General features: G+C 60.3%; 47 protein-coding genes, 4 tRNA genes and 1 riboswitch (1 of these 52 running past the window's edge). Of the genes, 37 read left to right on the top strand and 14 right to left on the bottom strand.

The window, feature by feature from the left end; genetic code table 11:
• Positions 1–725: 725 nt before the first annotated feature.
• Complete coding sequence (locus tag BM110_RS27740; protein ID WP_092242420.1) at positions 726–995, bottom strand: DUF2790 domain-containing protein; 270 nt, start codon at positions 993–995, stop codon at positions 726–728.
• A gap of 413 nt (positions 996–1,408) precedes the next feature.
• Here BM110_RS27740 and acs point away from each other — a divergent pair, with 413 nt between their 5' ends.
• From acs to BM110_RS27775, 7 genes are all read left to right on the top strand, one after another.
• The gene (gene acs / locus BM110_RS27745) at positions 1,409–3,364 is read left to right on the top strand and encodes an acetate--CoA ligase (RefSeq protein ID WP_071490555.1); all 1,956 of its coding nucleotides are present in this window, start codon (positions 1,409–1,411) and stop codon (positions 3,362–3,364) included.
• Between the two features lie 650 nt (positions 3,365–4,014).
• Complete coding sequence (locus BM110_RS27750) at positions 4,015–4,800, top strand: ABC transporter substrate-binding protein (RefSeq protein ID WP_092242426.1); 786 nt, start codon at positions 4,015–4,017, stop codon at positions 4,798–4,800.
• A gap of 91 nt (positions 4,801–4,891) precedes the next feature.
• Entirely contained in the window at positions 4,892–5,581 is a 690-nt protein-coding gene (locus BM110_RS27755) for an ABC transporter permease (RefSeq protein WP_010208305.1), read from the top strand.
• Positions 5,578–6,276 (top strand): ABC transporter permease, encoded by a 699-nt coding sequence (locus tag BM110_RS27760; protein ID WP_092242429.1) that lies wholly within the window; start codon positions 5,578–5,580, stop codon positions 6,274–6,276. The genes BM110_RS27755 and BM110_RS27760 overlap by 4 nt, the downstream gene beginning before the upstream one ends.
• A 1-nt stretch (position 6,277) precedes the next feature.
• Positions 6,278–7,390: a succinylglutamate desuccinylase/aspartoacylase family protein gene (locus BM110_RS27765; RefSeq protein ID WP_093514543.1), complete on the top strand. Its 1,113-nt coding sequence runs from the start codon at positions 6,278–6,280 to the stop codon at positions 7,388–7,390.
• Between the two features lie 27 nt (positions 7,391–7,417).
• On the top strand, positions 7,418–8,182 hold the full coding sequence (locus tag BM110_RS27770) for an ABC transporter ATP-binding protein (protein ID WP_003214336.1): 765 nt from the start codon (positions 7,418–7,420) through the stop codon (positions 8,180–8,182).
• A gap of 206 nt (positions 8,183–8,388) precedes the next feature.
• Positions 8,389–9,369 (top strand): GlxA family transcriptional regulator, encoded by a 981-nt coding sequence (locus tag BM110_RS27775; protein ID WP_093514544.1) that lies wholly within the window; start codon positions 8,389–8,391, stop codon positions 9,367–9,369.
• Between the two features lie 9 nt (positions 9,370–9,378).
• Here the strand turns inward: BM110_RS27775 and BM110_RS27780 are convergent, their stop codons facing one another.
• On the bottom strand, positions 9,379–15,276 hold the full coding sequence (locus BM110_RS27780) for a dermonecrotic toxin domain-containing protein (RefSeq protein ID WP_093514545.1): 5,898 nt from the start codon (positions 15,274–15,276) through the stop codon (positions 9,379–9,381).
• Between the two features lie 286 nt (positions 15,277–15,562).
• Here BM110_RS27780 and BM110_RS27785 point away from each other — a divergent pair, with 286 nt between their 5' ends.
• The 7 genes from BM110_RS27785 (at position 15,563) to astE (ending at position 23,298) form a co-directional block, all read left to right on the top strand.
• The gene (locus BM110_RS27785) at positions 15,563–16,783 is read left to right on the top strand and encodes an aspartate aminotransferase family protein (protein WP_093514546.1); all 1,221 of its coding nucleotides are present in this window, start codon (positions 15,563–15,565) and stop codon (positions 16,781–16,783) included.
• A gap of 188 nt (positions 16,784–16,971) precedes the next feature.
• On the top strand, positions 16,972–17,991 hold the full coding sequence (aruF, locus tag BM110_RS27790) for an arginine/ornithine succinyltransferase subunit alpha (RefSeq protein WP_027607766.1): 1,020 nt from the start codon (positions 16,972–16,974) through the stop codon (positions 17,989–17,991).
• Between the two features lie 51 nt (positions 17,992–18,042).
• A complete protein-coding gene (gene astA, locus BM110_RS27795) occupies positions 18,043–19,068 on the top strand; it encodes an arginine N-succinyltransferase (RefSeq protein WP_092242443.1) in 1,026 nt (341 codons plus the stop codon).
• On the top strand, positions 19,065–20,534 hold the full coding sequence (gene astD, locus BM110_RS27800) for a succinylglutamate-semialdehyde dehydrogenase (RefSeq protein ID WP_175486725.1): 1,470 nt from the start codon (positions 19,065–19,067) through the stop codon (positions 20,532–20,534). Before astA ends, astD begins: the two co-directional genes overlap by 4 nt.
• 84 nt (positions 20,535–20,618) lie before the next feature.
• On the top strand, positions 20,619–21,965 hold the full coding sequence (astB, locus tag BM110_RS27805; protein WP_092242452.1) for an N-succinylarginine dihydrolase: 1,347 nt from the start codon (positions 20,619–20,621) through the stop codon (positions 21,963–21,965).
• Between the two features lie 26 nt (positions 21,966–21,991).
• Positions 21,992–22,282, top strand: a complete 291-nt coding sequence (locus tag BM110_RS27810; RefSeq protein ID WP_003214319.1) for a hypothetical protein — start codon at positions 21,992–21,994, stop codon at positions 22,280–22,282.
• Positions 22,283–22,293: 11 nt separating this feature from the next.
• Positions 22,294–23,298, top strand: coding sequence for a succinylglutamate desuccinylase (gene astE / locus BM110_RS27815; RefSeq protein WP_092242455.1), 1,005 nt, complete (start codon positions 22,294–22,296; stop codon positions 23,296–23,298).
• Here the strand turns inward: astE and BM110_RS27820 are convergent.
• Together BM110_RS27820 and BM110_RS27825 are read right to left on the bottom strand one after the other, a co-directional pair.
• Positions 23,295–24,743: a M91 family zinc metallopeptidase gene (locus BM110_RS27820; RefSeq protein ID WP_093514547.1), complete on the bottom strand. Its 1,449-nt coding sequence runs from the start codon at positions 24,741–24,743 to the stop codon at positions 23,295–23,297. The two genes, astE and BM110_RS27820, sit on opposite strands and share 4 nt — an antisense overlap.
• 116 nt (positions 24,744–24,859) lie before the next feature.
• The gene (locus BM110_RS27825; RefSeq protein ID WP_092242461.1) at positions 24,860–25,372 is read right to left on the bottom strand and encodes a 6,7-dimethyl-8-ribityllumazine synthase; all 513 of its coding nucleotides are present in this window, start codon (positions 25,370–25,372) and stop codon (positions 24,860–24,862) included.
• Between the two features lie 96 nt (positions 25,373–25,468).
• Positions 25,469–25,638: riboswitch (FMN riboswitch) on the bottom strand.
• 191 nt (positions 25,639–25,829) lie between these two features.
• Here BM110_RS27825 and ltaE point away from each other — a divergent pair.
• From ltaE to mgtE, 8 genes are all read left to right on the top strand, one after another.
• Complete coding sequence (ltaE, locus tag BM110_RS27830; protein WP_092242464.1) at positions 25,830–26,834, top strand: low-specificity L-threonine aldolase; 1,005 nt, start codon at positions 25,830–25,832, stop codon at positions 26,832–26,834.
• Positions 26,835–26,980: 146 nt separating this feature from the next.
• Positions 26,981–29,599 carry an alanine--tRNA ligase gene (gene alaS, locus BM110_RS27835; RefSeq protein WP_093514548.1) on the top strand — a complete coding sequence of 873 codons (2,619 nt, stop codon included), beginning with the start codon at positions 26,981–26,983 and terminating at the stop codon, positions 29,597–29,599.
• A 95-nt stretch (positions 29,600–29,694) separates the two neighbouring features.
• Positions 29,695–30,936, top strand: coding sequence for an aspartate kinase (locus BM110_RS27840; RefSeq protein WP_092242470.1), 1,242 nt, complete (start codon positions 29,695–29,697; stop codon positions 30,934–30,936).
• Between the two features lie 174 nt (positions 30,937–31,110).
• Positions 31,111–31,299, top strand: coding sequence for a carbon storage regulator CsrA (csrA, locus tag BM110_RS27845; protein ID WP_003175645.1), 189 nt, complete (start codon positions 31,111–31,113; stop codon positions 31,297–31,299).
• 62 nt (positions 31,300–31,361) lie between these two features.
• Positions 31,362–31,452: transfer RNA gene (locus BM110_RS27850), tRNA-Ser, on the top strand.
• 108 nt (positions 31,453–31,560) lie between these two features.
• A tRNA-Arg gene (locus BM110_RS27855) sits at positions 31,561–31,637 on the top strand.
• A 72-nt stretch (positions 31,638–31,709) separates the two neighbouring features.
• Positions 31,710–31,786 (top strand) — tRNA-Arg (locus tag BM110_RS27860).
• A 340-nt stretch (positions 31,787–32,126) separates the two neighbouring features.
• Positions 32,127–33,569: a magnesium transporter gene (mgtE, locus tag BM110_RS27865; RefSeq protein ID WP_092242473.1), complete on the top strand. Its 1,443-nt coding sequence runs from the start codon at positions 32,127–32,129 to the stop codon at positions 33,567–33,569.
• Between the two features lie 102 nt (positions 33,570–33,671).
• On the opposite strand, the gene BM110_RS27870 is transcribed toward mgtE, so the two are convergent.
• The 3 genes from BM110_RS27870 to BM110_RS27885 form a co-directional block, all read right to left on the bottom strand.
• Positions 33,672–33,998 (bottom strand): Arc family DNA-binding protein, encoded by a 327-nt coding sequence (locus BM110_RS27870; protein ID WP_003175643.1) that lies wholly within the window; start codon positions 33,996–33,998, stop codon positions 33,672–33,674.
• A 382-nt stretch (positions 33,999–34,380) separates the two neighbouring features.
• Positions 34,381–34,560: a PA3371 family protein gene (locus BM110_RS27880; RefSeq protein WP_093128194.1), complete on the bottom strand. Its 180-nt coding sequence runs from the start codon at positions 34,558–34,560 to the stop codon at positions 34,381–34,383.
• Between the two features lie 11 nt (positions 34,561–34,571).
• A complete protein-coding gene (locus tag BM110_RS27885) occupies positions 34,572–34,799 on the bottom strand; it encodes a hypothetical protein (protein ID WP_093514549.1) in 228 nt (75 codons plus the stop codon).
• Positions 34,800–35,126: 327 nt separating this feature from the next.
• Here BM110_RS27885 and BM110_RS27890 point away from each other — a divergent pair.
• Together BM110_RS27890 and BM110_RS27895 are read left to right on the top strand one after the other, a co-directional pair.
• Positions 35,127–35,203 (top strand) — tRNA-Arg (locus tag BM110_RS27890).
• A 269-nt stretch (positions 35,204–35,472) separates the two neighbouring features.
• Positions 35,473–36,852, top strand: coding sequence for an MFS transporter (locus tag BM110_RS27895; RefSeq protein ID WP_071490525.1), 1,380 nt, complete (start codon positions 35,473–35,475; stop codon positions 36,850–36,852).
• Positions 36,853–36,914: 62 nt separating this feature from the next.
• Here BM110_RS27895 and BM110_RS27900 read toward each other — a convergent pair whose 3' ends face one another.
• The 4 genes from BM110_RS27900 to flgA form a co-directional block, all read right to left on the bottom strand.
• On the bottom strand, positions 36,915–37,664 hold the full coding sequence (locus tag BM110_RS27900; RefSeq protein WP_071490524.1) for a flagellar brake protein: 750 nt from the start codon (positions 37,662–37,664) through the stop codon (positions 36,915–36,917).
• Positions 37,665–37,760: 96 nt separating this feature from the next.
• Positions 37,761–38,231 carry a flagella synthesis protein FlgN gene (locus BM110_RS27905; RefSeq protein WP_071490523.1) on the bottom strand — a complete coding sequence of 157 codons (471 nt, stop codon included), beginning with the start codon at positions 38,229–38,231 and terminating at the stop codon, positions 37,761–37,763.
• Positions 38,232–38,279: 48 nt separating this feature from the next.
• Positions 38,280–38,603: a flagellar biosynthesis anti-sigma factor FlgM gene (gene flgM, locus BM110_RS27910; RefSeq protein ID WP_071490522.1), complete on the bottom strand. Its 324-nt coding sequence runs from the start codon at positions 38,601–38,603 to the stop codon at positions 38,280–38,282.
• 141 nt (positions 38,604–38,744) lie between these two features.
• Positions 38,745–39,509 (bottom strand): flagellar basal body P-ring formation chaperone FlgA, encoded by a 765-nt coding sequence (flgA, locus tag BM110_RS27915; protein ID WP_092242486.1) that lies wholly within the window; start codon positions 39,507–39,509, stop codon positions 38,745–38,747.
• 94 nt (positions 39,510–39,603) lie between these two features.
• Here flgA and BM110_RS27920 point away from each other — a divergent pair, with 94 nt between their 5' ends.
• From BM110_RS27920 to BM110_RS27950, 7 genes are all read left to right on the top strand, one after another.
• On the top strand, positions 39,604–40,536 hold the full coding sequence (locus BM110_RS27920) for a chemotaxis protein CheV (RefSeq protein WP_071490521.1): 933 nt from the start codon (positions 39,604–39,606) through the stop codon (positions 40,534–40,536).
• 42 nt (positions 40,537–40,578) lie between these two features.
• Positions 40,579–41,406 carry a protein-glutamate O-methyltransferase CheR gene (gene cheR / locus BM110_RS27925; RefSeq protein ID WP_027607785.1) on the top strand — a complete coding sequence of 276 codons (828 nt, stop codon included), beginning with the start codon at positions 40,579–40,581 and terminating at the stop codon, positions 41,404–41,406.
• Between the two features lie 308 nt (positions 41,407–41,714).
• A complete protein-coding gene (gene flgB, locus BM110_RS27930; RefSeq protein WP_010208346.1) occupies positions 41,715–42,122 on the top strand; it encodes a flagellar basal body rod protein FlgB in 408 nt (135 codons plus the stop codon).
• 3 nt (positions 42,123–42,125) lie between these two features.
• Positions 42,126–42,569, top strand: a complete 444-nt coding sequence (gene flgC / locus BM110_RS27935) for a flagellar basal body rod protein FlgC (protein WP_058427493.1) — start codon at positions 42,126–42,128, stop codon at positions 42,567–42,569.
• 16 nt (positions 42,570–42,585) lie between these two features.
• On the top strand, positions 42,586–43,311 hold the full coding sequence (flgD, locus tag BM110_RS27940) for a flagellar hook assembly protein FlgD (RefSeq protein WP_093514550.1): 726 nt from the start codon (positions 42,586–42,588) through the stop codon (positions 43,309–43,311).
• Between the two features lie 31 nt (positions 43,312–43,342).
• Positions 43,343–44,653, top strand: a complete 1,311-nt coding sequence (flgE, locus tag BM110_RS27945; RefSeq protein WP_092242490.1) for a flagellar hook protein FlgE — start codon at positions 43,343–43,345, stop codon at positions 44,651–44,653.
• 162 nt (positions 44,654–44,815) lie between these two features.
• Positions 44,816–45,871, top strand: a complete 1,056-nt coding sequence (locus BM110_RS27950) for a hypothetical protein (protein ID WP_093514551.1) — start codon at positions 44,816–44,818, stop codon at positions 45,869–45,871.
• A gap of 98 nt (positions 45,872–45,969) precedes the next feature.
• Here BM110_RS27950 and BM110_RS27955 read toward each other — a convergent pair whose 3' ends face one another.
• On the bottom strand, positions 45,970–48,867 hold the full coding sequence (locus BM110_RS27955) for a ribonucleoside-diphosphate reductase subunit alpha (RefSeq protein ID WP_071490518.1): 2,898 nt from the start codon (positions 48,865–48,867) through the stop codon (positions 45,970–45,972).
• Between the two features lie 553 nt (positions 48,868–49,420).
• On the opposite strand from BM110_RS27955, the gene BM110_RS27960 reads away from it, so the two are divergent.
• The gene (locus tag BM110_RS27960) at positions 49,421–50,146 is read left to right on the top strand and encodes a response regulator (protein WP_093514552.1); all 726 of its coding nucleotides are present in this window, start codon (positions 49,421–49,423) and stop codon (positions 50,144–50,146) included.
• Positions 50,143–51,753, top strand: coding sequence for an ATP-binding protein (locus BM110_RS27965; protein WP_093514553.1), 1,611 nt, complete (start codon positions 50,143–50,145; stop codon positions 51,751–51,753). Before BM110_RS27960 ends, BM110_RS27965 begins: the two co-directional genes overlap by 4 nt.
• Before the next feature lie 4 nt (positions 51,754–51,757).
• Here the strand turns inward: BM110_RS27965 and BM110_RS27970 are convergent, their stop codons facing one another.
• Positions 51,758–52,474, bottom strand: a complete 717-nt coding sequence (locus tag BM110_RS27970; RefSeq protein ID WP_093514554.1) for a 4'-phosphopantetheinyl transferase family protein — start codon at positions 52,472–52,474, stop codon at positions 51,758–51,760.
• Between the two features lie 135 nt (positions 52,475–52,609).
• Here BM110_RS27970 and BM110_RS27975 point away from each other — a divergent pair, with 135 nt between their 5' ends.
• The 3 genes from BM110_RS27975 to BM110_RS27985 are packed head-to-tail and all read left to right on the top strand — an operon-like array spanning position 52,610 to position 54,957.
• A complete protein-coding gene (locus BM110_RS27975; RefSeq protein ID WP_093128144.1) occupies positions 52,610–52,918 on the top strand; it encodes a hypothetical protein in 309 nt (102 codons plus the stop codon).
• An 18-nt stretch (positions 52,919–52,936) separates the two neighbouring features.
• Positions 52,937–53,614 carry a response regulator gene (locus BM110_RS27980; protein ID WP_092242509.1) on the top strand — a complete coding sequence of 226 codons (678 nt, stop codon included), beginning with the start codon at positions 52,937–52,939 and terminating at the stop codon, positions 53,612–53,614.
• Positions 53,611–54,957 (top strand): ATP-binding protein, encoded by a 1,347-nt coding sequence (locus BM110_RS27985; protein WP_093128142.1) that lies wholly within the window; start codon positions 53,611–53,613, stop codon positions 54,955–54,957. The genes BM110_RS27980 and BM110_RS27985 overlap by 4 nt, the downstream gene beginning before the upstream one ends.
• A 60-nt stretch (positions 54,958–55,017) precedes the next feature.
• On the opposite strand, the gene BM110_RS27990 is transcribed toward BM110_RS27985, so the two are convergent.
• Entirely contained in the window at positions 55,018–56,016 is a 999-nt protein-coding gene (locus BM110_RS27990; RefSeq protein ID WP_093514555.1) for an AraC family transcriptional regulator, read from the bottom strand.
• Between the two features lie 338 nt (positions 56,017–56,354).
• On the opposite strand from BM110_RS27990, the gene BM110_RS27995 reads away from it, so the two are divergent.
• On the top strand, positions 56,355–57,671 hold the 5' portion of the coding sequence (locus tag BM110_RS27995) for a dicarboxylate/amino acid:cation symporter (protein WP_071490511.1). 15 nt of this gene lie beyond the right edge of the window; 1,317 of the gene's 1,332 nt are visible here — the first part of the coding sequence; it begins with the start codon at positions 56,355–56,357; the stop codon falls past the right edge of the window.

Consider the following 57,671-nt stretch of genomic DNA (forward strand, 5'->3'; position numbering starts at 1 on the left):
CGCGGACGATGGCGGCGGAGTCGTTGGCGGTCACGTTACGGGCTTCCAGCGCAGCCGCGGCGCCGGCACCGTCGAGGCGGTCCATGTTGGCTTCGGTGGCGTGGCCGGTGTTGGCGCCTTTGGTGGCTACTTCGCCTTCTTCTTCTTTGTCGAATTCGTCCCAGCTCAGCATGACGTGTCGTCTCCTGCGTGAGGGCTCAAAGGTGCCCGTGTGAAACCGGATGGTTGGGTGTTCACACGGCCCTGAGGCCGCGGTGGATCTTAAGGAATCGTTTGTTGCAGCTAGCGCACGCATTAAACGGAATAGGCTTACGGGTGCTCTGCGTGAGGCTTGAGGTGCGGAGCGGTGGTTGCTTGCTCCTGCGGGATGCCTCAGGTCTGGCTCTTCATCCCTGTGTAAAGGGATATTGCAGGCCCGATTTACCCGCGCATTGTAGGGGAAAAAAACCGGTTTGTGTTGAGGCGGATGGTCACGGAGACCGGCCAGAATGACGTGTTTTTCGGCCAGAGTGCGGGTTTATAAGGCTTTGCTGGGGTTGGATTTTTTTGACGGGCGGTGGGATGTTTTTTGTGAGGGGAGGAGCGGCGTGGTGCGTCAGGCTTTTATAGGTGCGGTGTGGCAGCTAGCGCTATCGGGGGCAAGCCCCCTCCCACATTTGGGCGGGGTCGGTGCTTTGCCGCAAGAACGATTTCTTGCGGCGAATACGTTCAAACTAACCAAGTGATTAGCCGTTAGAACAACCATTGCCCATCACGTGGTAATTAAGAATATGCCGCTGACCCTGCGAGTCTTCATATTCCATCTTCACCGGTACAACTTCGCACACTTCCGGAATACTGCTCATGGACAGTACTTTTGCCACGTCCAGATGGGTGCTGTAAGTGTAGTCTTCAACGATCGGAGGGTTGCTGCCAGCTACGTCAGTCGGGGCTTCGTCGGCCAGGGCGGCGGTGGCGCACAAGCTGCTGAGGGCCATAACTACTAAAGCTTTCATTTCTCTATTTACCTTCTTCAGGACGAAAGGGGTCACGGGGCCCTTGTGAGGCCACGTGTGTAACTCAAGAGTTGGGAAGTTCGGATTAACGTTGCCTTCGTGGGGGCTGTTGCGTTGTTAATCACTGCTGTATTTAACTAAAGTGCCGTGTTGGCGGAAGTGATTTTAGGCTCCCGGGTTATATTCATATACCCGTGCTTTTGATAAACACTATTGGCGGTTTTTGTAACAATCCGGTGGTAAAGCTTTTTTCACAACGCCGCAAAGCGCCACAGCCCGCGGGCCAGAGCCGCAAACGAAGATATCAGGGCAATTTGTAGGGGCTTGTTACTACCATCGTCGAATGGTTCTATAGGGCTGCCCCGGCTACAACAGGGCCATACAAAAACAACTATGTCACCGAGGTAAGAAAGATGAGTGCGGCTTCCCTGTACCCCGTTCGCCCCGAAGTAGCAGCCAACACGCTGACCGACGAGGCGACCTACAAGGCCATGTACCAGCAGTCGGTGGTCAACCCCGATGGCTTCTGGCGCGAGCAAGCCAAGCGTCTTGACTGGATCAAGCCTTTCACCACGGTGAAGCAGACCTCTTTCGACGATCACCACGTCGACATCAAGTGGTTCGCCGATGGCACCCTGAACGTTTCCTACAACTGCCTGGACCGTCACCTCGCCGAGCGTGGCGACCAGATCGCGATCATCTGGGAGGGCGACGACCCTGCCGAGAGCCGCAACATCACTTACCGCGAGCTGCACGAAGAAGTCTGCAAGTTCGCCAACGCCCTGCGTGGCCAGGATGTGCACCGTGGCGACGTGGTGACTATCTATATGCCGATGATCCCCGAAGCCGTGGTGGCCATGCTGGCCTGTACCCGCATCGGTGCGATTCACTCCGTGGTGTTTGGCGGTTTCTCGCCGGAGGCCCTGGCCGGTCGCATCATCGACTGTAAGTCGAAGGTGGTGATCACTGCTGACGAGGGCATCCGTGCCGGTAAGAAGATTCCGCTGAAGGCCAACGTCGACGACGCCCTGACCAACCCGGAAACCAGCAGCATCCAGAAAGTCATCGTGTGCAAGCGCACCAACGGCCAGATCAAGTGGAACCAGCACCGCGACATCTGGTACGAAGACCTGATGAAAGTGGCGGGCACGGTGTGTGCGCCCAAAGAGATGGGCGCGGAAGAAGCGCTGTTCATCCTCTACACCTCCGGTTCCACCGGCAAGCCCAAGGGCGTGCAGCACACCACCGGCGGCTACCTGTTGTACGCCGGCCTGACCCACGAGCGCGTGTTCGACTACCGCCCGGGCGAAATCTACTGGTGCACCGCCGACGTCGGCTGGGTCACCGGCCACACTTATATTGTCTATGGCCCGCTGTCCAACGGCGCGACCACCGTGCTGTTCGAGGGCGTGCCAAACTACCCGGACATCACCCGGGTGGCGAAGATCGTCGACAAGCACAAGGTCAACATCCTCTACACCGCTCCAACCGCGATCCGCGCCATGATGGCCTCCGGCACCGCTGCCGTGGAAGGCGCCGATGGCAGCAGCCTGCGCCTGCTCGGTTCGGTGGGCGAGCCAATCAACCCGGAAGCCTGGGACTGGTACTACAAGAACGTCGGCCAATCCCGTTGCCCGATTGTTGATACCTGGTGGCAGACCGAAACCGGCGGCAACATGATGAGCCCGCTGCCGGGGGCCCATGCGCTCAAGCCGGGTTCGGCGGCACGGCCGTTCTTCGGCGTGGTGCCGGCATTGGTGGACAACCTCGGCAACCTGATCGAAGGCGCGGCCGAAGGCAACCTGGTGATCCTCGATTCGTGGCCAGGCCAGGCGCGTACCCTGTACGGCGACCATGACCGCTTTGTCGACACCTATTTCAAGACCTTCCGTGGCATGTACTTCACCGGTGACGGTGCGCGCCGTGACGAGGACGGTTACTACTGGATTACCGGCCGTGTGGACGACGTGTTGAACGTGTCCGGCCACCGCATGGGCACTGCCGAGATCGAAAGTGCCATGGTTGCTCACCCCAAAGTCGCCGAAGCGGCGGTGGTGGGTGTGCCGCACGACATCAAGGGGCAGGGCATCTATGTGTATGTCACCCTCAAAAATGGTGAAGAACCGAACGAAGCGCTGCGCCTGGAGCTGAAAAACTGGGTACGCAAGGAAATCGGGCCGATTGCTTCGCCGGACGTGATCCAGTGGGCGCCGGGCTTGCCGAAGACCCGTTCGGGGAAAATCATGCGGCGCATCCTGCGCAAGATTGCCACGGCTGAGTACGACGGGCTGGGGGATATCTCCACGCTGGCGGACCCGGGTGTGGTGGCGCATCTGATCGAGACCCACAAGACCATGAACGTCGCGTAAGGCGGGATAGTCGGATAAAGCCCCACCCGGTGTAAGCCGGGTGGGGCTTTTTTGTGGGATCTTGAAACCAATGGAGATCAAATGTGGGAGGGGGCTTGCCCCCGATGGCAGTGTGTCAGTAGACATATTTGGCGCTGATCCACCGCTATCGGGGCAAGCCCCCTCCCACATGGGATCTGCGGCAGATCAATAAATATCGGTTTTTCGTGTAGGGCGTTTCTGAATGTTACCGCGAGCCCTGAATGTGTAACCTCGCGCCCAAACCTGAGGCAATGCGCTACGCCTCTGCCCCGAAAAACCCCATTCCAGACACCCCTGGAAATAAGATTAAACGCCAGACTTGCCGTGCCAGAAGGGTTTGCGAATAATAGGCCCGCAATTTGCAGCGTCTACAGGTTTAATGTCTTTTGTCTCTGCATAAAATCCAGAGGCTGTCAATGAGCTGGAACCGCTTTCTCGGTGCTTCTGTAAATTGTTGTCGCATTGAGGAAATATCGGCTTCCAGCCTGTCGTTAGAATGCCGATCACTCGCTCGTCGTCTCCGGTGTTGAATCGGTGTAAGACGCAGCACCGCTATTCGGTTTCCCTTACGCCGCATCGTGGGCCATGGCTCATACTGCTGTTTTGCCCTATACCGATGGAGTCCCAAGATGAAGAAACTCGTGCTGTTGGGCGCCCTGGCGCTGTCCGTGCTGTCCATGCAGGCTTTCGCTGATGAAAAGCCCCTGAAGATTGGTATCGAAGCGGCTTACCCTCCGTTTGCCTCGAAGGCGCCGGATGGCAGCATCGTCGGTTTTGACTACGACATCGGCAACGCCCTGTGCGCAGAGATGAAGGTCAAGTGCACCTGGGTCGAGCAGGAGTTCGACGGCCTGATCCCGGCGCTGAAAGTGCGCAAGATCGACGCGATCCTGTCGTCCATGTCCATCACTGAGGACCGCAAGAAGTCCGTGGACTTCACCACCCGCTACTACCTGACCCCGGCGCGCCTGGTGTTGAAGGAAGGCACTACCGTCAGCGACAGCCTGGATGAATTGAAGGGCAAGAAAATCGGTGTGCAGCGCGGTTCGATCCACGATCGTTTCGCCAAGGAAGTCCTGGCTCCGAAAGGCGCCACCGTGGTGCCTTACAGCTCGCAGAACGAAATCTACCTGGACGTGGAAGCCGGTCGCCTCGATGGCACCGTGGCTGACGCTACCCTGCTGCAGGACGGTTTCCTGAAAACCCCTGCTGGCAAAGGTTACGCGTTCGTGGGCCCGGCGTTCACCGACGTCAAGTACTTCGGCGACGGCGTCGGTATCGCGGTACGCAAGGGCGACAAGGAAAACCTGGACCGCATCAACGCAGCTATTGCCGCGATCCGTGCCAACGGTGAGTACAAGAAAATCCAGGACAAGTACTTCGACTTCGATATCTACGGCGCTGACGCCAAGTAACTCGTCGCAGCGGTCTGTCCCAAATGGCGCAAGCAACAGAATTCCTGCGGTTTGCGCCATTTTTTCATCCCCCTTTTCGAGGACCTGAATCATGTTGAAAGGCTACGGGGCCGTCATCCTCGATGGCGCATGGTTGACGCTTCAGCTCGCCTTGTCGTCCATGGCCCTGGCCATTGTTCTGGGTCTGATCGGGGTCGCGTTACGCCTGTCGCCGGTGCGCTGGTTGGCTTGGCTGGGTGACTTGTACTCCACGGTGATCCGCGGGATCCCCGACCTGGTGCTGATCCTGCTGATTTTCTACGGCGGTCAGGACCTGCTCAACCGCGTCGCGCCGATGCTGGGCTACGACGACTATATCGACTTGAACCCCTTGGCCGCCGGTATCGGCACCCTGGGTTTCATCTTTGGCGCCTACCTGTCGGAAACCTTCCGTGGCGCCTTCATGGCCATTCCCAAGGGCCAGGCCGAGGCCGGCCTGGCGTATGGCATGAGTAGCTTCCAGGTGTTCTTCCGGGTGATGGTGCCGCAGATGATCCGGCTGGCAATCCCCGGGTTCACCAACAACTGGCTGGTTCTCACCAAGGCCACTGCGCTGATTTCGGTGGTGGGCCTGCAAGACATGATGTTCAAGGCCAAGCAGGCGGCAGACGCCACCCGCGAGCCTTTTACCTTCTTCCTCGCGGTGGCGGCGATGTACCTGGTGATCACCAGCGTGTCGTTGCTGGCCCTGCGTCATCTTGAGAAGCGCTACTCGGTAGGCGTAAGGGCGGCTGATCTATGATCTTCGACTACAACGTCATCTGGGAGGCCATGCCGCTGTACCTCGGCGGCCTGGTGACCACCCTCAAACTGCTCGCCATCTCGCTGTTCTTCGGCCTGCTCGCCGCCGTGCCCCTGGGCCTGATGCGCGTGTCCAAGCAGCCGATCGTCAACGGCGCGGCGTGGCTCTATACCTATGTGATCCGCGGCACGCCGATGCTGGTGCAGCTGTTCTTGATCTACTACGGCCTGGCCCAGTTTGACGCCGTGCGCGAAAGCTTCCTGTGGCCGCTGCTGTCCAGCGCCACCTTCTGCGCGTGCCTGGCCTTCGCCATCAACACCAGCGCCTACACCGCCGAGATCATTGCCGGCAGCCTCAAGGCCACGCCCAATGGCGAAATCGAAGCGGCCAAGGCCATGGGCATGTCGCGCTACAAGCTGTACCGCCGCATCCTGCTGCCGTCGGCCCTGCGCCGTGCGCTGCCGCAGTACAGCAACGAAGTGATCATGATGCTGCAGACCACCAGCCTGGCCTCCATCGTCACCCTGATCGACATCACCGGCGCAGCGCGCACGGTGAACGCGCAGTTCTACTTGCCGTTCGAGGCCTATATCACCGCAGGCGTGTTCTACCTGTGCCTGACCTTCATCCTGGTGCGCCTGTTCAAGTTGGCCGAGCGCCGCTGGCTGAGCTACCTGGCGCCACGGAAGCACTGATATGCAACGTATCGATCACCGGTTGCCCTGGGGTCACCTGGGCTGCGAGCGCCAACTGAGCGTGTTCCGTTTCGGCAAGGGCGAGCGCAAGGCCTATATCCAGGCCAGCCTGCACGCCGACGAATTGCCCGGCATGCGCGCCGCGTGGGAGCTGAAAAAGCGCCTCGTCGAACTGGAACAGCAAGGTGCGCTCAATGGCGTGATCGAGCTGGTGCCAGTCGCCAACCCGATGGGCCTGGGCCAACTGCTGCAAGGCAACCACCAGGGGCGTTTCGAGGTGGGCAGCGGCAAGAACTTCAACCGTGATTTTGTCGAGTTGAGCGAGCCGGTTGCCGCGTTGCTCGAAGGCAAGCTGGGTGATGACCCCCACGCCAATGTGCGTTTGATCCGTCAGGCGATGAGCGATGTACTCCGCGCGTTGCCCGAGCCAAGCAGCCAGTTGCAAGGCATGCAGCGCATCTTGCTGAGCCACGCCTGCACCGCTGATGTGGTGCTCGACCTGCATTGTGATGCCGAAGCCGCACTGCACATGTATGCACTGCCGCAGCACTGGCCGCAGTGGCGTTCGCTGTCGGCGCATTTGAATGTGAAGGTCGGCCTGCTGGCGGAAGACTCCGGCGGCAGTTCGTTCGATGAGGCCTGTTCGCTGCCGTGGTTGCGTTTGTCTCAGGCGTTTCCTGAGTCGCAAATCCCGTTGGCCTGCCTGGCGACTACGCTGGAGCTGGGCGGTCAGGCCGATACCGGGCGTAACGAGGCGATCTTTCACGCCGAAGGTATTCTCGCGTTCCTCGCTGAGCAGGGCTTGATCAAGGGGGAGTGGCCCGCGCCACAGTTCGAGCCCTGTGAAGGCCTGCCGTTTGAAGGCACCGAATTGTTGTTCGCGCCCCATGCCGGGGTGATCAGTTACCTGCGTAAAGCCGGTGATGTGGTCGAAAAAGGCGAGCCGATTTTTGAAGTGATTGACCCTCTGGAAGACCGCGTCAGCACGATCTGCGCGGGCACCTCGGGGGTGCTGTTTGCCGTTGAACGGCTACGTTATGCCCAAGCGGGTTTCTGGCTGGCCAAGGTGGCGGGGCGCGAAGCGCTGCGTCACGGGCGCTTGCTCAACGACTGACCACCTGTTTTTGTGAGAACCGACCGCATGTACAAACTTGAAGTCCAAGACCTGCATAAACGCTATGGCAGTCATGAAGTGCTCAAAGGTGTGTCCCTGGCCGCTGCGGCCGGTGATGTGATCAGCATCATCGGTTCCAGTGGTTCGGGCAAAAGTACCTTTTTGCGCTGCATCAACCTGCTGGAGCAACCCCACGCCGGCAAGATCCTGCTCAACAACGAAGAGTTGAAGCTGGTGGCCAACAAGGACGGCGCCATGAAGGCTGCCGATCCTAAACAGTTGCAGCGCATGCGTTCGCGCCTGTCCATGGTGTTCCAGCATTTCAACCTGTGGTCGCACATGACCGCGCTTGAAAACGTGATGGAAGCGCCGGTGCACGTGCTGGGCATGTCGAAGAAAGACGCCCGTGAAAAAGCCGAACACTACCTGGCCAAGGTCGGCGTGGGCCATCGCAAGGATGCGTTCCCCGGCCACATGTCCGGCGGCGAGCAGCAACGCGTGGCCATCGCCCGCGCCCTGGCGATGGAGCCGGAGGTGATGCTGTTCGACGAACCCACCTCGGCACTGGACCCGGAACTGGTCGGTGAAGTGCTCAAGGTGATGCAGGACCTGGCCCAGGAAGGCCGCACCATGGTGGTGGTGACCCACGAAATGGGCTTTGCCCGTGAGGTGTCGAACCAGTTGGTGTTCTTGCACAAAGGCATCGTCGAAGAGCGTGGCAACCCGCGGGAAGTGCTGGTGAACCCGCAGTCCGAGCGCCTTCAACAGTTCCTGTCCGGCAGCCTGAAATAATGACCTCCTGTGAATAGGTAACCCCTGTGAGAGGGGGCTTGCCCCCGATAGCGGTATATCAGTTAGACGTGTTTATCTGACACACCGCCATCGGGGGCAAGCCCCCTCTCACATTGGATATGCATCGTTTTTGAGATTTGTACTCGATTACGGGCTAGCATTGGCCCTTGTCTTCATTACTGTTACTGGCTTCGGATAGCACTCCCATGACCGCCCACAAAATTGGTTTCCTGATTTGGCCCAGCACAATAGCCCTGACGCTTGCGCTGGCTGAGGAGGCCTTGCGCGTTGCCCAGCGGGTGCATCCGGAGGTGGTCTACGAGCTGTCGTTCCTGCAGGCCGAACCTCCCACTGGCAATGCCTGGCAACTGCCGGGCGAGCCGTGGGCTGGCAAGCTCGAAGGTTTCCAGAAGCTGTTCCTGCTGGCGGATGAACCACCCACCGTCATTGCCTCGCAACTGAGCACGGCGCTCAAGCAGTTGGTGCGGGCCGGGTGTGTGATCGGTGGTCTGTCGGCCGGTGTCTATCCGCTTGCCCAGCTCGGCCTGCTCGACGGCTACCGCGCCGCCGTGCACTGGCGTTGGCAGGATGATTTTGCCGAGCGTTTCCCCAAGGTCATCGCCACCAGCCATCTGTTCGACTGGGACCGCGACCGTCTCACCGCCTGCGGGGGCATGTCGGTGCTCGACCTGCTGCTGGCGGTGCTGGCCCGTGACCACGGCGCCGAACTGGCCGGCGCGGTCTCCGAAGAACTGGTGGTGGAGCGCATCCGCGAAGGCGGCGAGCGCCAGCGCATCCCGCTGCAGAACCGCCTGGGCTCCAGCCATCCGAAGCTGACCCAGGCGGTGTTGCTGATGGAAGCCAACATCGAGGAACCGCTGACCACCGACGAAATTGCCCAGCACGTGTGCGTGTCGCGACGACAACTCGAGCGCATCTTCAAGCAATACCTCAACCGCGTCCCCAGCCAGTACTACCTGGAACTGCGCCTGAACAAGGCCCGCCAGATGCTCATGCAAACCAGCAAGTCGATCATCCAGATCGGCCTGTCGTGCGGCTTCTCCTCGGGGCCGCATTTCTCCAGCGCCTACCGCAACTTCTTCGGCGCCACCCCCCGTGAAGACCGCAACCAGCGGCGCAGTAGCAGCCCGTTCGAGCTGTCGTCGGTGCCGTCGGAACGCGGCTGAATACAGGCTTCACTCTTCTTCCCGACCCAAGGGTGGGGTCAGTGGGTTGCCCTCGGCGTCCTGCCTGGCGGCCTCGACATGGAAAGCAAACCCTGTACGCCGGTAGTACTCCCTGAGCAACGCCAGGCTGTGTGGCGACAACGGGTTGCCGCGCAGGTCCGAATCGCTGTCGAGGGAGTATGAAATTTCCAGGAGAGACGCCGGCAACTGTTCGATGTGGTTGTTGCTCAGGTCCAGGGTGCGCAACACCGACGACTCCTGGAACACACCTTCGGGGACGTGATGCAGTTGAGCATTGCGCAGGTGCAGTGAGCTCAATTGACGAAGCTGGCTCACATCCGGTGCGTGGCCGAGGGGGTTGTTGCTCAGGTCGATGAACTCAATATCTTTCAAGTCCCCGAGTGCGCGGGCACTTTGCGGTGAAAGCGCAATGTTGCATTCGGACAGGTCCAGAGAGGACAGCTTGGGCATGTTGAATATCGAGGTGGGCAGGGTTTGCAGTGAGCACTTGTTGAGGGCCAGTGTCTCCAGCTGGGGGAAGCTGCCGAGTGTGCCATCGACCTGGGTCGTGATGCCGTCGCCGATCAGTTCGAAAGTGGACACGTGATTAAAGCGCGCACGCAGTTGCGGCAGGGCCCCGAGTATTGGGGTATCGAGTATCAAACTGTGGGTCACCTCTTCGTCCAGGCTCTCTTCGTCTTCGATGCTCTCAAAACGCCAGGCTTGCTCGAGCAGGGTCTTGAAATCCTGCCGGATCAACTGTTGTTCGGCGCGTGCCTGTTCATCCATCAGCGTGCCGAGAATCGGGTGATGGGTCGGGACATCCAACACCCATTCGTTGAGGTCGGTGCCCAATTGCCGGTATTCCTCTTCGAGCAGGCTGATTTGGTTGGTAACGGCGTCCATGTCGCCAGGCAGTTTGAAGATGAACCGATTGATTTCGCTGTCGACGAAGGTGGGGTAAAGCTGTTGGATACGTTCGCGCTCGCCAGGGTTGGCTTCTGCCTTGAAGAACTCGCCGGTGCGTTGGCAATAGGTCTTGACCTGTTCCAGCGTCGGCTTGGACAACGGATTTCCCGACAGATCAATGCCTCGCACCGCAGTGCTGGGCAATGTGAAGGCGGTCGGGGGCAGGTTTTTGATCGCATTGTTGCTCAGGTCCACCGTGACGTGCTGATCGCTGCGCAGCAGACCCGCCGGCACCTCGCGCAGGCCGGTATTGCGCAACAGCACCCGGCGCAGGCTGGGCAATTGGCTGAAGTCGGGTGTGTGCGCCAAGGAGTTATGGTTCAGGTCCAGGAACGTCAGCCCCTTCATGCCTTCCAGGCCTTGCGCGGATGAGGCCGACAACATGATCGAACATCCGGGCAGGCTCAGGAATTCCAGGTGTTGCAGGCTGAGCAACGAGGCCGGCAGGTCCCCCAGCGGTGCGTCCTGTATGGAGAGCGCGTGAACATTGGGAAAGCTGCGCAGGAACTGATCCAGGTGCAGGGGCCGTTGGTTGCCTTGTATGCGAAGCCCGCCGATGTGGTCGAACGTGATGCTCAGTTGCGGCAGTTCGCCTGCCAGGGTGGCGGGAATTTCCAGGGAGCCTACCTGGGTCTGCTGCGGGGTTTCGCGCCGCCAGCTTCGTTCCAGCAGGTCTTTGAGCGCCGCCCTGCGCGCCGTTTCCAGCTCGGGAAGCGCCGGTGCCTGGGCCCAGGCCTGCAACTCGCCCGTGAGCGTCTGGTAGTCGCCTGCCAGCCGTGCCAGCTCCCGTCGTCCCGCTTCGATATCGCCGGGCAGGTTGAAGATGAATCGGTTGATCTGCTCTTCGCTGAATTTCGGAAACAATAGCTTGGCGTCGCGCCGGTCGGCCTGCAAGGCGCTGGCCTCGAAGCGGGTGCCGTGCCGCTGGTGATAGGCCTTGATCCTTTCAAGGGTTTCGCGGTTCAGCGGGTTGCGCGAGAGGTCGAAGCGCAAGCTGGATTCAGGCGCAAGCTGGAAAATGCCATCTGGCAAGTGATTGATCCGGTTGTTGCTCAACAGGGCGACTTGCAGCTCCGGATGGCTGAGCACGCCGGCCGGCAGGCGGTCGATATTGGTGCGCGACAAGTCCAGGGCGACCAGGTCGGGCATTGTTTCGACGCTGGGGACAAGACCCAACGGATTGCCGTGCAGGTCTAGCGAGCGCATCTGGTGCATGGCGGCCAACTGCGCCTGGCTTTGCGGGGTGAGGGCGATCTGGCAGGTGTTCAGTTGCAGGGCGTTCAGGTCCGGCATCGACGTGATCTCCTGAGGCAGGCCCCGTAGAGGCGTGTTGATGACACTGAGTTGGCGCAGTTTGGGAAAGTGGCCCAGGAACGAGGACACCCCGTGCAAGTTGGCTGATCCGTTGAGGGACAGCAGAGAGACATGATCGAAATTGGCTTGCAGTCGTGGCATCTCGCCCAGGATGTTGCCATTGAGCTTGAGCGTGTGGCCGTCCCGCGCCGGGTCTTCGTAGTAGTTGTCGATCACTGTTTCACGCCGCCAGGCCGCTTTGAGCCGATGGGCCATCGCGGTGCGATTCTGTTTTTCCAACTGGCGCTCCCACCGGTACAAGGTTTGTCCCGTCACCGGGTGATGGTGAGGGACATCGGCTTGCCAGGCCTGCAAGTCGCTGTCCAGTCGCGCATATTCCTCGGCCAGTTGCGCGAGCTTGGCTGCCGCTCCGCCGGGGTGTGCCTGCCAGTCTTGGATGAGCGCGTGCAACTGGCTGTCGTCCAGGCTTGGGTACAGGCTGCGTGCGCGCTGATGCAGACTCGCCGGACCACCCTCGATGGCGGGTTGGTGGGCGTAGCCGGCATCGTGACCGAGCAGTTGCAGGGTCTCGGTGGCCGGTTCGGGAGTGTCGCCCCCCAGCAGCACGCGCATTTCGTCGCGCGGCGGCGGGCGTTGGCGCAGGCGCTCGCGCAGTTCGTGGCCTTGATGAATGTCGATGTTCAGCTGCTCACGCTGGGCGTCAGGCAGGGCATGGAGAATGGCCGAGTACAGGTCGGTCTCGCCGCACAGGGGGCCTTTTTCGTCGTAGGCCACGTAGCGACCGCTGTCCAGGCGCACCAGGCTGCGGCGGATCGGTGCGTCGTCAGGGCCGACGCTGTGCCAGGCCTCGCCGTCGATGGACTGGTGCAGGGCTTGCAGGTTGATCTCCGTGGACCAGCCTGGCAGCACCCGCAATGCGCTCAAGGCCAGCAGGTCGGTGTCGAGGTTGACCTGTGAGTCCAGGTGCTGCCCTTCGTAGGCGCGGTTCAGGCGGACTTCGGTGAGCGCCGCTTGGGCCAACTGCGCCAGGCGTGGCGGTGTGCGCTCGGCTTGTAGCTCAAGCAGCTCTTCACCGGTGGCCTGGCTCAGCAATCGCTCGGCGACGGTGGCCGGCAAGCCGGGGGCTTCATCGGCCAACTGTCGGGCTTGGGGGTGTTCGGCGTGCTGCAAGGGCCCGTAGCGTGAGTCGAAAAGTGCGACGCGATGCTTGCGGGCGATCCCGGCAAGGGTTTTTCTCAGGTTGCGTGTGCGGGTTTCCAGGCTCAGTTGCGGGTCGCTGGCACGCTCGCCGAATTGTGCACGGATCTCTTCCGGGGTCAGTGTCTGCAACACGGTCTTGAGCAGATCGCCGTTGCTCAGTTGCGCTTCGTGTATTTGTACCAGTGGCTTGGTCTGGTCGCCAAAGGTCCAGACCACGCGGCCCTGATCATCCAGAAAGCGCAAGCCCCGGGTGTGCGGCCAGGCGCCATTGGCGGTGAGCAATTGCAGCAGGTCCTGGGCGGCGATGCGGTTGTAGAGTTCCGGGTCATCGCTGCTCAGGCGTTCGATCAAGGTGTCCAGTTCCCGCTCGATCCTGAGTCGCGCCAGGGCATCATCCAACAGCGGCGGCAGCGGCTCGCTGTTGTGGTGCATCTTGCGCAGGATGGCTTCGTCGGTACCGCTCAGGGTCATGGCCAGTTGCCGGTCGGCGTCACTGAGGCCTTGCGCACGATGGCCGAGACGGCCGAGCAAATCCGGGCCTTGCCACTGCAACGGCTGGTCGAGTTCGGTACGCCAGGTGCCCGCCTGGTTATGGATCAGCAGCGGTTGATAGGCGTCGGCCCGGCTCGGGTGCTTGAGCCGGTACTGTCCGTCTCCAGGAGACTTCTGCACGGCGTACAACGAGCCTTCCAGCGGCAGGATCGATTCCTTGCGCACGGCATGCAGGCCCAGTTCGTCGATGCCCAGGTTCGGCGGCAACTGCAGGTTTTGCGCATAGGGGGCCAGGTCGGGTTTCCAGTAACGGCGGGCACCGCTGGCGAGGGTGACTGGTTTGAAGCGATCGATGAAGGCCAGGGTCTGTGGCGACATCAGCTTGCGCAACTCGGGTACGCCGATCTGCCCGCCCGCCGTGAACAACCCCAGTTGAACCGCACTCTCCAGCAGGTTCATCAGGTGTGCGAAGGCCTCGCGGTCAAGTCCTTCGGCCCAGTCGACAATGCCTTCGAACACGTCGTCGAGCAGTTGATAGGCCATGTACGCGAGCATCAATTCCCCCAGCCCCGGAATAAACGGTGCGACCACCAGCAACGCTGCATTCACGATGGACGAAGCGACGTTGACGAAGCTGTCCCACAAGGCCCATCGCGCATTGCGATCCACGGTCGCGGTGGCGACGGCGAGGGTGCGGGCGTCGTTGAGCAACTGGTTGAGCCTGGACTGGTAGAGGTAGTCCCAGGGGGCGATGAGAATCGGGCTGGCGGTGAACTGCAATGACGGATCGTCGGTGGGGTCGGCGCGCCAGGGCGCCAGGCCGCTGCCGTATTCACTGGGATGCCAGGTGATTTTTTCCAGGCGTTGGCCCAGGTCGGCGAAAAACGCGCCGCGGTGCTCGTGGGCGACGAATCGGCTGAAAAACACCTGGTAATCGGCGGCGCGCAGTTGTCGGGTCAGTTCCTGCTTGAAGGCCAGGGGGGAGGGGTACTCCTTGAGCGGATGTTCCGGGTCGTCCGGCACATAGGCCACCATTCGTTGCACCGTGCGGGTGTTTTCGAGGTCCGGGGCGAAGAGCAGGATGCCGGTGAGGGGGGCCTCCATCATGCTGAAGTCATGTATGTGCACGGCGCTTGAGCCAAGGCGCATGCCGGAAAGCCCGTCGATCAGGCCTTCGATCAACCGTGCATAGTCTTCCTGGATGTCGCCCCGGATTCGCGCCAATTGTACCGCCGCACGTAGAGCGGCTTTTTGGCTGGCGTCGACCTTGGCTTGCAGCACCGCGCCGGCGACCGGGTGGTCGACGCCGAGTTGCTCGCGCAGGTAGCCCATATAGCGCGCGCCTAGGTCGAGGTCGCGACACAGTTGGGCGAACGCCGCGATGGGCAGGCGGAGCTTGATGGCGGGCAATGTGTCGAACTGGCCGTTGGCATCGGGTTGAGTGATGTAGGTGGAGTCCGGCTCATAGGCATCCGCCAGGGTCTCTTTGTGTTCGAAGTTATGCAGCGCGGCGTCCAGCAGGGACACGGTCCAGGCGCGCGCCCCGCCGGAACGTACCGTAAACCAGGGGATGGTCTGGGGGATGTAGAGGCGGATAAACGTGGTTTCCACATCCAGTTCAAGGCCGGATTGACGTTTCAAGGCGTCTTTGAGCAAGGGGATGGAGTAGGTCCTGGCGTCCTGGAGGTCCTTGAGGGCCTGGTCGACGCGGTTCTGGGCGTGCCAGTGGGCGCCATTGAGCTGCTTGAGGGTTGCCTGTTGCGCAGCGTCGGTGGCGGGCAGGGGCAGGGGCGTGGCGTTTTTGAGGGCGGAGCGCTTGCTGGCGGACGCGTTGCCGAGCCAGGCCGGCAGTGCGCGGGTCAAGGGTTCGTAGTGGCGATCGGGATGGCTGCTTTGGGTGATTGCGGGTGCCGGGGGCGTTGGGGTCGTCATGCTCACATCCATGGAGGGCTTGAAAACCACGAGTTAATCAGTCACCTGCGCGCACCGGCCTTTAGATAGTTATGCCGAGCGTGCGCGCAGGTCTCACGTAATTGTGCGACAGCGTTTAAACTGCGCCATTGCGATGCTATTTGTCGCATTGGCGTAAACCCACGTAAAACGCGGGTTGGCGCTATAAGAAGTTGTCGCTTGGCGACAAGGCCCTACTGAAAACTGTCCTTACAATCCCTGCATCGCCCGCCAGTTTCAGGCAGGCGTTCCTCTTCAGGAGACTCCGATGTCCGTTGAGCAAGCCCCGGTGCAACGTGCCGATTTCGACCAGGTCATGGTTCCCAACTACGCACCTGCCGCCTTCATCCCCGTGCGTGGCGCAGGTTCCCGCGTGTGGGACCAGGCCGGTCGTGAGCTGATCGACTTTGCCGGCGGCATCGCGGTCAACGTATTGGGCCATGCCCATCCGGCGCTGGTTGGCGCGCTGACCGAACAGGCCAACAAGCTGTGGCACGTATCCAATGTGTTCACCAATGAGCCGGCGCTGCGCCTGGCGCACAAGCTGATCGACGCCACCTTTGCCGAGCGCGTGTTCTTCTGCAACTCCGGCGCCGAAGCCAACGAGGCCGCGTTCAAGCTGGCCCGTCGCGTCGCGTTCGACCGTTTCGGCACCGAGAAGTACGAGATCATCGCCGCGCTGAACAGCTTCCACGGCCGCACCCTGTTCACCGTCAACGTCGGTGGCCAGTCCAAGTACTCCGATGGCTTCGGGCCTAAAATCACCGGCATCACCCACGTTCCTTATAACGACCTGGCTGCGCTGAAAGCCGCCGTGTCGGACAAGACCTGCGCTGTGGTGCTGGAGCCGATCCAGGGCGAAGGCGGCGTACTGCCGGCCGAACTGGCCTACCTGCAAGGCGCCCGCGAGCTGTGCGACGCGAATAACGCCTTGCTGGTATTTGACGAAGTACAGACCGGCATGGGCCGAAGCGGTCACCTGTTCGCCTACCAGCACTACGGCGTGACGCCGGACATCCTCACCAGCGCCAAGAGCCTGGGCGGCGGTTTCCCGATTGCGGCCATGCTCACCCGTGAAGACCTGGCCAAGCACCTGGTGGTCGGTACCCACGGCACCACCTACGGCGGCAACCCGCTGGCGTGCGCGGTGGCCGAGGCGGTGATCGACGTGATCAACACCCCTGAAGTGCTGGCTGGCGTGAACGCCAAGCACGACCTGTTCAAGGCGCGCCTGGAGCAGATCGGCAAGCAATACGGGATCTTCACCGAAGTGCGCGGCATGGGCCTGTTGCTCGGTTGCGTGTTGAGCGACGAGTTCAAAGGCAAGGCCAAGGACGTGTTCAACGCGGCCGAGAAGGAAAACCTGATGATCCTGCAAGCCGGCCCGGACGTGGTGCGTTTTGCGCCGAGCCTGGTGGTGGAAGACGCGGATATCCAGGAAGGCCTGGACCGTTTTGAACGTGCAGTGAAAACGCTGACTCAAGCCTGATACACACTTATTTGCCGGACCGTGTCATGTGGGAGGGGGCTTGCCCCCGATAGCGATGGGTCAGCCACCTGATTTATCAACTGACAGACTGCTATCGGGGGCGAGCCCCCTCCCACATTTGACCTGCGTTGAATCAGCAACTGTCCGGTATTTTTTCCTATGAGTTTTTCGAGTTAAGGAGTGACACCATGCTGGTGATGCGCCCCGCGCAAATGGCTGATCTGGGCGAGGTACAGCGTCTGGCTGCGGACAGCCCGATTGGTGTCACCTCCTTGCCGGACGATGTGGAACGCCTGAGCGACAAGATCGCCGCGAGCGAAGCGTCCTTCGCCGCCGAGGTGAGCTTCAACGGTGAAGAAAGCTATTTCTTCGTGCTTGAAGACACCGAGACCGGCAAGCTCGCCGGTTGCTCGGCCATTGTCGCGTCGGCCGGTTACTCCGAGCCGTTCTACAGCTTCCGTAACGAGACCTTCGTGCACGCCTCCCGCGAGCTGAAGATCCACAACAAGATCCATGTGCTTTCCCAGTGCCACGACCTCACCGGCAACAGCCTGCTCACCAGTTTCTACGTGGTGCCCGAGCTGGTCGGTTCGCCGTGGTCGGAACTCAATTCCCGTGGCCGCCTGCTGTTCGTCGCCAGCCACCCCGAGCGCTTTGCCGACTCGGTGGTGACCGAGATCGTCGGCTACAGCGACGAGAACGGTGACTCGCCGTTCTGGGACGCCATCGGCCGCAACTTCTTCGACCTCAACTACGCCGCCGCCGAGCGTCTGTGCGGGCTGAAAAGCCGCACCTTCCTCGCCGAGCTGATGCCGCATTACCCGATCTACGTGCCGCTGCTGCCGGACGAAGCCCAGGAAGCCATGGGCCAGGTGCACCCGCGTGCGCAGATCACCTTCGACATCTTGATGCGCGAAGGCTTCGAGACCGACCACTACATCGACATCTTCGACGGTGGCCCGACGCTGCACGCACGGGTCTCGGGCATTCGCTCGATTGCCCAGAGCCGCGTGGTGCCGGTGAAGATCGGCGAGATGGCCAAGGGCGTCGGCCGCCAGTACCTGGTGAGCAACGCGCAATTGCAGGACTACCGTGCGGTGATGCTGGAGCTGGACTATGCGCCGGGTAAACCGGTGACGTTGGACCTGGCAGCGGCCGAAGCCCTGGGTGTTGGCGAAGGCGCGAGCGTGCGCCTGGTTGCGGTTTAAAAAGAGAGTTTCGCGGGTGGCTGACAACAGCGGCCCGTTCGAGGAGATAGCATGATCGTTCGTCCCGTACGCAGCAGCGATTTACCGGCCCTGATTGATCTGGCGCGCAGCACCGGCACCGGCCTCACCACCTTGCCGGCCAACGAAGAGCGCCTGACCCACCGCGTGGGCTGGGCGGAAAAAACCTTTCGCGGCGACGCCGGGCGCGGCGATGCCGACTACCTGTTCGTGCTGGAAAACGACGAAGGCCGTGTGGTGGGCATTTCCGCCATTGCCGGTGCCGTCGGCCTGCGTGAGCCCTGGTACAACTTCCGGGTCGGGCTGACCGTCAGCGCTTCCCAGGAGCTGAACATCTATCGCGAAATTCCGACGCTGTTCCTGGCCAACGACCTCACCGGCAATTCCGAACTGTGCTCGTTGTTCCTGCACGCCGATTATCGCAGCGGCCTCAACGGTCGCATGTTGGCCAAGGCGCGCCTGCTGTTCATCGCGGAATTCCCGCAATTGTTCGGCAACAAGATCATCGCCGAGATGCGCGGGGTGTCCAACGACGCCGGGCGTTCGCCATTCTGGGAAAGCCTGGGTCGCCACTTCTTCAAGATGGAGTTCAGCCAGGCCGACTACCTGACCGGCGTGGGCAACAAGGCATTCATCGCCGAGCTGATGCCGAAGTTTCCGCTGTACAGCTGCTTCCTCTCCGAAGATGCGCGCAACGTGATAGGCAAGGTCCACCCGGACACCGAACCGGCGCTGAGCATGCTCAAGAGCGAAGGCTTCAGCTACCAGGGCTACGTCGACATCTTTGATGCGGGACCTGCGGTGGAGTGTGAGACCCAGAAGATCCGTGCCGTTCGCGACAGCGAAACACTGGTCTTGGCGATCGGCACCCCAGGTGACGACGCTACGCCGTTCCTGATCCATAACCGCAAACGCGAAGATTGCCGCATCACCGCTGCCCCGGCCCGCCTGGCAGCCGGAACCCTGGTGGTCGACCCACAGACCGCCAAGCGTCTGCGCTTGGTGGTGGGTGATCAAGTGCGTGCCGTACCGTTGTCCGCTGCTCGGGAGTCGAAATAATGAATTCGCTGTATATCGCAGGTAGCTGGCTGGCTGGCCAGGGTGAGCTGTTTGAGTCGCGCAACCCGGTGACCCAGCAGGTGCTGTGGGCCGGCAATGGCGCCACCGCCGAGCAGGTCGAATCCGCCGTGCAGGCCGCGCGCCAGGCATTCCCGGCCTGGGCCAGGCGCCCGCTGGAAGGGCGCATCCACGTGCTGGAAACCTTCGCCGCCACCCTGAAACGCCGCGCCGACGAAATCGCCCGCTGCATCGGCGAGGAAACCGGCAAGCCACTGTGGGAGTCGGCCACCGAAGTCACCAGCATGGCCAACAAGATCGCCATCTCGGTACAAAGCTACCGCGAGCGGACCGGCGAGAAGAGCGGCCCGCTGGGCGATGCCACCGCCGTATTGCGTCACAAACCCCATGGTGTGGTGGCTGTGTTCGGCCCTTACAACTTCCCTGGTCACCTGCCGAACGGGCATATCGTCCCGGCCTTGCTGGCGGGTAACACCGTGCTGTTTAAACCGAGCGAACTGACCCCTAAAGTCGCTGAGCTGACTGTGCAGTGCTGGATTGAAGCCGGCCTGCCGGCGGGCGTGCTGAACCTGCTGCAAGGCGCGCGGGAAACCGGCATCGCCCTGGCGGCCAACCCCGGCATCGACGGGTTGTTCTTCACCGGCTCCAGCCGCACCGGCAATCATCTGCACCAGCAGTTCTCCGGCCGCCCGGACAAGATCCTCGCCTTGGAAATGGGCGGCAATAACCCGCTGGTGGTCGACGAGGTGGCCGACGTGGATGCGGCGGTCTACACCATCATCCAGTCAGCCTTTATCTCGGCTGGCCAGCGTTGCACCTGTGCCCGTCGCCTGTTGGTGCCGGAAGGCGCCTGGGGCGATGCGTTGCTGGCGCGTCTGGTGGCGGTCAGCGCGACGATCGAAGTCGGTGCGTTCGACCAGCAACCGGCGCCGTTCATGGGCTCGGTGATTTCCCTTGGCGCCGCCAAAGCCTTGATGGACGCCCAGGAATTGATGTTGGCCAATGGCGCCGTAGCGCTGCTGGAGATGACCCAGCCACAGGACCAGGCCGCGTTGCTCACGCCGGGCATCATCGACGTGACCGGTGTGACCGAGCGCGAAGACGAGGAGCTGTTCGGCCCCTTGTTGCAGGTGATCCGCTACGCTGACTTCGAAGCGGCGATTGCCGAGGCCAACAACACCCAGTACGGCCTGGCCGCGGGCTTGTTGTCGGATTCCGAAGCGCGTTACCAGCAGTTCTGGCTGGAAAGCCGCGCCGGTATCGTCAATTGGAACAAACAGCTGACCGGCGCCGCCAGTACGGCACCGTTTGGTGGGGTAGGGGCGTCGGGTAACCACCGTGCCAGTGCCTACTACGCTGCGGATTATTGTGCGTACCCGGTGGCCTCGCTTGAGACCCCGAGCCTGGTGGTGCCTGCCACGCTGACCCCCGGCATCACACTGATCTGATGTGGCAGGGGGCTGGCCCCCCATTTTGGATCTCTGTAGTACTGAAGATTGCCTATAAAAACAGATGTTCGTGGAGCCTCGCCGATGAAATCCTATGAAGTCAATTTTGACGGTCTAGTGGGGCCGACCCATAACTACGGCGGTTTGTCCTTCGGCAACGTCGCGTCCCAGAGCAACAGCCAGCAGCATTCCAACCCGAAGGAAGCTGCGTTGCAGGGCCTGCAGAAAATGAAAGCCCTGATGGACATGGGCTTTGTACAAGGTGTGTTGGCGCCCCAGGAACGTCCTGACGTGGCCGCCTTGCGCAACCTGGGTTTCAGCGGCACCGACGCGCAAGTGATCCAACAGGCGGCCAAAGACGCGATGCCGTTGCTGGTCGCGAGTTGCTCCGCGTCGAGCATGTGGGTGGCCAACGCCGCCACCGTCAGCCCGAGTGCCGATACGGCGGATGGTCGTGTGCATTTCACTGCCGCCAACCTCAATTGCAAGTACCACCGCAGCATCGAACACCCGACCACCAGTCGTGTGCTGGGGGCGATGTTTGCCGATCAGAAGCACTTCGCCCACCACGCCGCGTTGCCCGCCGTGGCGCAGTTTGGCGATGAAGGTGCGGCTAACCACACGCGTTTCTGCCGTGAGTACGCAGAGGCGGGCGTCGAGTTTTTCGTGTTTGGTCGCAGCGCGTTCGACCCCCGCTACCCGGCGCCGCAGAAGTACCCGGCGCGCCAGACCCTCGAAGCCTCCCAGGCCGTCGCGCGCTTGCACGGTTTGAAGGATGACGGCGTGGTCTACGCCCAGCAGAACCCGGCGGTGATCGATGCCGGCGTGTTCCACAACGACGTGATCGCGGTGGGTAACGGCGAAGTGCTGTTCTATCACGAGGACGCGTTCCTCCATACCGAACAGATGCTCGGCGAGCTGCAAGGCAAACTGGCCAGGCTGGGCGGCAACTTCCAGTCGGTGTGCGTGCCCCGCGCCCAGGTCAGTGTCGAGGACGCGGTGCGTTCCTACCTGTTCAACAGCCAGCTGCTGAGCCGCGCCGATGGTTCGATGCTGCTGATCGTGCCGGAAGAATGCCGCGCCAACGAACGCGTCTGGCAGTACCTGCAAAACCTGACCGCTGCCGGCGGCCTGATCCGCGAAGTGAAGGTGTTCGACCTCAAGCAAAGCATGCAGAACGGCGGTGGCCCGGCGTGCCTGCGGTTGCGCGTGGCCTTGAACGAAACGGAGCTGGCGGCGGTGAATCCAGGCGTTATCATGACCGCGCCGTTGTACGACACCCTGACCCAGTGGGTCGGCAAGCACTACCGTGACAGCCTGCGCGAAAGCGACCTGGCTGATCCACAATTGCTGCTTGAGTGCCGGACGGCACTGGATGAACTGACGCAAATCCTTAAACTGGGCGCGGTTTATCCTTTCCAGATCAATTAACGCCGTACGGCTGAGAACTATCTATTATGACCACCGACACCCTGAAACTGATTCTTGAAGACACCGACGGCACCCAGCTGGAAACTTCCTGCACCCGCGTCGCCGTAGTCTGGCAGGGCAAGGAAATCTGGATCCAGCACGACGGCCGTGGCCAACTGCTGATCGGCGTGGACGTGGAAGAGGGCGACGCCGAATACGCCAACCTGCTGATGCGCCCATTGGCCACCAACCTGATGAGCCTGCAACTTGAAATGGAACCGGCCGATGTTGAAGGTGATGACGACGATCACGTCCATGGCCCAGGCTGCAACCACTAAGGAAGCTGCGTATGCTCGCCCTTGGCAAACTGCTTGAACTGACCCTCGCCGGTCGTGAACCGGCGCAAAAAATTCAACTGACTGTCGACGGCGTGCAGATGCGCTGGCTCAGCGAGGGCGCACTCGAAGTGCGCCCGCCTGAAGCGAAGGACAACGGCAGCGACCTGCTGCTGTCGTCCGGCATCCATGGCAACGAAACCGCGCCGATCGAACTGCTCGACCGCCTGTTGCATGGTATTGCCCGTGGGGAGATCAAGCCCCGTACCCGTATTCTGTTCCTGTTCGGCAACCCCGAGGCCATGCGCCGCGGCGAGCGTTACCTCGAGCTGGACGTCAACCGGCTGTTCAACGGCCGGCATGAAAAAAACATCGGCCCGGAGGCCATGCGCGCCGCCGAGCTGGAGCAACTGGCCCGCAGCTTTTTCAGCCTGCCGGGCCGCTCACGCCTGCATTACGACCTGCACACGGCCATTCGTGGTTCGAAGATCGAGCAGTTTGCCCTGTACCCGTGGAAAGAAGGTCGCCAGCATTCACGCCATGAGCTGGCGCGCCTGAACGCTGCCGGCATGCAAGCAGTGCTGCTGCAGAACAAGACCTCAATCACGTTCACCGCGTTTACCTACGAACAACTCGATGCCGAGGCGTTCACCCTGGAATTGGGCAAGGCGCGGCCGTTCGGGCAAAACCAGGGCGTGGACGTGTCCCGCCTGGAAACACGCCTCAAGCAAATCATCGAAGGCACCGAGCCGACGACTGACAGCCTCGACGGCCTGCAATTGTTTGCCGTCTCCCGTGAAGTCATCAAGCACAGCGACGCCTTCCTGCTGCACCTGCCGGCAGACGTGGAAAACTTCTCGCCGTTGGCCCAGGGCTACCTGCTGGCCGAAGACGTGGCCAAGACCCGCTGGGTGATCGAGGAGGAGGGCGCGCGCATTATCTTCCCCAACCCGAAGGTGAAGAATGGTCTTCGGGCGGGGATTCTGATTGTGCCCTGTGGCGAGGAAGGCCTCGCTTAATAGCGGGTGCGTGGCGGCAGGCCCAGCTCGATGCGCAGGCCGTTCTCGCTGAAGGCCTGCGGGTTGGTGCTGGTGGGCGGTGTGCCTGGGTCGCCGTCGAAGTCGAACGGCGCTGCAGTTGTCGGTAGACCAACTGCTTGCAGCTCGGTGTTCGGCACTTGGGTAGGGGGCAGCAGACTGCCGGGTATGAATTGTGCGCTGGTGCCCGGCAGCAAGGTGCCGGTCATGTAGTTATAGGCGTGGCACAGTTCATGGAACAGGGTGACGACGCTTGGCGTGTCCCCTGCCACATCCAGATGGCTGTAGCTGATGCTGCCTCCGTAGCACGGTGTGCCGGTCTGGCCGTTGTTGATGTACGCGCCGGCTGCACCGGCGGCGTCTCCTGGAATGAAGTGCGCGTCTGTGTATGAAAGTAGCTCACTGATTTCGATGGGTTTACCGCTGGCCAATGCCGCATTTTCCAATTGATTCAGTAACCTTTGCCCAGTGGGGGAGGCGAGCAGCAGCCGCATGTCATCTTTGGTGCGCTCAATAAACTCGGTGCTGCCTGAGAAGGTGAAGGCTGCCGGGTTGAGCGGCCGCGGTTCAACATGGATAGCGCGGGATGCCAGCTCTCCCTGTGGAAATTTATCCAGCTCTTCGTAGCTTATCTTCGTGTGGTCAACCGTCAGGTCACTTTTGACATTGTGGTAAGTGATGTCGGTGGGTTTGAGTTTTTCCACTTGGTTATAGCCATCACCGGTGTAGATCACGTTGTGGCCGTCACCTGCCTCGATCCGGTCATCACCCGGGCCGCCAACCAGTACATTCGGTCCGCCACCGCCAATCAGCACGTCATCCCCCTCGCCGCCATCAATAAACGAGAGAGCGGTATGCCGGCTGCCTTCGAGCGTGTCGTTGCCGGGTCCGCCATGGAAGGTGACAGGGGTGTCGTTCATTGAGTAAAGATGGTCGTCGCCTTCTTCACCGTCGGCGTAGCACTTGCCTTCGATGACGGTAATATGATCATCCCCTTCACCGCCGAAGATAGACGCGTGATGGGCAGAGCTGTCGATCTCGTCATGGCCGCCGCCGGCATGGACGACGCATGGGTTCACAATATGTGGGCCGAGACCTATCTCGTCGTTTCCCTCGCTGGTAAGGAACGTCATTACCTGAGTGTTTGAAGCGGGCTTGACGATAAAGCCCTGTTCATCGTTGATTCTGACGATCAGGGTCTGCGTTACCTGGGCGTCGGCGTCGTGCTCGTCGACGAATACGTCGACTTTGCTCGGTCCGGATATGACGAACACGAGTTGGTCACGCAGGGTTGCATGGTTCGATTGCCGGAAAATTTCGATGCCGTCACCGTCATGGATTAACTCATGTGGCGTGCTTGGCTGGGTACTGCCATTGATTCGGACGTAGCCAGCAGTATCAAAGGTATGGAACGGATGCGTGGTCATGCGGTAATGCTCTTTAGTAAGGGGATGCCTCACTAGACCGCATGTGCCCTGGCGCGGGGCGGTACTTATCTAGATCAAAACGCCCCGCACTAAAGAACGGGGCGTTTGGAACAACGTCAGACCGCCAGTTTCTGCGGCTCTTCACTGCGACGGATCGCGCGGACTTTCTTCAGCGTGTCGGCGCACGTACGTGCAGCTTCCTGGCCCTTGTGCACGAAGTGCTCGTAGAAGAAGGTCTGGTGTTCGCTGCCGGCGTGGAAGTGATGCGGGGTCAGGGACACCGAGAACACCGGCACTTCGGTTTCCAGCTGCACCTGCATCAGGCCGCTGACCACCGATTGGGCGACGAATTCGTGGCGGTAGATGCCACCGTCCACCACCAGCGCGGCGGCGACGATACCGGCGTAACGGCCGGTCTTGGCCAGCAGCTTGGCGTGCAGCGGCATTTCAAAGGCGCCGCCGACTTCGAAGAAGTCGATATCCGATTCCTGGTAGCCCTGGGCGATGATCTCGGCGAGGAAGCCTTTACGGCTCTGGTCGACAATTTCCTTGTGCCAGCAAGCCTGGATAAACGCGATACGTTCGCCGTGATGGTGCTTGGCTTTGCTGTCGATTGCGGTGGGTTGCATGTTCTGACTCCTGTTTAAGAAAAAAACAGGGCGTTATGAATCGAATGGGATTTAAGGGTACGCAAGCACACATCGTGCGCGGCCCTCAGGTGCCAATCCCGTTCTCTCTTCATCCGGACTATGACCGTCGGCCCCGGGATCACACCGGGTCTGCTGACCTTGTCGCCGTCCTGCGTGAGCAGTTCGAGGCGCCAAGCGCTCGCGGGCTATACACATTGCGTGTAATTACCGCCGGTGGGGAATTGCACCCCGCCCTGAGAACGTTGCCACCAGAACCCTGGCGGCGGAGAGTTTTTAACACGGTTTTTCGAAAACTGCACGACCGCGATATCGATAAGCTATATCGGTTTGTTTGGTTGGTATTCGATTGAATGCAGTTGGGGCTTGATATTGCGTGGCGTTGCCCGCAGTAATCACTCACAAAAGGACCTTACTGAACCCTCGAGAGGCTTGTTTCATGTCTGTGATCGACCTGCGCAGCGACACCGTGACCCAACCCACCCCCGGCATGCTCGACGCGATGGCCACTGCCGCCAGCGGTGACGACGTGTATGGCGAAGACCCCAGCGTCAACCGGCTGGAGGCCGAACTCGCCAAGCGCCTGGGCTTCGCCGCCGCGTTGTTCGTGCCCACCGGCACCATGAGCAATTTGCTGGCGTTGATGGCCCACTGTGAGCGCGGCGAGGAATACATCGTCGGCCAACAGGCCCACACCTACAAATACGAAGGTGGCGGGGCAGCCGTGCTCGGTTCGATCCAGCCGCAGCCGCTGGAAGTCCAGGCGGACGGCTCGCTGGACCTGGACCAGGTGCTGGCGGCGATCAAGCCTGACGACTTCCACTTTGCCCGTACCCGTCTGTTGGCGCTGGAAAACACCATGCAGGGCAAGGTGTTGCCGCTGGAGTACCTGGCCAGAGCCCGCGCGTTTACCCGGGAGCATGGCCTGGCCCTGCATTTGGATGGCGCACGGCTCTACAACGCAGCGGTGAAGCTGGGGGTGGACGCACGGGAGATTGCCCGGCATTTCGATTCTGTGTCGGTGTGCCTGTCCAAGGGCCTCGGCGCGCCGATCGGCTCGGTGCTGTGCGGTTCAACGGCGCTGATCGCCAAGGCCCGGCGTTTGCGCAAGATGGTCGGCGGCGGCATGCGTCAGGCCGGATCCCTGGCAGCAGCGGGGCTGTACGCTCTGGATCATCAGGTGCAGCGCCTGGCCGACGACCATGCCAATGCGCAATGGCTTGGGGATGAGTTGCGCAAGGCGGGTTACGAGGTGGAGCCGGTGCAGACCAACATGGTCTATGTGCAGATCGGCGACCAGGCCCAGGCCTTGAAGGCGTTTGCCGCCGAACGCGGGATCAAGCTGAGCGCCGCACCACGCTTGCGCATGGTCACTCATTTGGATGTGAGCCGGGCGCAGGTCGAGCAAGTGCTCGCGACATTCGTCGAATTTTCGCGCAAATGACTGTGCAGACCGTCTAATTGAGCCTCTCTATCGCATAAACACGCTGTACCACCGGCAAAGGGCCGATATAATGCGGCCCTTTGCCGTCGCTCCGTCTGATGATGTTGCGCACTGGCCTTTGGCCGCAGCCTCCGTGGAAGAACCTAATGAAAAGCGCAGAAATCCGTGAAGCCTTCCTTCGCTTCTTCGAAGAGCAAGGTCACACCCGTGTCTCCTCCAGCTCCTTGATCCCAGGCAATGACCCTACCCTGCTGTTCACTAACGCGGGGATGAACCAGTTCAAGGACTGCTTCCTGGGCCAGGAAAAGCGCGCCTACACCCGCGCCGTCAGCAGCCAGAAATGCGTACGCGCCGGTGGCAAGCACAACGACCTGGAAAACGTCGGCTACACCGCTCGTCACCACACCTTTTTCGAAATGCTCGGCAACTTCAGCTTTGGCGATTATTTCAAGCAAGACGCGATCAACTTCGCCTGGACCTTCCTGACGGGCGTGCTGAAGCTGCCGAAGGAAAAACTCTGGGTCACCGTCTACGCCAGCGATGACGAAGCGTATGACATCTGGACCAAGGAAGTCGGCGTGCCGGCTGAGCGCATGGTGCGCATCGGCGACAACAAAGGCGCGCCGTACGCGTCCGACAACTTCTGGACCATGGGCGATACCGGCCCGTGCGGCCCTTGCACCGAGATCTTCTATGACCACGGCGCTGACATCTGGGGCGGCCCACCGGGCTCGCCGGAAGAAGACGGCGACCGTTACATCGAGATCTGGAACAACGTGTTCATGCAGTTCAACCGCACCGCCGATGGCGTGTTGCATCCGTTGCCAGCGCCGTCGGTGGATACCGGCATGGGCCTGGAGCGGATCAGTGCGGTGATGCAGCACGTGCACTCCAACTACGAGATCGACCTGTTCCAGAGCCTGCTGGCCGCTGCGGCCAAGGCCATTGGTTGCACCAATGAAGACCAGGCCTCGCTCAAGGTAGTGGCTGACCACATCCGTTCCTGTGGCTTCCTGATTGCCGACGGCGTGCTGCCGTCCAACGAAGGCCGTGGCTACGTGCTGCGTCGCATCATCCGTCGTGCCTGCCGTCACGGTAACAAGCTGGGCGCCAACGGCAGTTTCTTCTATCAGATCGTCGCGGCGCTGGTCGCCGAGATGGGCGAAGCCTTCCCGGAGCTCAAGCAGAACCAGGCGCATATCGAGCGCGTGCTCAAGGCTGAAGAAGAGCAGTTCGCCAAGACCCTGGAGCAGGGCCTGAAGATCCTCGAGCAAGACCTCGCCAACCTGCAAGACTCCGTGGTGCCGGGCGACGTGGTGTTCAAGCTCTACGATACCTACGGTTTCCCGATGGACCTGACCGGCGACATCGCCCGTGAGCGCAACCTGACCCTTGACGAGGAAGGTTTCGAGCGTGAGATGGAAGCCCAGCGCGTGCGCGCACGGTCGGCCAGCTCGTTCGGCATGGACTACAACAGCCTGGTCAAGGTTGACGTAGCCACTGAATTCACCGGCTACAAGGCCACCAGCGGTTCGGCCAAAGTGGTTGCCCTTTATAAGGACGGCCAGTCGGTTGATGTACTGAATGAAGGCGATGACGGTGTTGTGGTTCTGGACCAGACCCCGTTCTACGCCGAATCCGGTGGCCAGATTGGCGACTGCGGTTTCCTCAAGGCGACTTCGGGTCGTTTTGATGTGCGTGATACCACCAAGACCGGCGGTGCGTTCCTGCACCACGGTGTGTTGGCGTCGGGCAGCCTGACTGTCGGTTCGTCGGTCGAAACCCAGGTGGACGCCGACGTGCGCCACGCCACATCGCTGAACCACTCGGCCACGCACTTGTTGCACGCCGCGCTGCGTCAGGTTCTTGGCGAGCACGTGCAGCAGAAGGGGTCGTTGGTGGACAGCCAGCGCCTGCGTTTCGACTTCAGCCACTTTGAAGCGATCAAGCCTGAGCAGATCAAGGCCCTGGAAGACATCGTCAACGCCGAGATTCGCAAGAACACGGCGGTAGAAACCGAAGAAACCGATATCGAGACCGCCAAGGCCAAGGGCGCCATGGCGCTGTTCGGCGAGAAGTACGGCGACAGCGTGCGCGTACTGAGCATGGGCGGCGACTTCTCGGTGGAACTGTGTGGCGGTATCCACGCCAACCGGACCGGTGACATCGCCCTGCTGAAAATCATCAGCGAAGGCGGCGTAGCCTCCGGCGTGCGTCGTATCGAAGCGGTGACCGGCGCTGCGGCCCTGGCCTACCTGAATGCGGCGGAAGAACAACTCAAGGAAGCGGCCAGCCTGGTCAAGGGCAGCCGCGACAACCTGATCGACAAGCTGTCCGCTGTGCTGGAGCGCAACCGCGCCCTGGAGAAACAGCTGGAGCAGTTGCAGGCCAAGGCGGCCAGTGCGGCTGGCGACGACCTGTCGGCTTCGGCGGTGGACGTCAAGGATGTGAAAGTCCTGGCTGCACGCCTGGACGGCCAGGACGGCAAGGCGCTGTTGGCCTTGGTCGATCAGTTGAAGAACAAGCTCGGCCGCGCAGTGATCCTGCTCGGCGGTGTCCATGAGGAAAAGGTCGTTCTGGTTGCGGGTGTGACCAAGGACCTGACTGGCCAACTCAAAGCCGGTGATTTGATGAAGCAAGCCGCTGCGGCAGTGGGCGGGAAGGGTGGTGGTCGTCCGGACATGGCGCAAGGCGGTGGTGTAGACGCCGGTGCCCTGGACGCGGCCCTGGCCCTGACCGTGCCGTTTGTCGAGGCAGGTATTTAAGGCACTGTTAACCTGCCCGTGGTCTAGTCACGGGCCGGTGTGGTGCTGGTTGATTGGATATTAGGCGCCCCTTTACGGGCTGAGGCGGCTTAGAAATGGCTTTGATCGTACAGAAATTTGGAGGCACCTCGGTCGGCTCTGTCGAAAGAATCGAGCAGGTGGCCGACAAGGTTAAGAAGTTCCGCGATGCCGGCGACGACCTGGTGGTGGTGCTGTCGGCCATGAGCGGCGAGACCAATCGCCTGATCGATCTGGCCAAGGCAGTCAGCGGTGACCAACAGCCGCTGCCGCGTGAGCTGGATGTGATCGTGTCCACCGGCGAGCAGGTGACCATCGCGTTGCTGGCCATGGCGTTGAATAAGCGCGGTGTACCGGCGGTGTCCTACACTGGCAGCCAGGTGCGCATCCTCACCGACAGCGCGCATACCAAGGCGCGTATCCTGCAGATTGACGATCAGAAAATCCGTACGGACCTGAAAGCCGGGCGCGTGGTAGTTGTAGCAGGCTTCCAGGGTGTGGACGAGCAGGGCAACATCACCACCCTCGGGCGTGGCGGTTCGGACACCACCGGCGTGGCGCTGGCAGCGGCCCTCAAGGCTGATGAATGCCAGATCTACACCGATGTGGATGGCGTCTACACCACCGACCCGCGTGTGGTGTCCGTGGCCCAGCGCCTGGACAAGATCACCTTTGAAGAGATGCTGGAAATGGCCAGCCTTGGTTCCAAGGTGTTGCAGATCCGTGCGGTGGAATTCGCCGGCAAGTACAACGTTCCGCTGCGCGTATTGCACAGCTTCAAAGAGGGTCCGGGCACCCTCATTACTATTGATGAAGAGGAATCCATGGAACAGCCGATCATTTCCGGTATCGCTTTCAACCGTGATGAAGCCAAGCTGACTATCCGTGGCGTGCCGGATACCCCGGGCGTGGCGTTCAAGATCCTGGGTCCTATCAGCGGTGCGAACATCGAAGTCGACATGATCGTGCAGAACGTTTCGCACGATAACACCACCGACTTCACCTTCACTGTGCACCGCAACGAGTACGATGCGGCCGAGCGGATCTTGCAGAACACTGCCAAGGAAATCGGCGCCCGTGAAGTGGTCGGCGATACCAAGATTGCCAAGGTGTCGATCGTGGGCGTGGGCATGCGTTCCCACGCCGGCGTTGCCAGCCGCATGTTCGAGGCACTGGCCAAGGAAAGCATCAACATCCAGATGATCTCCACCTCGGAAATCAAAGTCTCGGTGGTGATCGAAGAGAAATACCTGGAGCTGGCTGTACGCGCTCTGCATACCGCTTTTGAGCTGGACGCTCCGGCCCGACAGGGCGAGTGACGCAGTGCCTGGAAGGCGCGGTTTACCGCGCCTTTCCTTTTTTTGTCGGGCGCATGTTCTTTTGCGCGCGCTCGACAATACTTAGGCGGTAGGGCTATGGCCTTTGGGTTGTAGGTCGAAGGCCTTTTTTTTGCAGACTGTTGTTCCTGAACTGAAATGCGTGAGGAGAAAGGTATGCTGATTCTGACTCGTCGTTGCGCAGAAAGCCTGATTATCGGTGATGGCGAAATCACCGTGACCGTGCTCGGCGTCAAAGGCAATCAAGTACGTATCGGGGTTAACGCTCCGAAAGAGGTAGCGGTGCACCGCGAGGAAATTTACCTGCGGATCAAGAAAGAGAAGGACGAAGAACCAAGCCTTTAATTTTTATCGTTTTTTATGTTTGCAAACGGGGATGAACGTGGTTAATATACGCCCCGTGTTGCGGAGAGCTGGCCGAGTGGCCGAAGGCGCTCCCCTGCTAAGGGAGTACACCTCAAAAGGGTGTCGGGGGTTCGAATCCCCCGTTCTCCGCCATTATTTGCTTAGTACGTTGCAATCTGGTTTTTTCGGTAAGTTGTTGAAATTACTCGAAAAAATAGCTTTACATAGAGATTGAACGGCCTATAATGCGCGGCAACAAATGCACTCGTAGCTCAGCTGGATAGAGTACTCGGCTACGAACCGAGCGGTCACAGGTTCGAATCCTGTCGAGTGCACCATTTAAGAGTCAGTTGCAGTCATGCAGGTGATTCGGTTACAGCCAGTTGTGATCTGGTCTAAAAACACAATCTGCACTCGTAGCTCAGCTGGATAGAGTACTCGGCTACGAACCGAGCGGTCACAGGTTCGAATCCTGTCGAGTGCACCATACAAACAAAAAGCCCGCCTAGTGCGGGCTTTTTGCCGTCTGGGGTTTGTGTAGGATTTCTTCTTTTTCCCTCGCTTTCATGTGTTTTCCTCATCCGCTGCGTCGTCGCAGTTCATAGATGCGGCCTTTGCTCAGCTTTGGCTCGCAAGCGCTTGTTCTTTCCAGTTTTTTGACGTTTAAAGTGGCCGGGCGGTGTATCATTGCGCCCGTCAGCCCCGCCGGGGCTTGTGGAATACCTCCATGGACTTACCCAGTAGTTACTCAGTACCCCGTTTTACCAATCATGAATTGACTGATTGATCCTTCCGGCGTGCCCCGCTGCTGGGAGTGGAGTTCGCCTATGACCGAAGTAGAAGTAAAGAAAACGCAAGAAAGCCTGCAGGATCGCCTGGCTCAAGTCATCGAGCTACTGCAGCGCCAGCGCGTGGTCGAAGACCTTACGCACCGCCAGGATGGCCCGAATAACAACCTGGTTGAAAACCTGGTTCACCGGCAAAACCTCGTCGAGTTGCAGCGCAAGCTTGACGACCTGCACTCCGCCGACGTCGCCTATATTCTCGAAGCCTTGCCGCTGGATGATCGACTGACCCTATGGCAGTTGGTCAAGGCCGACCGCGACGGCGACATCCTCCTCGAAGTATCCGACTCGGTTCGTGAAACCCTGATCGCCGACATGGACGATCATGAGCTCCTGGCTGCAGCCAAGGAGATGGACGCCGACGAACTGGCTGACCTTGCCCCTGAGCTGCCTCGTGATGTTGTCCATGAGCTCATGGAAGCGTTGGACACTCAGCAGCGTGAGCGTGTGCGCTCCGCGCTTTCCTATGACGAGGACCAGGTCGGCGCCCTGATGGACTTCGAGATGGTCACCATCCGCGAAGACGTCAGCCTGGAAGTGGTCCTGCGTTACCTGCGCCGACTCAAAGAGCTGCCAGGTCACACCGACAAATTGTTCGTGGTGGATTACGAAGGCATTCTCAAGGGTGTGCTGCCGATCAAGCGCCTGCTGGTGAATGATCCGGAGAAGAAAGTTGCCGACCTGATGGCCAGTGACACCGTGAGCTTTCATCCGGACGAGGATGCCTATGAAGCAGCCCAGGCATTCGAGCGCTATGACCTGATCTCGGCGCCGGTCGTCGACAAGAACGGCAAGCTGATCGGTCGTCTGACCATCGATGAAATCGTCGACTTGATTCGTGAAGAAAGCGAGACCGAAGTCCTCAACATGGCGGGTCTGCGTGAAGAGGAAGACATCTTTGCCTCGGTTTGGCGCTCGCTGCATAACCGTTGGGCGTGGTTGGCCATTAACCTGATCACAGCCTTTATCGCGTCGCGGGTTATCGGCTTGTTCGAAGGGTCGATCGAGAAGTTGGTGGCGCTTGCAGCGCTGATGCCGATTGTGGCCGGGATCGGCGGAAACTCGGGTAACCAGACGATTACCATGATTGTGCGCGCCATGGCGCTGGATCAGGTCAGTACGGCCAACTCGTCGCGCCTGCTGCGCAAAGAGTTGGCGGTGGGCCTGATCAATGGCCTGGTGTGGGGTGGGGTGATCGGTGTGGTGGCTTACTTGCTGTATGGCAGTTGGTCGCTTGGTGTGGTGATGACGGCTGCGATGACTCTCAACCTCTTACTGGCGGCGTTGATGGGGGTATTGATCCCGATGACCCTGGCTCGCCTTGGGCGCGACCCTGCCATGGGTGCCAGCGTGATGATCACGGCCATGACCGACAGCGGCGGTTTCTTCATCTTCTTGGGCTTGGCAACGATTTTCCTGCTCTGACTCCATCCTGCGGGGGCACATCTGCCCCCGCTTTGCATTATCTTCCCAAATCCCAGGCAAAAAAAAGCCAGCACTTGGCTGGCTTCGGCTTTCAGTTGCGGATCAATTGGCTTCTGCGGCCGCCTCAACGTCGTGCGCGATAAGCGAAACGAGAGCATTTTGCTGGCGGTGGGAGAGTTGACGAAAACGCTGCAGCAGTTCGCGTTCGTGCAACGACAGCTCTGGGCTGTCCAGGCGCATGCTCAACTCGTCGCCCAGCGCACCTTCCTGAATGAGGCTTTGTTCCAGGCGAGCGATGATTTCGGAGTTCATGCTGCGGTGATGATTGCGAGCCACCTCGGCAATGCGTTCACGCATTCCGTCTGGCAGACGTACGACGAACTTGTCAGCCGTACGGCTGGAATAAATTGCCTGTTTCAATGGGCGCATATATTTAACCGGTTAGTTCAGGGGAGCGGTTTTTGGAATTGGCCGCAAGATGAGTGTTAAGACAAGGCTCACGACCAAAGTTCAACCTGAATTGCAAAGAGGCCGCATCATGCCTCAGATTTGACAGTTCCTTGGCGTCAATTCTGTGACAAATATTGAACTGCCTAAAGGCTTTATGCCAGCACTCATTTACATTTTTGCGGACTGGTTGGAAAATTTTTCACCGTGTGAATCCACGGGGGAACTTCCGCAAGCCCAGGCCACCACAGGGTTTCAGGCCGTACATGCTATAGCAAAGTGGCCTTTTGCCCTTGGTTTTAAGACTAGTGGCAATTTGCCGATATGCGAGGACCAGGCGACATAAGGTCGGGCGTGGCGGGGATCAGCGCAGGACGGGGTCGAATTTGATACGACGACCCACGATGAGCGTCAGCAACAAGAGAGTGGCGAATACACCACAGGCGATGAAAGCGGTGGTGGCGCCGTCTTGAGAGTCTTCACCCAAGCCTAGAACCGCTGTGACAACGGTCAGGCAAAGGAATAGCCAGGCATATTTGGTCATCAGGGGCTTCCTCAGAATACCCAGTGTTCAGATGCAGGTGCCACTTGGGTATCCTGGGTCAGGCGTATGGGCGATTGCACGTTCGGTGCCATCACCGCCAGTTGCGGACGTTGTTGCAAGTGATGAGGGACGGCCTGGGTGATCTGCGCGGGGTCGTGACTGTTGCTCGATTGAAAATGGAACATGAGCAGTGCCGCCAGGGCTACGGTGTTGAGGGCTAACAGAAGGGCACTGTTCATGATTATGTTCTCCGCTTAACGCCGTGGTTTGTTAGGGTTTGTAGGAGAAGTATTGCAGGTGTCATGCCAATGTATTATTTCAATAAAATCAGAGGCTTAAGTCTGATTTGAGAGACTTTCAGGTTGCAATTTGCAATGATGGCATTTCGCGGGAGTGCATTTTGCACGATGCGGTTCTTGCGCCTGTATCGACGGGGTCAAGACACGGTCCACCCGGCAAGTATCGGCCTACACTCAAAAAGCCTACGGACGACATGACAAAACCTACCCTGGCCGTTAACATGCACGCCGTCCGTCGCCGCTTGCCAGGCGCGGCGCCTGTCATTTGTCCCAGTAGCTCAATTGGATAGAGCATCCCCCTCCTAAGGGGAAGGTTGGCCGTTCGAACCGGCCCTGGGACACCAGATTCGAGGCCTCGTACAGATTCGTCTGGCGGGGCTTTTTTGTGGGCGTTTTCCGAAGATGGGTCGAACCTTGCCAGGGTTCTAGGTTCACACCACTGGCATCGTGTATTTATAGCGATTCGTGTATCCCACGAGCAGCCGGACTGCGTCTGAGTCTTGTAGCAAATAATCCCCCGGAAACAGCGCATACCGCCTGTCCGGACCCGGCCACCCCGGACTATCATGCCGATAGCCCTGTCTCTCACTGCAAGGAGCCGCTCGGAACGCCGATGCGCCAGATCTGGAAATCTTTTCGAGCCCTTTATTTCGCCTCCTTGATGATGCTGATCGGCTCCGGCCTGCTCAGTACCTACCTGGCCTTGCGCCTGGCGGCCGACCAGGTGGACAGCCTGTGGGTCGGTGCGCTGATGGCGGCCAACTATTTCGGCCTGGTGCTGGGCGGCAAGATCGGCCACCGTCTGATCGCCCGGGTCGGGCATATACGTGCTTATGCAACCTGCGCCGGCATTGTCGGCGCGGCGGTGCTGGGCCATGGCCTGGTCGACTGGCTGCCAGCCTGGATCGTGCTGCGGATCATCGTGGGCCTGGGGATGATGTGCCAGTACATGGTCATCGAGAGCTGGCTCAATGAACAGGCCGACGCCAAGCAGCGCGGCGTGGTGTTCAGCGGCTATATGATCGCGTCCTACCTGGGGCTGGTGCTCGGCCAGTTGATCCTGGTCATGCACCCTCAGCTCGGCCTCGAATTGCTGATGCTGGTCGCGCTGTGCTTTGCGCTGTGCCTGGTGCCGGTGGCCATGACTCGCCGTATTCACCCGGCGCCCCTGCATCCGGCGCCGATGGAGCCACGCTTCTTCATAAAGCGCGTGCCGCAGTCGTTGAGTACCGTGCTGGGCGCAGGGGTGATCGTGGGCTCGTTCTACGGCCTGGCGCCGCTTTATGCCTCCCAGCAGGGCCTTACTACCGAGCAGGTGGGTCTTTTCATGGGTAGCTGCATTTTTGCCGGCCTGTTGGTGCAGTGGCCGTTGGGCTGGTTGTCGGACCGCTATGATCGCGCGCTGCTGATTCGTTGCTTTGCCCTGTGCCTGGCGGTGGCGGCGCTACCGCTGGCGATACTGACCAAAGTGCCACTTGAAGTGCTGTTCGTGGCGGGCTTCTTGTGTTCCCTGGTGCAGTTCTGTTTGTACCCGCTGGCGGTGGCGTTCTCCAACGATCATGTGGAAGGCGACCGTCGTGTCTCGCTTACCGCCATGCTGCTGGTGACCTACGGTGTCGGCGCGAGTATCGGGCCGTTGCTGGCCGGTGTGGTGATGAAGATGTTTGGCAGTCACATGCTGTATGCGTTTTTCAGTCTGTGTGCGCTGATCCTGGTGTGGCGAATTCGGCCGAAAGCCGTGACTAACCTGCATCAGGTGGATGACGCGCCGTTGCACCACGTGGCGATGCCCGACAGCATGTCCAGCTCGCCGTTGGTCGCCTGCCTCGATCCGCGGGTGGACGAGGCGGTGGTGCAGGAGCAAATGCAAACCGCCACGCCGGAACCCGAGCCGGAAACGGTCACGCCGGTCGACGAGCCGCTTTTTGAGGGGCCGCCTGAGCCGCCGGGCCCGGACGAGCATCCTCACGACTTGAGCAGGGCGCGCCCCTGAATGCAAAAAAAACGGGCAGATCCCATCAGGGGCTGCCCGTTTTTTTGCTGCGATCTTTGAGTTTAAAAATCGTCGTCTTTGTCGAAACGCCGTGCTTCGCGTTGCAGTTGGTACACAAAGCGCTCGACCTGGCGCTGCACCAAACCACTCATATTGTGGAAGCGCACGCCGGCAAACGTGGTGTTGATCTTTTCTTCGAAATGCAGGTAACGCAGTTCGACCGAAGTGGTCATGCTGCCAAAGGGCAGGGCGGCGATGAAGCGGTCGTAGACCTGGCCCAGTTGCAGGCGCTCGGAGATGTCTCCTTCGAAGCGCAATTTGCAACCTGTGGCGGAAATATCCAGCAGCTTGCCGCTGACCGGGGCCTTGAGCTTCTCGCCACCCAGCTCGATGTTCACCAGTTGCGCCAGTTTCAATGCCGCGCGAAAGGCATTGCGACGCTGGTGGTAGACCACTTCGCTGGGCAGGCTACCGGTGTAGATGCGGTGGCCGTCCTTTTCGCTGATGCTCAGGTTGCCATTGCTTTCCCAGGCGACACGCACGCCGTCGTGGAAACCTTCGATACGGAAGGGTTCGCCGTTTTCAAGGTGGCGTTCGCCATCGCGAGGAATCATTTCATCCAGGGCCAACGTGCCGCTGTCCCGATTGACGTCTACCAGGTAGCTCTGAAAGCGCTGGCTGCGTTCATGGAAGGTGATGATCAGCGGGTCATGGCTTTCTTGCAGCATGCGCAAGGTACTGGCGATTTCCAGAGGCGTGGTGAGGACCTTGGGTGGCTGCGGGGCATCTTCCGCATTAAGGGCGTTGAACACGGTTCTTCCATCTCCAGACAAAATACGACTACACGCAAGAGCAGGCATTCTGCCAGTATGTGGCGCGCCTTGGATAGGCTGCGCTGTAAACCGGCGTCAGGCTTGGCTGCGGGTGCTTGGCTTGACCAGGCGCGAGGTGGAACCCTGAGCGTTGTAAAGCGCTGGAGGCTCTCCGCCGTGAAGTATACGCAACTGGTTGGCGGTCGTGGCTTGCTGAAGCTGGATCGACTGACCGTTGAGCTGGTTGGCTTCCTGGCACTGGGTGAGCAATTGGTTGAGTGCTTTGCTCTGGGCCAGTAGTTGATCGCCGACCGAGGAGTGGCTGGCCAGCTGCGCGAGCCCATCATGGTCGGCCGGCAGGCCCAGGCTGACGAGGATCTCGCTGCGTTTTTTGCCGTGCTGTTCCAGCAGGACAATCAGCGATTGCTTGCGCGCCAGAATTTCTTCCAGCAGGGGCATGTCCCGGCCGTAAAGGGCCAGGGATTCTTCCCTGAGCAGCTCCAGCAGCAATTGCGTCGGTGCTAGATCATCAATGATCAGTTGAAGCAGGGTTTCGTCGTGATGCATGGCTGGCCTTGGGGTTTAAGCGTCCAAAAGCCCGGCGCAGGCCTTTGCCTAGCGCTCGGCTTCGAAATTAAGCAGCTTGCTGGCTACACGGTTGCTGTCGACTTTATAGCTGCCATCGGCGATTGCCTGTTTCAATTCGGCCACACGGGCTTTATTGACCACCGGTTGATCGCGCAGCGAGTCAGTGACCTTCTGCAACTGTTGAGCCTCATTGCTCAGGTGTACGGATTCCCCGCTCTGGCTGGCGCTGGCCTGTTCTGCCTTGACGGGCACTGGCTGGGCCTTGGCTTCTACGCTGTCCTTGGTGCCGGCAGTGCGCGTAGGGGCCGACGTCGTCGGGGTGTTATTCAAACGGCTGAAATCGATGACCATGATCAAAAAACCTCTGGGTATTTGGACGCTTGCCATGTTTTCGGCCATATCTGGACAAACTTTAGGCTCGAATGACAATAAACTGCACAGGCCGGCATCCAACCGACAGTGTAGGAAAAGCTGGCGTCTGATACCAGTGGTCTATAAAGCCACCTCCACTTGGCCGGGGGCCGTGACCCGCGCCTTGATCACCCGGTTGGAGTTGAGATTCTTCACGCGGATCTGTTCGCTCATGCCGCCGTTGGACAAGGCCTCCCCCGGCATTTTGACCTGCAGCGCGCCACTGCTGGCGGAAATCACTACCTGGTCGCCTTTGCGAATCACCTCGGCCTGCTCCAACTGCACCAGGGTGATGACCTGATCGGTGACCACTGGTCGGGTCAGTTTCTGCCCGACGGCCTGGTCGAGGGAGGTCAGGTAGCCCTGGCTGATCATGCTGATGTCGCGCTCGCGCAACACCACGTCCTCGAAACCGATAATCCCCGTGCGTTTAAGTGGACGGGCAACCACCACCACATCGCGGAATAATTTGACCTGAGCGGGCACGAACACCGTCCAGGGTGAGGCGCCGTCGCAACGCACCTTGACCGTTACACGACCGATGGGCTGGGCGGGGCTTTCCAGGGTGGCTGTCAATTCCTTGTCGCACATTGGCATGCGCAGGCGCGGGTCCAACTGGTTGACCTGGATTTCGTAACGCCCCGGCGTCTGTGTGGTCGCCAGATAATCTTCTACAGTGAACTCAAGAAAGCCCTGGGTGACGCCGATAAGTAGATCAGGCAAGGTGACGTTATCTGCGCGGGCCGTGGCGCCCAGGCCCAAGGCAAGCAGTGCCAGCGGCGCGCAGAGCAGTCTGCAATACCGTGTCAGGTGGAGGCGTCGGGAAACTGTCGTTTTAATATCCATGACCAATAAATAGCAAAGCTCGTGCCGTTTAGTGTTGGGTGCGCGTCACTGCCCTTATAGGTATGGCCGAAGGTTTTAGCGTGGGAGTCAAGGCATGGCAGGAGTAATGGATTCAGTAAACCAGCGCACACAGCTGGTGGGGCAGAATCGCCTGGAGTTGTTGCTTTTTCGCCTGGATGGCAAGCAGTTGTATGGCATCAACGTGTTCAAGGTGCGGGAAGTGCTGCAATGCCCCAAGCTGACGATCATGCCCAAGTCCAGCCCGGTGGTGTGTGGCGTTGCCAACATACGTGGCGCGACGATCCCGATTCTTGATCTGGCCCTGGCCACCGGTTCCGCCGGGTTGCAGGACCGCGAAAACCCGTTCGTGATCATTACCGAGTACAACACCAAGACCCAGGGTTTCCTGGTGCGCTCGGTGGAGCGCATCGTCAACATGAACTGGGAAGAGATCCATCCGCCACCCAAGGGCACCGGTCGCGATCACTACCTAACGGCGGTGACGCGGGTCGACAACCAGCTGGTGGAAATCATCGACGTCGAGAAAATCCTCGCCGAAGTGGCGCCTACCTCTGAGTCGATCTCCGTGGGTGTGGTGGACGCCGAAACCGCGCACAAGGCAGTCTCACTGCGCGTGCTCACGGTGGACGACTCGTCCGTGGCGCGCAAGCAGGTGACCCGTTGCCTGCAAACCGTCGGGGTTGAAGTGGTCGCCCTCAATGATGGTCGCCAGGCGTTGGACTACCTGCGCAAGCTGGTGGACGACGGCAAGAAGCCGGAGGAAGAATTCTTGATGATGATCTCCGACATCGAGATGCCGGAAATGGACGGCTATACCCTCACGGCCGAGATCCGCAACGATCCACGCATGCAAAAATTGCATATCATCCTGCATACTTCGTTGTCGGGTGTATTCAACCAGGCGATGGTCAAGAAGGTCGGTGCCGATGACTTTTTGGCCAAATTCCGTCCTGATGACCTGGCATCCCGGGTTGTCGACCGGATCAAGGCAGCAGATCACAGCTAAGGTGTTTCCCTTGGCGGTCATACGATTTTAGAGGCGGTATCAGTGTCTACAGGTAATTTGGATTTTGAACAGTTCCGGGTCTTCCTGGAAAAAGCCTGTGGCATATTGCTCGGTGAAAACAAGCAGTACCTGGTATCCAGCCGTCTCAACAAACTGATGGAGCAGCAGGGTATCAAGTCGTTGGGTGAGCTGGTCCAGCGCATCCAGGGCCAGCCGCGCAGCGGGCTCAAGGAGATGGTGGTCGATGCCATGACCACCAACGAAACCCTGTGGTTTCGCGATACCTACCCGTTTGAAGTGCTCAAGAGCAAAGTGCTGCCGGAGGCCATCAAGGCCAGCCCGGGCCAGCGCCTGCGTATCTGGTCGGCCGCCTGTTCCTCGGGGCAGGAACCGTACTCTATTTCGATGTCCATCGATGAGTTCGAGCGGACCAACATGGGCCAGTTGAAGGCCGGGGCGCAAATCGTGGCCACCGACCTGTCCGGCACCATGCTCACCAACTGCAAGACCGGCGAGTACGACAGCCTGGCCTTGGGGCGTGGTTTGTCCCAGGAACGCCTGCAGCGTTACTTCGACCCGAAAGGGGCGGGACGCTGGGCGGTCAAGGCGCCGATCAAGAACCGTGTGGAGTTCCGCTCCTTCAACCTGCTCGACAGCTATGCCAGCCTGGGCAAGTTCGACATGGTGTTCTGCCGCAACGTGCTGATCTACTTCTCGGCCGAAGTGAAGAAAGACATCCTGCTGCGCATCCACGGCACGCTCAAGCGCGGTGGTTATCTGTTCCTTGGCGCTTCTGAGGCGCTGAACGGTCTGCCGGACCATTTCCAGATGGTGCAATGCAGCCCGGGGATCATCTACCAGGCCAAGTAAGGCTGACGCGGTAAAAAAATGTGGGAGGGGGCTTGCCCCCGATGCCGGTGTGTCAGTGATCGATGTATCAACTGAACCGCTGCCATCGGGGCAAGCCCCCTCCCACATTTGTTTGCGGCAAACCCAAGTAAAGCGGCAACCCTCATTGCCGCTTTACTGGCGCCACGCGGAAACCGCTTGCCGCTTTTCTGGCATTGCCGCTGGCAACCTCCTCCAGAACCCTTGATATACGGGCCTTCGCCAGGTTGGCATGCACCTTGCTATAACCCTGGTAACGAAAAGCAGGTCAGCCCTTGAAGGTTTCCGCCATGAGCATCAGCTTCGATAAAGCGCTCGGTATCCACGAACAAGCCCTGGGCTTCCGCGCCCAGCGTGCCGAAGTCCTGGCCAACAACATTGCCAACGCCGACACCCCGAACTACAAGGCTCGGGACCTGGACTTCTCCGCCGTGCTCGCCGCACAGCAAGACAAGACCAAGAACGGCACCTTCGCCTTGAACATGACCAACAGCCGTCATATCGAAGCGCAAGGCTTGAGCAATGGCGACGAGTCGTTGCTGTATCGCACGCCGATGCAGCCGTCGATCGACCAGAACACCGTCGACGCCCAGTTGGAGCAATCGGCCTACGCCGAGAACTCGGTGAACTTCCAAGCCAGCTTTACCCTGCTCAACAGCAAATTCAAAGGGCTGATGTCAGCCCTGCGTGGAGAGTAAGCCATGTCCCTGTCCAGTGTTTTCAATATTGCCGGCAGTGGCATGAGCGCGCAGACCACGCGTTTGAACACCGTCGCCAGTAACATCGCCAACGCCGAGACCGTGTCTTCGAGCATTGACCAGACCTACCGCGCCCGTCACCCGGTGTTCGCCACCATGTTCCAGGCTGGCCAGAACGGTGGCAGTGATTCGCTGTTCCAGGACCAGGGTGCCGCCGGCTCCGGCGTGCAGGTGCTCGGTGTGGTTGAAGATCAGAGCAACCTTGAAGCGCGCTACGAACCCAACCATCCCGCCGCGAACGAAAAGGGTTATGTCTACTACCCCAACGTCAACGTGGTCGAGGAAATGGCTGACATGATTTCCGCCAGCCGCTCGTTCCAGACCAATGCGGAAATGATGAACACCGCCAAAACCATGATGCAGAAGGTCCTGACCCTGGGTCAGTGATAAGGGGCGCCAAATAATGGCCATCGTTGATACATCAAACAACACGCCGGTCCAGGACCTTTTCAATTCGAAGGTCAAGACCGCGCAAGACAACAGCAGCGTTGGCGACGCCGCCAAGTCGGCGACGGGCAAGCAGGCGTTGGGCAAGGATGCGTTCCTGCAACTGCTGGTAACCCAGCTGAAAAACCAGAACCCGCTGTCGCCGCAAGACAACGGCGCGTTCGTGGCGCAACTGGCGCAGTTCAGCAGCCTGGAAGGCATCAACACCCTGAACGACTCGGTGAATGCGATCTCCACCAACTTCAGCTCGTCGCAGGCGTTGCAGGCCTCGTCGCTGGTCGGGCGCTCGATCATCATCCAGACCGACAAGGCCATGGTGGATACGAGCAAGAGCATGACCGGTTCGGTGGCGGTGACCTCGGCGGTGGGCAACGTCTCCGTCAAGATCACCGACAAAGACGGCAACGTGGTGCGCACCATCGACATGGGGGCCCAGAGTGCCGGCACCCAGAGCTTCATCTGGGATGGCAAGAACGACAAGGGCGAGGTTGCCCCGGCGGGCACTTACACCTTCAACGCCACCACCAAGAACGACAAGGGTGACTCCGTTGCCCTGGCCACTTCGCTGCCCGCGACGGTAACGAGCGTGACCCTGAGCAAGACCGGCGGCGAAATGCTGCTGAACCTGGCGGGCGGCATGGGCAGCGTCAAGCTGTCGCAAATTCAGACTATCGGTACATAGAGCCGGCTAAATACGGCAGAGGGAGAGAAACATGTCTTTTAACATCGGCCTTAGCGGCCTCTATGCGGCCAACAAACAACTGGACGTGACCGGCAACAACATCGCCAACGTCGCGACCACGGGCTTCAAGTCGTCCCGTGCGGAATTCGCCGACATCTACGCCGCGTCCAAGCTGGGCACCGGCCAGAACAGCATCGGCAACGGTGTGAACCTGGCGGCCGTGTCGCAGCAGTTCACCCAAGGTGACGTCAACGGCAGCGGCGGGATCCTGGACATGGCGATCCAGGGTGGCGGCTTCTTCGTGCAGAAGGGCAGCGACGGTTCGCTGGAGTACACCCGCAGCGGTGCCTTTCGTGCCGACAAAGACGGCTACATCACCAACAACACCGGCACTTCGCGCCTGCAAGGCTACGCGGCAGATGCGGATGGCAAGATCATCAAGGGCGGCCTGACCGACCTGCAACTGAACCTGTCGAACCTGCCGCCCAAGGCCTCCACCAAAGTGGATTCCACCAGTAACCTGAACTCCTCGGAGCCGGTGATCGACCAGGTGGCCAAGCCGTTCAACCCGAACGACACCAGCACCTTTACCACCCAGTACAGCACCACCTTGTACGACTCCCAGGGCAACGCGCACCCGATGGTGCAATACCTGGTGAAAACCGACGGTAACAAGTGGAATGCCTATACCCTGATCGATGGTCGCAACCCCGACGGTTCGGCGCCAACCGGCACCCCATCGACTCCACCTGTGCCATCGACCTTGACCTTTGACGGCGCCGGCAAGCTCACCAGTGTGGTCACCGGTGGTGTCTCCGATAAGACCCTGACCATTACCGGTTGGGTTCCTGGCACCGTGACCAATGGTGTGTGGAAGGCCAACGGTGCGGATGCGAACCCAACAGGTATCGCCGTCAACATGGCCAACATTACCCAGTACAACTCGGCCACCTACCGCAACCCACCGGTCACCGATGGCTACGCCACCGGCCAGATCACCGGGCTGAAAATCGACGGCAGCGGCGTGTTGTTCGCCACGTTCAGCAACCAGCAGAGCAAGGCCATCGGCCAGATCTCCCTGGCCAGCTTCAACAACGAGCAGGGCCTGCAGCCAGCCGGCGGTACTACCTGGAGAGAGACCTTCGCCTCCGGCCAGCCGGGTTACGACACCCCGCAAGCCGGTACCCTGGGTTCGATCGTGGCCAACTCCCTGGAGAACTCCAACGTCAACCTGACCAACGAGCTGGTGGACCTGATCAAGGCCCAGAGCAACTACCAGGCGAACGCCAAGACCATCTCCACCCAGAGCACCATCATGCAGACCATCATTCAGATGACGTGATGCTGTTGGCCTGACGTTCCAGCCCAGGAAAGCCCCTCGAGAGAGGGGCTTTTTTTTGCGTGCAGTTCTATATCCCGATCTTTCCAACAGGAACCGATCACTCCGTTCTTTCCACTTATCCAGACGTAAGACATTTTGGATCATACAGGGGGAGCGCTAGGTATGTGGGGGTCGTCAGCATCTGCCCAAGAGGCTGGAGGTGCGCGTCATAGTGTGGCCTGGGATCGGTATTACCCGGTAGATGTGAACCGTTCGCAGAGTGCAGCGCAAGACACAGGCTTCAATAAGCAAACGATCAGTCAGTTGCTCAAGGAACTTGAAGATGCCGAGAAAACGTCGAAGAACCAGACCGTTCGGGATCTGCGTGACAAGCTCAATAAAATACGAGAAGAACTTGGCGATGAGAAATTCAAGGAGATCCTCGAGGAGCTGAAGAAAGGCAGGACTGACGCCTGGTGGGAGTGGTTGAAGGCAATGTTTCCGGGCCTGTTTCCCGATGAGCGTCCTCCCGCGCCTCCCTCGCAGGCACCTTCTCCGCGCGGCACAGGTGGCGTTAGAGTCAATCCGCAAGACTTTGGCCCCTCCGAAGCCATGAGCAACAAGCCCATTACCGAGGGGGCTAACTATTTCAATTACAAACCAGACAACAGTGACCCAGGTAGAAAACCGGACAATATCTGGAGCGGCTTCAGTCAGGGGCCGGATGGAAACTGCATCACCGTTTCGGCGATAAAAGCCGCAATGATGCAGTTCGGCCAGAAACCTACCGATGTGTTCAAGGAGGTTAAGGAAACGAGCAACGGCTATGAAGTGATGATGCGAGACGGTTTCAAGCTTTCCTTGACCAAAGATGAGTTGAGACAGGCTGCTACTCACGCGCGCTTCAGGGGCGATGATCCGGCGATGATGACGGACGCCAATTTCATGTATGCCGCGAGTGCCAAGCGGGCGCAGATAGAAAACAACGACGGTTGGGCCGGGCGCAGTTTCCAGGCGGCAATGAACAGCCTCAATGATGGTGAGTTCGCGCGTGAAGGGCTGGACCGTTTGGGCTTGAGAGGCCATTACAGGCCGGCGACAGACGCTGATTTGAGAAGCAGCAAAGTGGGGACGGTGGAGTACGGCAACCATTCGATGGCGGTGATCAACGGCCGGGTCGAGTTGTGGGGCCGGCGCGGTGGCGCGCCTCGGTCGGGTATAGCGACCGTGTTGTTTTAGGTCGAATACGCTTTGTTTCCGGGCAAAAGAAAGCCCCCGATACACCAAAGGTCTATCGGGGGCTTTCAACCTTGGGTTAAACCCAAGGCAGGCTCAGCTTACTGGCAAGCTTCGCAATCCGGCTCGTCAATCGCGCAGGCTTTTGGCACTGGCGCCGGGCCGGCTGGCGCAGCAAGCACCGAATCATCACCGTGGTTGCCGCCGCTGGAAACAGCGTTCAGCTTACCGGTGTTGATGGTCGACTTCTCGGTGCTGGTCGCGGCCAGGGCACGGAGGTAGTAAGTGGTTTTCAGGCCACGGTACCAGGCCATGCGGTAGGTCACGTCCAGCTTCTTGCCCGATGCGCCGGCGATGTACAGGTTCAGCGACTGAGCCTGGTCGATCCACTTCTGGCGACGGCTGGCCGCGTCAACGATCCACTTGGTGTCTACTTCGAAGGCGGTCGCGTAGAGCTCTTTGAGTTCTTGCGGGATGCGCTCGATCTGTTGCACGGAACCGTCGTAGTACTTCAGGTCGTTGATCATGACCGAGTCCCACAGGCCGCGGGCCTTGAGGTCGCGAACCAGGTACGGGTTGATCACGGTGAATTCGCCCGAGAGGTTCGATTTCACATACAGGTTCTGGTAGGTCGGTTCGATCGACTGCGACACGCCGGTGATGTTGGCGATGGTGGCGGTCGGTGCGATAGCCATGATGTTGGAGTTACGAATGCCTTTCTGCACACGGGCACGTACCGGAGCCCAGTCCAGGGATTCGTTCAGGTCGACGTCGATGTACTTCTGGCCACGGGCTTCGATCAGGATCTGTTGCGAATCCAGCGGCAGGATGCCCTTGGACCACAGCGAACCCTGGAACGTCTCGTAGGCGCCGCGCTCGTCGGCCAGGTCGCAGGACGCCTGGATCGCGTAGTAGCTCACCGCTTCCATGGACTTGTCGGCGAACTCGACCGCAGCATCCGAACCGTAAGGAATGTGCTGCAGGTACAGCGCGTCCTGGAAGCCCATGATGCCGAGGCCGACCGGGCGGTGCTTGAAGTTGGAGTTCTGCGCCTGTGGCACCGAGTAGTAGTTGATGTCGATGACGTTATCGAGCATGCGAACAGCGGTGTTGACGGTGCGTTCCAGCTTGGCGGTATCCAGCTTGCCGTTGACGATGTGGTTCGGCAGGTTGATCGAGCCCAGGTTGCAAACGGCGATCTCGTCCTTGTTGGTGTTCAAGGTGATCTCGGTGCACAGGTTCGAGCTGTGGACCACGCCCACGTGCTGCTGCGGGCTGCGCAGGTTGCACGGGTCTTTGAAGGTCAGCCATGGGTGGCCGGTTTCAAACAGCATGGACAGCATTTTGCGCCACAGGTCTTTGGCCTGGATGGTCTTGAACAGCTTGACCTTGCCTGGGTACTCGGTGAGGGCTTCGTAGTACTCGTAGCGCTCTTCGAAGGCTTTGCCGGTCAGGTCGTGCAGGTCCGGGACTTCGGATGGCGAGAACAGGGTCCACTTGCCGTCATCGAAGACACGCTTCATGAACAGGTCAGGGATCCAGTTGGCGGTGTTCATGTCGTGGGTACGACGACGGTCATCACCGGTGTTCTTGCGCAGCTCGATGAACTCTTCAATGTCCATGTGCCAGGTTTCCAGGTAGGCACACACCGCGCCTTTGCGCTTGCCACCCTGGTTTACGGCGACGGCGGTGTCGTTCACCACTTTCAGGAACGGCACGACGCCCTGGGACTTGCCGTTGGTGCCCTTGATGTACGAACCCAATGCACGCACCGGGGTCCAGTCGTTGCCCAGGCCGCCGGCGAATTTGGACAGCATGGCGTTGTCGTGGATCGCATGGTAGATGCCCGACAGGTCATCTGGCACGGTGGTCAGGTAGCAGCTGGACAGCTGTGGACGCAGGGTGCCGGCGTTGAACAGGGTCGGGGTCGACGACATGTAGTCGAAGGACGACAGCAGGTTGTAGAACTCGATGGCACGGTCTTCTTTCTGCTTCTCTTCGATCGCCAGGCCCATGGCCACGCGCATGAAGAACACTTGCGGCAGTTCGAAGCGGATACCGTCCTTGTGGATGAAGTAACGGTCGTACAGGGTCTGCAGGCCCAGGTAGGTGAACTGCTGGTCACGCTCGTGGTTGATCGCCTTGCCGAGTTTTTCCAGGTCGAAGGTGGCCAGGACCGGGTTCAGCAATTCGAATTCGATACCCTTGGCGATGTAGGCCGGCAGGGCCTTGGCGTACAGGTCAGCCATCTCGTGGTGGGTGGCGCTGTCGGCGACTTTCAGGAAGCCCAGGCCTTCGGCACGCAGGGTGTCCATCAGCAGGCGCGCGGTCACGAACGAGTAGTTCGGCTCACGTTCAACCAGGGTGCGGGCGGTCATCACCAGGGCGGTGTTGACGTCGGTCAGGGCCACGCCGTCGTACAGGTTCTTCAGGGTTTCGCGCTGGATCAGGTCACCGTCGACTTCTTCCAGGCCTTCGCAGGCCTCGGTGATGATGGTGTTCAGGCGGCCCAGGTCCAGCGGTGCAAAGCTGCCGTCGGCCAGGGTGATACGGATCGACGGATGCGCTTGCACGGCGGCTTCTTCGGCCGGGGAGCGTACCGCACGTTCCTTGGCACGCGAATCACGGTAGATCACGTAGTCGCGGGCGACTTTCTGCTCGCCGGCACGCATCAGGGCCAGTTCGACCTGGTCCTGGATTTCTTCGATGTGGATGGTGCCGCCCGACGGCATGCGACGCTTGAAAGTCGCGGTGACCTGTTCGGTCAGGCGGGCAACGGTGTCGTGGATGCGCGACGAAGCGGCAGCGGTGCCGCCTTCAACTGCAAGAAACGCTTTGGTGATGGCGACGGTGATTTTGTCATCGGTGTAAGGAACGACAGTGCCGTTACGCTTGATCACACGCAGTTGGCCAGGTGCGGTGGCGGACAGATCCAGGTTCGAATCAGCGGCCTGCGGCACGGAGCCTTGCGGGTTCTCGCGAGTTGTGTCGGTTTGCATGGGGGGTTGTCTCCACGTTCTATATTTGATTGCGAGTGCCAGGCTCTTCCTGCAACACCCGTACCGTTTTCCATATCGGGGATGGGAAACAGCTGCCATCCGCGTGAGCGGTTTGGTCTACTGAAAATCGGTTGGTTCCATGCTGCGCTAGCAATAAAACGCTTGAATTTCGAGCCACTTGTGTGGTTGGGCGATTTCTTCGAAAACCCCACATGTAGGGTCTTCTGTAGTGCCGAGGTACAAGATAATGCGTTTTCGAGGGGTTAGCAACGCAGTAACCTGTGGATAACGCTGTGAGTAAAATGTGTAAGAAAGGTAGAACAGCCGTGTAGGCCGCATTGCTGCTGGATTAAGCCGTTTGTCATTAAATGTTTCGGCCTCAAAACAAGCAGCCCATTTTCGAAGGGCGCGAACCCTATCACAAAAAAACGCGATCACCGAATGGATTTCCCGGCTTGTGTTTGAGGGCTGGCCCATGGCTACAATCGCCTGCCTCGGGCTAAGAAGCGACCCACATCATGCCCGCCTTTTATGACAGACATTGAGGTCACCCGTGGAGCAAGAAGCCTGGCAGGTATTGATAGTCGAAGATGACCAGCGACTGGCCGAATTGACCCGTGAGTACCTGGAGAGCAACGGCCTGCGGGTCTCGGTGGAGAGCGATGGTGGCCGGGCGGCGGCGCGGATCATCGCCGAACAGCCCGACCTGGTGATCCTCGACCTGATGCTGCCCGGCGAAGACGGCCTGAGCATCTGCCGCAAGGTGCGTGAGCGCTATGACGGCGTGATCCTGATGCTCACCGCGCGCACCGACGATATGGACCAGGTGCTGGGCCTGGACATGGGCGCCGACGATTATGTGTGCAAGCCCGTGCGCCCGCGCCTGTTGCTGGCGCGCATCCAGGCCCTGCTGCGGCGCAGCGAAGCGACGGAGCCAGCCGCTGTGGAGATCCAGCGCCGCCTGCAATTCGGCCCTCTGGTGGTGGACAACGCACTGCGCGAGGCCTGGCTGAATAATGAGGGCATCGAACTGACCAGCGCCGAGTTCGACCTGCTGTGGCTGCTGGTGGCGAATGCCGGGCGCATTCTTTCCCGCGAAGAAATCTTCATTGCCCTGCGCGGCATCGGCTACGACGGTCAGGATCGCTCCATCGACGTGCGTATCTCTCGCATACGCCCCAAGATAGGTGACGACCCGATCCACCCGCGCCTGATCAAGACCATTCGCAGCAAAGGCTACCTGTTCGTCCCCGAAGCCGCCGCCGACATGCCGCTGTGAACTCGATCTTCCTGCGCATATACGGCGGCATGTGCGCGGCGCTGATCCTGGTGGCGCTGCTCGGCGTACTGGCCCTGCACCTGCTCAACGAGGTGCGCAGCGGCCAGTACCGCGAGCGCCTGGCCCATGGCACCTTCGCCTTGATGGGTGACAACCTGCAACCCATGAGCGCCATCGAGCGCCAGCGCGCCCTGGCGGTGTGGGAGCGTTTGCTGGGGATTCCGCTGGAGTTGCGCCCGCTGGCCGATGCGCAACTGGACTTGAGCCAGCGCAATCGCCTGCAACGCGGCCAGGTGCTGGTGGAGCAGACCGGGCCGCATGCCGCGCGGGTGCTGCGTTTGGTCAGCGAACAGGAGCAGCTTGTTCTTACAGGCGAGGTTCAGCAGATCAGCGAACAACTGGCCCGCGCGACCATCTACCTGCTGGCCGATGAGCTGGTGCGCTTCCCGGTGGCCGAACAGCCGCAGCGCCTGGCAGATATAAAGGAAGCCAAGGGCTTTGGCTTTGATATGCACCTGATGCCACTCGACCAGGCCGATATGGATGAAGACCAGCGTCGGCGGGTTTCGGAAGGCGACACGGTGATGGCCCTGGGCAAGGGCGGCGATTCGATCCGCGTGTTTGCCGGTATGGTCGGTACACCGTGGGTGCTGGAGATCGGCCCGTTGTATCAGATGAACCCTTACCCGGCGCAATGGCTGATCCTGATCGCCTTGATCGGCCTGACCCTGATCGGGCTGATCGTCTATCTGTTGGTGCGCCAGCTTGAGCGTCGGCTGCGCGGCCTGGAGGCCGCCGCCACCCGCATCGCCAAGGGCAACCTGGAAGTCCGCGTGCCGGCCCGTGGCGCCGATTCGGTGGGGCGGCTGGCGGCAGCGTTTAATGGCATGGCCGAGCATTTGCAACAGCTGCTTGCTATCCAGCGTGAACTGGTGCGCGCTGTGTCCCACGAGCTGCGCACGCCGGTGGCACGCCTGCGTTTCGGCCTGGAGATGGTTGGCGACGCCACTACCGTCGAGGCTCGGCGTAAATACCTGGAAGGCATGGACAACGACATCCAGGACCTCGATGGCCTGGTGGATGAAATGCTCACTTATGCGCGCCTGGAACAAGGCTCGCCGGAGCTGAATTTCCAGCGCGTCGACCTCGATGCGCTGCTCGACCAGGTGATCGGCGAATTATCGCCACTGCGTCCGCAAGTGACTGTGGCCCGAGGGATTTGCTTGTCTTCGGCGCATTGGGACGACGCCTGGGTCGACGCCGAACCGCGTTACCTGCACCGTGCCCTGCAGAACCTGGTGAGCAATGCCATGCGCCACGCCCAAGGCCAGGTGTTGATCAGTTATCAGGTGGGCCAGGTGCGCTGCCGCATCGACGTGGAAGACGACGGCCCCGGCGTGCCGGAAAGCGCCTGGGAGCGCATCTTCACGCCCTTTCTGCGCCTGGACGACAGTCGCACCCGTGCCTCGGGCGGGCATGGCCTGGGGTTGTCGATTGTGAGGCGGATTATCTATTGGCACGGCGGGCGGGCGTTGATCAGCAAGAGCAATAATCTGGGCGGCGCGTGTTTCAGCTTGAGTTGGCCCAGGGATCAGGATAAACCCTGATGGATCAGGCGCTGACTGCGACCAGGCTCAACAACTGCCCATCATCCACCGCAAACTGGCCCACCAATTCCTTGCCATGGCACCACTCTTCGGACAGGTCCGTCAGCAGTCTCAGCCGCAGATGCCCGCCCTCCGACCATTCCAGCAACTCGGCATGCTCAAAGTAGAAACGCTTCTGCACAATGGGGTAGAGCGCCTTGAACAGGCTCTCCTTGGCGGAGAACGTCAGCGTCACCAACAGGGCGATCCTTTCCCTTGGCAAGGCGGCCATGCGCAGTAATTCATCAGCCGTCAGGATTTCCCCCGCCAAGCGCTCGGCCCGCTCGAGGCTCAGCACATTCTCCAGGTCCATCCCCAGCCCGCGCCATTGCGCCTTGTGCCCGACAATCGCGGCGGCATGCCCGGTGCTATGGGTGATGGAACCGCTGATAGGCGCGGGCCACACCGGTGCGCGGTCTTCGCCGATCGCCGGGATGCAGTCGAGGTGATCGAGTTGTTGCAGGGCGGCACGGGCGCACAAACGACCGGCGAGGAACTCGGCCTGGCGCTTGGTCACCGAGCGCTGAATGCTCGCCGGTGGCGGCACGGCACAGCGCTGGAAGTCGCCGACCGTGAGCAGGGCCGGGTCAAAACGCGTGCTGAGAAACACCGTGCCGGGTAACGGTTCGGGCAGCGGCCAATGGGCGTCGAGTGGGGTGCAGCAAGCGGGCAAGGGATTCATGGTCGGTATTTTGCCGAGTTGCGGGGCGTGAGGATAGCCCACTGCGGTTCAGGTGAGGTTCAGAGCCTGTTCAGGGGGAGTTCAGGGGGGGCTGCGTAGTCTGGGGCATACAGCCAAACGCATAGAGGTAACACCATGACTGCGATCAAACAGCTGATGTTGGCGTTAACCATGCTCAGTGCAACCGCTGGGGTCCAGGCATCCGATGGCGCCTTCGCCGCATTCGGCGGTGAGAAAACCAAGAAATCCAGTACCTTGATCCAGCGTGTCAGCTTCGAAGAAGTGGGCAGCCAACCCACGCCCTGGGGCCAGTCCCTGGGCCTTGCAACACCGCAGCCGGCCTACCGCGCCGGCTATGAACACCTGACCGGCCAGTTCAATGGCATTAAACTGCGCCCGCAAGACCTGCAGGGCCGCTATGATATCCCTCTGTCGGACAGTTGAATTGCTTTGGAGAGCCTTATGAAATTGCTGGTGGTGGAAGATGAGGCGCTGCTGCGCCATCACCTGTTTACCCGCCTGACCGACAGCGGGCATGTGGTCGAGGCCGTGGCCAATGCCGAAGAAGCCCTGTACCAGACTGGCCAGTTCAACCATGACCTGGCGATCATCGACCTGGGCCTGCCCGGCATGGGCGGCCTGGACCTGATCCGCCAACTGCGTGCCCAGGCCAAGACCTTTCCGATCCTGATCCTCACCGCCCGCGGTAATTGGCAGGACAAGGTCGAAGGCCTGGCCGCGGGCGCTGACGACTACGTGGTCAAACCGTTCCAGTTCGAAGAGCTGGAGGCGCGGATGAATGCCTTGCTGCGCCGCTCCAGTGGCTTTACCCAGTCGACCATTGTGGCCGGGCCGTTGCTGCTGGATCTCAACCGCAAGCAGGCGTCGCTCGAAGAGCAGCCGCTGGCGTTGACCGCCTACGAATATCGGATCCTTGAATACCTGATGCGCCATCACCAACAAGTGGTCGCCAAAGACCGCTTGATGGAACAGCTCTACCCCGATGACGACGAGCGTGATCCGAATGTCATCGAGGTGCTGGTCGGTCGCCTGCGTCGCAAGCTGGAAGGCCCGGCCGGGTTCAAGCCGATCGACACGGTGCGTGGCCTGGGCTATCTGTTCAATGAGCGCTGCCGTTGATTCGCTCGCTACGCGTACGCTTGATGCTGGCGGCCGCCACCCTGGCCGTGCTGTTCATGCTCGGCCTGTTGCCGGCCATGCAAGGGGCGTTCAGCCTGGCGTTGCAGGACTCCATCGAGCAGCGCCTGGCGTCGGACGTCACCACCTTGATCTCTGCCGCGCGGGTCGAAAACAACCGTCTGCTGATGCCGGCGCAGTTGCCCGACGAACGCTTCAACCTCACTGACAGCCGCCTGCTCGGCTATATCTACGACCGCGAAGGCCACCTGGTGTGGCGTTCGCGGGCGACCAAAGAAGAAAACATCAACTACAAGCCGCGCTACGACGGGCGCGGTAACGAGTTTGCGCGGATTCGCGAGGCCAACGGCCAGGAATTCTTCGTGTATGACGTCGAGGTCAGGCTGCTGGGCGGCAAGAGCGCCGCCTTCAGTATCGTGGCCCTGCAACCGGTGCGCGAATACCAGTTGACCCTGGAAGGCCTGCGCGAAAATCTCTACCTGGGCTTCGGCGCAGCCTTGCTGGTGTTGTTGACCTTACTGTGGCTGGGCCTGACCTGGGGCCTGCAAGCCCTGCGCCGGCTGAGTCAGGAGCTCGACCAGATCGAAGGCGGCACCCGTGAGAGCCTCTCCGAACAACACCCCCGCGAATTGCTGCGCCTGACCGGCTCCCTCAACCGCTTGCTGCACAGCGAGCGTGAGCAACGTGCGCGCTACCGCGATTCCCTCGACGATTTGGCCCACAGCCTGAAAACCCCGCTCGCGGTGTTGCAGGGAGTGAGCGAAGAAATGGCCCAGCGTCCGGAAGATCGCGAGCAGGCCCGGGTGCTGCAGTCGCAGATCGAGCGCATGAGCCAGCAGATCAGCTACCAGTTGCAGCGCGCCAGCCTGCGCAAAAGCGGCCTGGTGCGCCACCAGGTGCGCCTGGAGCCGGTGCTGCAAAGCCTGTGCGATACGCTGGGCAAGGTCTACCGCGACAAGCGCGTCAGTGTGTCCTTCGACCTGCCGGAAGAATGTGACGTGCCAATCGAGAAAGGCGCCTTGTTGGAGCTGCTCGGCAACCTGCTGGAAAACGCCTACCGCCTGTGCGTGAGCGAAGTGCGCATCAGCCTCGTGGAAAGCCTGGAAGGCACCGAGCTGTGTATTGAGGATGACGGGCCTGGCGTGCCGCCGGATCAGCGTGCCAGGATTCTGCAGCGGGGTGAACGGCTGGACCGTCAGCACCCGGGGCAGGGGATTGGGTTGGCGGTGGTCAAGGACATCATCGAGAGCTACGGTGCGCGTTTGACCCTGGGCGATTCGCCGTTGGGTGGCGCCGCCTTCAGGATTCACTTCCCGGCTTTGTGATCTTTAGGGGGGTACAGGCCTCATCGGGGGCAAGCCCCCTCCCACATTGGCGCTACATCTTTAGCTCTCTTGGGCTCGGTAAGCCCCCGGCGTCAACCCCGTCCACTTCTTGAACGCTCGATGAAACGCCGACGGTTCGGAAAAACCCAACTGCTCGGCAATCTCCTGCAACGACAAATCCGCCCGCCCCAAATGATAGATGGCGATGTCCCGCCGCAGCTCATCCTTGAGTGCCTGAAAGCTGGTGCCTTCTTCGCGCAAATGCCTGCGCAGGGTCTGCGGGCTGATGTGCAACTGCTGGGCGACGGCTTCCAGGTCTGGCCAGGGTGTACGGTCGCCGCTGAGCAAGCGGCGGAGCTGGCTGCTCAAGCTGTCGCCTTCATCCGGCCGTGACAACAGGTCGGCGGGGGAGCGCTCGAGGAAGTGCTTGAGCGTGCGTTCGTCCTGCAACAGCGGCAGGCTCAGGTAGCGGCTGTGAAATACCAGGCTGCTGTTCGGTGCGCCGAATACCTGGGTGCAGGGAAACAGCAGGTCGTATTCGCTGGCGTGAGCCGGCATCGGGTAGCTGAAGGTGGCCTGGTGCAGGCGGATGCGTTGGCCGATCAGCCAACTGCCGAGTCGATGCCAGATCACCAGCAGGCATTCGCTGAGGAAGTGATCCGGGTCCCACAATTGCGAGTCGTCCAGGCTCAAACGGGCCATTTCGCCTTCACGTGTCAGCTGCCAGCGTGGCCCCTGCGGGAATAGGCTATAAAACAATAAGCCGCGTTCCAGGGCTTTCTCCAGGGTGCGGCAGTGGATCAATGCGTGGCACATCATGGCAAAGGTGCCGCGTTTGCTGGGGCCGTCGGCAAACCCCAGGTATTCATCGTCCAGCGCCAGCCAGAGCATTTGCAGCAACCGGGTAAATTGTTCCGGCGCGATGCGGGCGCGAGGTTCGGTCAGTAGTTCCGGGGTGATACCTGCTTGCAGCAGCAGGCCCGAGTAGTCGTAACCGACCCGACGCGCACCGCCGAGGGCTGCCCGGGCGTAATGGCTGGCGATGGTACGTTCACGCATGCGAAGGCCTCTTCCATGGAAGGGCGGATGGTAGCCACCCTCGGATGGGGTCACAAGGCGGATATCCGCCAAATTGTAGGACGGGATCAGGTTGATGGGCGGAAATCCGCCACTCGATTCGGTGCCTGGGAGGGCACTTGTAAAGTACAAACCCTGATGTCTAAAGGCCTTCAGGGTTTTTCAGCAAAGTGGCACGGCGTTTGCGATAAGGATGACAGCGCAGGCTGGAACTACCGACCTCGCAAACAACAAATCCCTCCAGTGCAGGAGGGTTCGCAATTCAAGTGTCGTGGGCAATGGCGGATATTTGCCACACGGGACGATTGAGGAACTTTGCAATGACGACTCGTCAGCCTATCTACAAATCCCTGTACTTCCAGGTGATCGTTGCAATCGTTATCGGTATTTTGCTCGGTCACTTCTACCCACAGACCGGTGTGGCCCTCAAGCCACTGGGTGACGGGTTCATCAAACTGATCAAAATGGTCATCGCCCCGATCATCTTCTGCACCGTTGTCAGCGGCATCGCTGGCATGCAAAGCATGAAATCGGTCGGCAAGACCGGCGGCTATGCGCTGCTGTACTTCGAGATCGTTTCCACCATCGCGCTGCTGATCGGCCTGATCGTGGTGAACGTGGTGCAACCGGGCAACGGCATGCACATCGACGTCGCCACCCTGGACGCCTCCAAAGTGGCAGCCTACGTCACTGCCGGTAAGGACCAGAGCATCGTCGGCTTTATCCTCAATGTGATCCCTAACACTATCGTCGGCGCGTTCGCCAATGGCGACATCCTGCAAGTGCTGATGTTCTCGGTGATCTTCGGTTTCGCCCTGCACCGTCTGGGTGCCTACGGCAAGCCGGTACTGGACTTCATCGATCGCTTCGCCCACGTGATGTTCAACATCATCAACATGATCATGAAGCTCGCGCCAATCGGTGCCCTGGGCGCCATGGCGTTCACCATCGGTGCCTACGGTGTGGGTTCGCTGGTGCAACTGGGCCAGTTGATGATCTGCTTCTACATCACCTGCCTGCTGTTCGTGCTGGTGGTGCTGGGTGGTATCTGCCGCGCTCACGGTTTCAGCGTGTTGAAACTGGTTCGCTACATCCGTGAAGAGCTGCTGATCGTTCTGGGTACTTCGTCTTCCGAGTCCGCACTGCCACGCATGCTGATCAAGATGGAGCGTCTGGGCGCCAAGAAGTCCGTAGTAGGCCTGGTCATCCCGACTGGCTACTCGTTCAACCTCGACGGTACGTCGATCTACCTGACCATGGCGGCCGTGTTCATCGCCCAGGCGACTGACACTCACATGGACATCACCCACCAGATCACCCTGCTGCTGGTGCTGCTGCTGTCCTCCAAAGGCGCTGCAGGCGTGACCGGTTCGGGCTTCATCGTACTGGCGGCCACCCTGTCGGCCGTAGGTCACCTGCCGGTTGCCGGCCTGGCGCTGATCCTGGGTATCGACCGCTTCATGTCCGAAGCCCGTGCGCTGACCAACCTGGTGGGTAACGCCGTTGCCACCATCGTTGTGGCCAAGTGGGTCAAGGAACTGGACACCGACAAGCTGCAAAGCGAGCTGGCGTCCGGCGGTACTGGCATCTCGGAAACCCGTGAGCTGGATGACCTGGGCGTGGCCGAAGGCCCTGCA

The organism is Pseudomonas sp. NFPP28 (genome assembly GCF_900115535.1).
GTDB classification, from domain to species: Bacteria; Pseudomonadota; Gammaproteobacteria; order Pseudomonadales; family Pseudomonadaceae; genus Aquipseudomonas; species Aquipseudomonas extremorientalis.

Excerpts from the sequence above, each read along its gene's own strand:
- BM110_RS27740 (WP_092242420.1), bottom strand. The coding sequence starts at position 995 with ATGAAAGCTTTAGTAGTTATGGCCCTCAGCAGCTTGTGCGCCACCGCC.
- acs (WP_071490555.1), top strand. The coding sequence starts at position 1,409 with ATGAGTGCGGCTTCCCTGTACCCCGTTCGCCCCGAAGTAGCAGCCAAC.
- BM110_RS27750 (WP_092242426.1), top strand. The coding sequence starts at position 4,015 with ATGAAGAAACTCGTGCTGTTGGGCGCCCTGGCGCTGTCCGTGCTGTCC.
- BM110_RS27755 (WP_010208305.1), top strand. The coding sequence starts at position 4,892 with ATGTTGAAAGGCTACGGGGCCGTCATCCTCGATGGCGCATGGTTGACG.
- BM110_RS27760 (WP_092242429.1), top strand. The coding sequence starts at position 5,578 with ATGATCTTCGACTACAACGTCATCTGGGAGGCCATGCCGCTGTACCTC.
- BM110_RS27765 (WP_093514543.1), top strand. The coding sequence starts at position 6,278 with ATGCAACGTATCGATCACCGGTTGCCCTGGGGTCACCTGGGCTGCGAG.
- BM110_RS27770 (WP_003214336.1), top strand. The coding sequence starts at position 7,418 with ATGTACAAACTTGAAGTCCAAGACCTGCATAAACGCTATGGCAGTCAT.
- BM110_RS27775 (WP_093514544.1), top strand. The coding sequence starts at position 8,389 with ATGACCGCCCACAAAATTGGTTTCCTGATTTGGCCCAGCACAATAGCC.
- BM110_RS27780 (WP_093514545.1), bottom strand. The coding sequence starts at position 15,276 with ATGACGACCCCAACGCCCCCGGCACCCGCAATCACCCAAAGCAGCCAT.
- BM110_RS27785 (WP_093514546.1), top strand. The coding sequence starts at position 15,563 with ATGTCCGTTGAGCAAGCCCCGGTGCAACGTGCCGATTTCGACCAGGTC.
- aruF (WP_027607766.1), top strand. The coding sequence starts at position 16,972 with ATGCTGGTGATGCGCCCCGCGCAAATGGCTGATCTGGGCGAGGTACAG.
- astA (WP_092242443.1), top strand. The coding sequence starts at position 18,043 with ATGATCGTTCGTCCCGTACGCAGCAGCGATTTACCGGCCCTGATTGAT.
- astB (WP_092242452.1), top strand. The coding sequence starts at position 20,619 with ATGAAATCCTATGAAGTCAATTTTGACGGTCTAGTGGGGCCGACCCAT.
- BM110_RS27810 (WP_003214319.1), top strand. The coding sequence starts at position 21,992 with ATGACCACCGACACCCTGAAACTGATTCTTGAAGACACCGACGGCACC.
- astE (WP_092242455.1), top strand. The coding sequence starts at position 22,294 with ATGCTCGCCCTTGGCAAACTGCTTGAACTGACCCTCGCCGGTCGTGAA.
- BM110_RS27820 (WP_093514547.1), bottom strand. The coding sequence starts at position 24,743 with ATGACCACGCATCCGTTCCATACCTTTGATACTGCTGGCTACGTCCGA.
- BM110_RS27825 (WP_092242461.1), bottom strand. The coding sequence starts at position 25,372 with ATGCAACCCACCGCAATCGACAGCAAAGCCAAGCACCATCACGGCGAA.
- ltaE (WP_092242464.1), top strand. The coding sequence starts at position 25,830 with ATGTCTGTGATCGACCTGCGCAGCGACACCGTGACCCAACCCACCCCC.
- alaS (WP_093514548.1), top strand. The coding sequence starts at position 26,981 with ATGAAAAGCGCAGAAATCCGTGAAGCCTTCCTTCGCTTCTTCGAAGAG.
- BM110_RS27840 (WP_092242470.1), top strand. The coding sequence starts at position 29,695 with ATGGCTTTGATCGTACAGAAATTTGGAGGCACCTCGGTCGGCTCTGTC.
- csrA (WP_003175645.1), top strand. The coding sequence starts at position 31,111 with ATGCTGATTCTGACTCGTCGTTGCGCAGAAAGCCTGATTATCGGTGAT.
- mgtE (WP_092242473.1), top strand. The coding sequence starts at position 32,127 with ATGACCGAAGTAGAAGTAAAGAAAACGCAAGAAAGCCTGCAGGATCGC.
- BM110_RS27870 (WP_003175643.1), bottom strand. The coding sequence starts at position 33,998 with ATGCGCCCATTGAAACAGGCAATTTATTCCAGCCGTACGGCTGACAAG.
- BM110_RS27880 (WP_093128194.1), bottom strand. The coding sequence starts at position 34,560 with ATGACCAAATATGCCTGGCTATTCCTTTGCCTGACCGTTGTCACAGCG.
- BM110_RS27885 (WP_093514549.1), bottom strand. The coding sequence starts at position 34,799 with ATGAACAGTGCCCTTCTGTTAGCCCTCAACACCGTAGCCCTGGCGGCA.
- BM110_RS27895 (WP_071490525.1), top strand. The coding sequence starts at position 35,473 with ATGCGCCAGATCTGGAAATCTTTTCGAGCCCTTTATTTCGCCTCCTTG.
- BM110_RS27905 (WP_071490523.1), bottom strand. The coding sequence starts at position 38,231 with ATGCATCACGACGAAACCCTGCTTCAACTGATCATTGATGATCTAGCA.
- flgM (WP_071490522.1), bottom strand. The coding sequence starts at position 38,603 with ATGGTCATCGATTTCAGCCGTTTGAATAACACCCCGACGACGTCGGCC.
- flgA (WP_092242486.1), bottom strand. The coding sequence starts at position 39,509 with ATGGATATTAAAACGACAGTTTCCCGACGCCTCCACCTGACACGGTAT.
- BM110_RS27920 (WP_071490521.1), top strand. The coding sequence starts at position 39,604 with ATGGCAGGAGTAATGGATTCAGTAAACCAGCGCACACAGCTGGTGGGG.
- flgB (WP_010208346.1), top strand. The coding sequence starts at position 41,715 with ATGAGCATCAGCTTCGATAAAGCGCTCGGTATCCACGAACAAGCCCTG.
- flgC (WP_058427493.1), top strand. The coding sequence starts at position 42,126 with ATGTCCCTGTCCAGTGTTTTCAATATTGCCGGCAGTGGCATGAGCGCG.
- flgD (WP_093514550.1), top strand. The coding sequence starts at position 42,586 with ATGGCCATCGTTGATACATCAAACAACACGCCGGTCCAGGACCTTTTC.
- flgE (WP_092242490.1), top strand. The coding sequence starts at position 43,343 with ATGTCTTTTAACATCGGCCTTAGCGGCCTCTATGCGGCCAACAAACAA.
- BM110_RS27950 (WP_093514551.1), top strand. The coding sequence starts at position 44,816 with ATGTGGGGGTCGTCAGCATCTGCCCAAGAGGCTGGAGGTGCGCGTCAT.
- BM110_RS27955 (WP_071490518.1), bottom strand. The coding sequence starts at position 48,867 with ATGCAAACCGACACAACTCGCGAGAACCCGCAAGGCTCCGTGCCGCAG.
- BM110_RS27970 (WP_093514554.1), bottom strand. The coding sequence starts at position 52,474 with ATGAATCCCTTGCCCGCTTGCTGCACCCCACTCGACGCCCATTGGCCG.
- BM110_RS27975 (WP_093128144.1), top strand. The coding sequence starts at position 52,610 with ATGACTGCGATCAAACAGCTGATGTTGGCGTTAACCATGCTCAGTGCA.
- BM110_RS27980 (WP_092242509.1), top strand. The coding sequence starts at position 52,937 with ATGAAATTGCTGGTGGTGGAAGATGAGGCGCTGCTGCGCCATCACCTG.
- BM110_RS27990 (WP_093514555.1), bottom strand. The coding sequence starts at position 56,016 with ATGCGTGAACGTACCATCGCCAGCCATTACGCCCGGGCAGCCCTCGGC.